This window comes from Streptomyces sp. NPDC052012 (assembly GCF_040689265.1).
GTDB lineage: Bacteria > Actinomycetota > Actinomycetes > Streptomycetales > Streptomycetaceae > Streptomyces.
In genome coordinates, this window is record NZ_JBFAXA010000019.1 from 54,936 (window position 1) to 112,606 (window position 57,671).

The 57,671-nt window shown below is 72.2% G+C and carries 42 protein-coding genes and 1 other RNA gene (2 of these 43 cut by a window edge); 12 read left to right on the top strand and 31 right to left on the bottom strand.

The genetic code is table 11. The features are described 5' to 3' along the window. From AB0412_RS26020 to AB0412_RS26055, 8 genes are all read right to left on the bottom strand, one after another. Nucleotides 1-1,849, bottom strand: partial view of a 2Fe-2S iron-sulfur cluster-binding protein gene (locus AB0412_RS26020; RefSeq protein WP_366404994.1) — the 5' portion only. 221 nt of this gene lie to the left of the window's left edge; 1,849 of the gene's 2,070 nt are visible here — the first part of the coding sequence; its start codon is at nt 1,847-1,849; its stop codon lies beyond the left edge, outside the window. Then, entirely contained in the window at nt 1,846-2,739 is an 894-nt protein-coding gene (locus AB0412_RS26025; RefSeq protein WP_366404995.1) for an FAD binding domain-containing protein, read from the bottom strand. Before AB0412_RS26025 ends, AB0412_RS26020 begins: the two co-directional genes overlap by 4 nt. Nucleotides 2,740-3,068: 329 nt before the next feature. Continuing rightward, the gene (locus tag AB0412_RS26030) at nt 3,069-4,700 is read right to left on the bottom strand and encodes a beta-N-acetylhexosaminidase (RefSeq protein WP_366404996.1); all 1,632 of its coding nucleotides are present in this window, start codon (nt 4,698-4,700) and stop codon (nt 3,069-3,071) included. 1 nt (nt 4,701) lies between these two features. Further along, nucleotides 4,702-5,547, bottom strand: a complete 846-nt coding sequence (locus AB0412_RS26035; RefSeq protein ID WP_366404997.1) for a carbohydrate ABC transporter permease — start codon at nt 5,545-5,547, stop codon at nt 4,702-4,704. Next, the gene (locus tag AB0412_RS26040) at nt 5,544-6,530 is read right to left on the bottom strand and encodes a sugar ABC transporter permease (RefSeq protein ID WP_366404998.1); all 987 of its coding nucleotides are present in this window, start codon (nt 6,528-6,530) and stop codon (nt 5,544-5,546) included. The genes AB0412_RS26035 and AB0412_RS26040 overlap by 4 nt, the downstream gene beginning before the upstream one ends. Beyond that, on the bottom strand, nt 6,527-7,819 hold the full coding sequence (locus AB0412_RS26045; RefSeq protein WP_366404999.1) for an extracellular solute-binding protein: 1,293 nt from the start codon (nt 7,817-7,819) through the stop codon (nt 6,527-6,529). Before AB0412_RS26045 ends, AB0412_RS26040 begins: the two co-directional genes overlap by 4 nt. Before the next feature lie 223 nt (nt 7,820-8,042). After that, nucleotides 8,043-8,330, bottom strand: a complete 288-nt coding sequence (locus tag AB0412_RS26050; RefSeq protein WP_019754409.1) for a DUF3039 domain-containing protein — start codon at nt 8,328-8,330, stop codon at nt 8,043-8,045. Between the two features lie 29 nt (nt 8,331-8,359). After that, a complete protein-coding gene (locus AB0412_RS26055) occupies nt 8,360-8,932 on the bottom strand; it encodes a YqgE/AlgH family protein (RefSeq protein ID WP_366405000.1) in 573 nt (190 codons plus the stop codon). 253 nt (nt 8,933-9,185) lie between these two features. On the opposite strand from AB0412_RS26055, the gene murA reads away from it, so the two are divergent. After that, a complete protein-coding gene (gene murA, locus AB0412_RS26060) occupies nt 9,186-10,532 on the top strand; it encodes a UDP-N-acetylglucosamine 1-carboxyvinyltransferase (RefSeq protein ID WP_366405001.1) in 1,347 nt (448 codons plus the stop codon). Nucleotides 10,533-10,690: 158 nt separating this feature from the next. Here the strand turns inward: murA and AB0412_RS26065 are convergent, their stop codons facing one another. The 13 genes from AB0412_RS26065 to AB0412_RS26125 form a co-directional block, all read right to left on the bottom strand. Continuing rightward, on the bottom strand, nt 10,691-10,972 hold the full coding sequence (locus tag AB0412_RS26065; RefSeq protein WP_260827430.1) for an HU family DNA-binding protein: 282 nt from the start codon (nt 10,970-10,972) through the stop codon (nt 10,691-10,693). 318 nt (nt 10,973-11,290) lie between these two features. Further along, the gene (locus tag AB0412_RS26070) at nt 11,291-12,712 is read right to left on the bottom strand and encodes an NAD-dependent malic enzyme (RefSeq protein ID WP_366405002.1); all 1,422 of its coding nucleotides are present in this window, start codon (nt 12,710-12,712) and stop codon (nt 11,291-11,293) included. 502 nt (nt 12,713-13,214) lie between these two features. After that, nucleotides 13,215-15,512, bottom strand: coding sequence for a UvrD-helicase domain-containing protein (locus AB0412_RS26075; RefSeq protein ID WP_366405003.1), 2,298 nt, complete (start codon nt 15,510-15,512; stop codon nt 13,215-13,217). A gap of 72 nt (nt 15,513-15,584) precedes the next feature. Further along, the gene (locus tag AB0412_RS26080) at nt 15,585-16,421 is read right to left on the bottom strand and encodes a zf-HC2 domain-containing protein (protein ID WP_366405004.1); all 837 of its coding nucleotides are present in this window, start codon (nt 16,419-16,421) and stop codon (nt 15,585-15,587) included. Further along, nucleotides 16,421-17,005, bottom strand: coding sequence for a sigma-70 family RNA polymerase sigma factor (locus tag AB0412_RS26085; protein ID WP_030167252.1), 585 nt, complete (start codon nt 17,003-17,005; stop codon nt 16,421-16,423). The genes AB0412_RS26080 and AB0412_RS26085 overlap by 1 nt, the downstream gene beginning before the upstream one ends. A gap of 267 nt (nt 17,006-17,272) precedes the next feature. Continuing rightward, nucleotides 17,273-17,872 (bottom strand): ABATE domain-containing protein, encoded by a 600-nt coding sequence (locus AB0412_RS26090; RefSeq protein ID WP_366405005.1) that lies wholly within the window; start codon nt 17,870-17,872, stop codon nt 17,273-17,275. A gap of 131 nt (nt 17,873-18,003) precedes the next feature. After that, nucleotides 18,004-19,158, bottom strand: coding sequence for a uroporphyrinogen-III synthase (locus AB0412_RS26095; protein WP_366405006.1), 1,155 nt, complete (start codon nt 19,156-19,158; stop codon nt 18,004-18,006). A 120-nt stretch (nt 19,159-19,278) separates the two neighbouring features. Next, nucleotides 19,279-20,634, bottom strand: coding sequence for a nitrate/nitrite transporter (locus tag AB0412_RS26100; RefSeq protein ID WP_366405007.1), 1,356 nt, complete (start codon nt 20,632-20,634; stop codon nt 19,279-19,281). A 192-nt stretch (nt 20,635-20,826) separates the two neighbouring features. Continuing rightward, the gene (locus tag AB0412_RS26105; RefSeq protein WP_366405008.1) at nt 20,827-21,729 is read right to left on the bottom strand and encodes a hypothetical protein; all 903 of its coding nucleotides are present in this window, start codon (nt 21,727-21,729) and stop codon (nt 20,827-20,829) included. A gap of 92 nt (nt 21,730-21,821) precedes the next feature. Beyond that, the gene (locus tag AB0412_RS26110; protein WP_366405058.1) at nt 21,822-22,958 is read right to left on the bottom strand and encodes an acyltransferase family protein; all 1,137 of its coding nucleotides are present in this window, start codon (nt 22,956-22,958) and stop codon (nt 21,822-21,824) included. A gap of 98 nt (nt 22,959-23,056) precedes the next feature. Continuing rightward, a complete protein-coding gene (locus AB0412_RS26115; RefSeq protein WP_366405009.1) occupies nt 23,057-25,246 on the bottom strand; it encodes a glycosyltransferase in 2,190 nt (729 codons plus the stop codon). Next, nucleotides 25,246-26,943, bottom strand: coding sequence for a hypothetical protein (locus tag AB0412_RS26120; RefSeq protein ID WP_366405010.1), 1,698 nt, complete (start codon nt 26,941-26,943; stop codon nt 25,246-25,248). Before AB0412_RS26120 ends, AB0412_RS26115 begins: the two co-directional genes overlap by 1 nt. 180 nt (nt 26,944-27,123) lie before the next feature. Continuing rightward, nucleotides 27,124-28,086 carry a LysR family transcriptional regulator gene (locus AB0412_RS26125; RefSeq protein WP_366405011.1) on the bottom strand — a complete coding sequence of 321 codons (963 nt, stop codon included), beginning with the start codon at nt 28,084-28,086 and terminating at the stop codon, nt 27,124-27,126. Between the two features lie 84 nt (nt 28,087-28,170). Here AB0412_RS26125 and AB0412_RS26130 point away from each other — a divergent pair, with 84 nt between their 5' ends. Beyond that, nucleotides 28,171-29,532, top strand: coding sequence for an MFS transporter (locus tag AB0412_RS26130; RefSeq protein WP_366405012.1), 1,362 nt, complete (start codon nt 28,171-28,173; stop codon nt 29,530-29,532). 108 nt (nt 29,533-29,640) lie between these two features. After that, nucleotides 29,641-30,648 carry a LacI family DNA-binding transcriptional regulator gene (locus AB0412_RS26135; RefSeq protein ID WP_366405013.1) on the top strand — a complete coding sequence of 336 codons (1,008 nt, stop codon included), beginning with the start codon at nt 29,641-29,643 and terminating at the stop codon, nt 30,646-30,648. Between the two features lie 9 nt (nt 30,649-30,657). Here the strand turns inward: AB0412_RS26135 and AB0412_RS26140 are convergent, their stop codons facing one another. The 6 genes from AB0412_RS26140 to ftsE form a co-directional block, all read right to left on the bottom strand. Next, complete coding sequence (locus AB0412_RS26140; protein ID WP_366405014.1) at nt 30,658-31,659, bottom strand: PHB depolymerase family esterase; 1,002 nt, start codon at nt 31,657-31,659, stop codon at nt 30,658-30,660. Between the two features lie 107 nt (nt 31,660-31,766). Beyond that, nucleotides 31,767-32,171: a transfer-messenger RNA gene (gene ssrA / locus AB0412_RS26145) on the bottom strand. A gap of 118 nt (nt 32,172-32,289) precedes the next feature. Then, nucleotides 32,290-32,769, bottom strand: a complete 480-nt coding sequence (gene smpB, locus AB0412_RS26150) for an SsrA-binding protein SmpB (RefSeq protein WP_366405015.1) — start codon at nt 32,767-32,769, stop codon at nt 32,290-32,292. Nucleotides 32,770-32,828: 59 nt separating this feature from the next. Beyond that, a complete protein-coding gene (locus tag AB0412_RS26155) occupies nt 32,829-33,989 on the bottom strand; it encodes a S41 family peptidase (RefSeq protein ID WP_366405016.1) in 1,161 nt (386 codons plus the stop codon). A 68-nt stretch (nt 33,990-34,057) separates the two neighbouring features. Continuing rightward, on the bottom strand, nt 34,058-34,975 hold the full coding sequence (gene ftsX, locus AB0412_RS26160; protein WP_366405017.1) for a permease-like cell division protein FtsX: 918 nt from the start codon (nt 34,973-34,975) through the stop codon (nt 34,058-34,060). Between the two features lie 35 nt (nt 34,976-35,010). Next, nucleotides 35,011-35,700 carry a cell division ATP-binding protein FtsE gene (gene ftsE, locus AB0412_RS26165; protein ID WP_366405018.1) on the bottom strand — a complete coding sequence of 230 codons (690 nt, stop codon included), beginning with the start codon at nt 35,698-35,700 and terminating at the stop codon, nt 35,011-35,013. Between the two features lie 278 nt (nt 35,701-35,978). On the opposite strand from ftsE, the gene AB0412_RS26170 reads away from it, so the two are divergent. Beyond that, nucleotides 35,979-36,170: a hypothetical protein gene (locus tag AB0412_RS26170; protein WP_366405019.1), complete on the top strand. Its 192-nt coding sequence runs from the start codon at nt 35,979-35,981 to the stop codon at nt 36,168-36,170. A gap of 105 nt (nt 36,171-36,275) precedes the next feature. Here AB0412_RS26170 and AB0412_RS26175 read toward each other — a convergent pair whose 3' ends face one another. The 4 genes from AB0412_RS26175 to AB0412_RS26190 form a co-directional block, all read right to left on the bottom strand. Further along, entirely contained in the window at nt 36,276-36,908 is a 633-nt protein-coding gene (locus AB0412_RS26175) for an LPXTG cell wall anchor domain-containing protein (protein WP_366405020.1), read from the bottom strand. Nucleotides 36,909-37,217: 309 nt separating this feature from the next. Then, nucleotides 37,218-38,324, bottom strand: a complete 1,107-nt coding sequence (prfB, locus tag AB0412_RS26180; protein ID WP_366405021.1) for a peptide chain release factor 2 — start codon at nt 38,322-38,324, stop codon at nt 37,218-37,220. Nucleotides 38,325-38,460: 136 nt separating this feature from the next. Further along, nucleotides 38,461-39,699, bottom strand: coding sequence for a serine/threonine-protein kinase (locus tag AB0412_RS26185; RefSeq protein ID WP_366405022.1), 1,239 nt, complete (start codon nt 39,697-39,699; stop codon nt 38,461-38,463). Nucleotides 39,700-39,827: 128 nt separating this feature from the next. Continuing rightward, nucleotides 39,828-41,480, bottom strand: coding sequence for a serine/threonine-protein kinase (locus AB0412_RS26190; RefSeq protein ID WP_366405023.1), 1,653 nt, complete (start codon nt 41,478-41,480; stop codon nt 39,828-39,830). Between the two features lie 389 nt (nt 41,481-41,869). Between AB0412_RS26190 and AB0412_RS26195 the strand changes: the two genes are divergently transcribed. The 8 genes from AB0412_RS26195 to AB0412_RS26230 all read left to right on the top strand — a co-directional run. Next, the gene (locus tag AB0412_RS26195) at nt 41,870-45,688 is read left to right on the top strand and encodes an FHA domain-containing protein (protein ID WP_366405024.1); all 3,819 of its coding nucleotides are present in this window, start codon (nt 41,870-41,872) and stop codon (nt 45,686-45,688) included. 153 nt (nt 45,689-45,841) lie between these two features. Beyond that, entirely contained in the window at nt 45,842-47,248 is a 1,407-nt protein-coding gene (locus tag AB0412_RS26200) for an ABC transporter substrate-binding protein (RefSeq protein WP_366405025.1), read from the top strand. 7 nt (nt 47,249-47,255) lie between these two features. Beyond that, complete coding sequence (locus AB0412_RS26205) at nt 47,256-48,602, top strand: sugar ABC transporter permease (protein ID WP_366405026.1); 1,347 nt, start codon at nt 47,256-47,258, stop codon at nt 48,600-48,602. After that, on the top strand, nt 48,599-49,513 hold the full coding sequence (locus AB0412_RS26210) for a carbohydrate ABC transporter permease (RefSeq protein WP_366405027.1): 915 nt from the start codon (nt 48,599-48,601) through the stop codon (nt 49,511-49,513). Before AB0412_RS26205 ends, AB0412_RS26210 begins: the two co-directional genes overlap by 4 nt. 152 nt (nt 49,514-49,665) lie before the next feature. After that, nucleotides 49,666-51,930 carry a bifunctional glycosyltransferase family 2 protein/CDP-glycerol:glycerophosphate glycerophosphotransferase gene (locus AB0412_RS26215; protein ID WP_366405028.1) on the top strand — a complete coding sequence of 755 codons (2,265 nt, stop codon included), beginning with the start codon at nt 49,666-49,668 and terminating at the stop codon, nt 51,928-51,930. 173 nt (nt 51,931-52,103) lie between these two features. Beyond that, entirely contained in the window at nt 52,104-54,308 is a 2,205-nt protein-coding gene (locus tag AB0412_RS26220; protein WP_366405029.1) for a CDP-glycerol glycerophosphotransferase family protein, read from the top strand. Between the two features lies 1 nt (nt 54,309). Then, nucleotides 54,310-56,523: a CDP-glycerol glycerophosphotransferase family protein gene (locus AB0412_RS26225; protein WP_366405030.1), complete on the top strand. Its 2,214-nt coding sequence runs from the start codon at nt 54,310-54,312 to the stop codon at nt 56,521-56,523. Then, nucleotides 56,520-57,671, top strand: partial view of a hypothetical protein gene (locus tag AB0412_RS26230; RefSeq protein ID WP_366405031.1) — the 5' portion only. 117 nt of this gene lie beyond the right edge of the window; 1,152 of the gene's 1,269 nt are visible here — the first part of the coding sequence; it begins with the start codon at nt 56,520-56,522; the stop codon falls past the right edge of the window. The genes AB0412_RS26225 and AB0412_RS26230 overlap by 4 nt, the downstream gene beginning before the upstream one ends.

Consider the following 57,671-nt stretch of genomic DNA (forward strand, 5'->3'; position numbering starts at 1 on the left):
ACAGGTTGCCGCACAGGGCCTGGCGGGTCTCCAGCTCGGTCGGTGCCGGGTTGCCCTCGAGCAGGTCGTGCACGGTCATCGCCATGCCCGGCACGCAGAAGCCGCACTGCACGGCACCGCAGCGCGCCAGGGCCCGCTGCACGTCGGAGGGCTGCCCGTCCTGGGCCAGACCCTCGACGGTGCGGACCTCGCTGCCGGCCGCGGTGACCGCCGGGACGAGGCAGGAGGCGACGAGCCGCCCGTCGACCTGCACGTTGCAGGCGCCGCACTCGCCCTGCGAGCAGCCGTCCTTGGCGCCGGCCAGGCCGAGCCGCTCGCGCAGCACGTAGAGCAGCGACTCGCCGATCCAGGCGTCGCTGACGGGGCGGTCGGTGCCGTTGACGCGCAGCACGTAGGAGGCGAGGGGGTGGTCGTCGTGCGGGGCGCCGGGGGGCGGGCCCTGCGGGGGCGCGGAGTCCTCGGGGGCGGGTTCTGCGGGTTCGCCGTCGGTGCCCGTGGCCTCGGCGGCGCGGGGTTCGCCGTCGGCGTCCGCCGGTGCGCCGGGGGCGGCCTCGGCGGGCGTGCGCCCGGCCTCCGGGGCGCGCGAGCCGTCGGCTGCGTGCTCGGCGACGCTGGTGCGCGTGGGCTGTGCGGCGCCGGACGGGGCCGGGGCCGTGTGGCCGTCGTCGGTGCGGTCCGGTCCGGCCTGCGCGTTCGGGGCGGTCCGGGCGCCGTCGGCCGCGTGGTCCTCCGGCTCGGAGGCGTCCTCGTCGCAGCGCCCGGGGGCGTCGGTGGCCTCCGGGGACGCGGAGGGCTCATGGGGCCCACTGTCGCCTCGTACGGGGTCCTGCGGGTGTTCCCGGGACTCGCCGGGGGCGCCGCCCTCGGCGCCGGGCTCCGGGTACGCCTCGGGCCGCCAGTGCGGGTCGCCGGGGGGCGCCGGGTACGGCTCGGCGGCGTACGGCCGGCCTTCGTGGGACGACCGGGGTCCGGCGTCCGGCTCGTGCGACGTCCGTTCGTGCGGGGAGCCGCCCTGGCCGGGCGCACCATGCGCGTAGACACCGCGGTCCGACCCGTCGTGGCCGTGCCCGGTGTCGCCCTGGTGGGTCGGGCCGTCCGCGGGAGCGTGGCCCTCTGCGCCCGGACCGGCCGGCGAGCGCCTGTCGTCCGTCTGCTGCTGTGCCGCTTCCGCCCGCGCGGGGCCGGTGTCCTGCTCGCGGTCGCCGGGGGCGTCGGTGTCGTCCTGCGGGACGCCCGGCACGCCCGGCCCCCAGGGGCGGCCGATGGACTGTGTGGTGGCCCATGGGGCGGGGGCGCCGCCCGGGAGGGTGGCCGGAGGGCTGCCGCCCCACTGCTCGACCAGCGCGGACGTGGTGAACTCGCCCGACTCGTCGGGGAGGTCGCCGTCCGCCACGGGGATGGACCACTGGCCGGTCACGTCGTGGCCCGGCGCGGCGCCCTCGGAGTGCTCCGCGGCGTTCGCGTCCTCGAAGGTCCACTGGCCGGTGGCTCCCGGCTCGTAGCCGTACGCGCCCTGCCCGGACTGGGCCGCTCCCTGCTGCCCGGTGTGCGGGTCGTTCCACTGGGCGCCGTCGACCGGGGCGCCCGGCACGGACCAGGTGCCGGTGGCTGCCGGGTCGGTGCCCGCGGTGGTGGCGGGGGTGACCGTTATCTGCGGCGGCACGTAGCCGTGGCCCGGCGCGGCGAGCGGGCTGTCCGCGGAGGACAGCAGGGCGTCGATGCCGCCCTCGGGGAGCTGCACGAAGGCGGTGGCGCCGTCGTCGTAGTCGCCCTGCGGCAACGGGTCCCAGCGGCCTCCGCTGCGGGGCGCGCCCTCCGCGTGCCGGTCTCCGTGCTGGTCGTCGGTCACGACAGCGCCCTCCCCAGTGCTCGTCGGGCCAGCGCGGCGACGGTGCGCCGCAGGTGCAGTACGGCGGGCGGAAGCGGCGGGACGACGCCGTCCTCGCCGGGGGCGGCGTCGGGGATGCAGGCCGCGGCGACGTACTCCCCGAACGCGGTCAGCGCCTCCGGCACGATCGCGCGGTTGTTGTCCCAGTCGATCAGCTGGGCGACCCACTGCTCGGCCTCCAGCGGCCTGAGCGGCATCGGCGCTATGGCGCCCACCGCACAGCGCACGCCGCGCCGGGCCGGGTCGAGGACCAGGGCGACGGAGGCGACCGCGCGGCCGGGGCCGGTGCGGCCGGTGGCCTTCAGGAAGACCTGGGGCGCGTGCAGCAGCGGTACGCGCACGTAGCCGATGAGTTCACCGGCGCGCAGCATGTCCATCCCGGCCAGCAGGTGCGACACCGGGATCTCGCGGCGGGCTCCGCCCGGGCCCGCGATGATCAGCGTCGCCTCCAGGGCCGCCAGCACCGGCAGCGCGTCGCCGGTGGGCGCGGCGGAGGCGATGTTGCCGCCCAGGGTGCCCGCGTTGCGGATGTGCGGCGGGCCCGCGGCCCGCGCGGAGGCGGCGAGCGCCGGGATGAGGGCGGCGAAGTCGGGGCGGCCCATGCGGGCGTGGGTGAGTCCGGCGCCGAGCAGCGCGTGGCCGTCGAGGTACTGCCAGCCACGGATCTCGCTGATCTTGCCGAGGCCGACCAGCGCGGCGGGCCTGAGCTGCCCGGAGTTGACGGCGGCCATCAGATCGGTGCCGCCCGCGACGGGCACGGCGGCCGGCATGGCGGCGAGGGCCGCCACGGCCTCGTCCAGAGTCGTGGGCAGCGTGACGGCCTGCGCCGCCTGCGGTGCGTGCGTGCTCAAAGCCGGCTGCCCCTTCCCGCTTCCCCACCTGGTGCCACGTGGTCCCACCTGTGTTGCCGTACGGTACGTGCTGACAGGGCGGACGTGGCAACTCTGGCACATCTTGGCAAGCGCCGAAGACGGGGGTCCGCTAGGAGGTGTTCGCCCACCTCGTCCCGGACATGGGCGGATTTCCCACGCGGATCGCAGAAGTGCACGCAGTGCCCGAATTGACACTCTTCAGTGACCCTTGTGACGCTTTTTCGCGCGCGTAGGGGCGGCTTCCATGACCGCAGGGACGGCTCCCGCCACCGCAGAGAAGGCTTCCGCTGCCGCAGGGGCCGCCTCGGCTACCGCAGGGGCGGCGCCCCGTCGATGGGGCGGCCCAGCACACCGGGGCGCCGCTGCCAGGGCAGCGGACCGGCGGGCGGCCGGTAGGCGACGCCGAGCGCGTCGAGCCGCCGGTAGTGGGCGGTCATCCGGCGCTCGAAGTCGGCGAAGTCCCGCACGGCGGGGGCGGGCAGGCTGCTCCAGGCGACCTCCGCGAACGCCGCGAGCCGGGGGAAGACCTGGTAGTCCACGCGCTGCTGGTTCTCCATCACCTCCGTCCACACATTGGCCTGGGTGCCCAGCACATGCCCGGCCTCCTCAGGCGTCAGCTCCGGCGGCACGGGCTCGAACCGGTAGACGTCCTCCAGCGTGCGGACGTACCCGATCGGCACCGGCTCGTCGGCGCCCGCGTCCTGACGGTGGTCCAGATACACCTGCTGCTCGGGGCACATCACCACGTCGTGCCCGGCCCGCGCGGCGGCGATCCCGCCCTGGTACCCGCGCCACGACGACACCGCCGCGCCCTTCGCCAGCCCGCCCTCCAGGATCTCGTCCCAGCCGATGAGTCTGCGCCCGCGCGCCGAGAGCCAGTCGTCGAAGTGCCCGATGAACCACGACTGGAGCTCGTCCTCGCCGGCGAGTCCCAGTTCCTCGACACGGGCCTGCGCGGCCGGCGACCGACGCCACTGGTCCTTGGGGCATTCGTCGCCGCCCACATGAACGAACCGCGAGGGGAACAGCTCCAGCACTTCCTCGAACACCCCCTCGTAGAACCGAAGGGTGTTGTCAGTGGGGGCGAGTACGTTCGGATTGATCCCCCAGGTGTCCCAGACGGTCAGGGAGGCGGTGTCGACGACGTCACAGTTGCCGAGTTCCGGATACGCGGCGATGGCGGCCTGCGAGTGGCCCGGTACGTCGATTTCGGGGACGACGTCGATATGCCGCTCGGCGGCGTAGGCGACGATCTCCCGGATGTCGTCGTGGGTGTAGTAGCCGCCGTGCGGTCTGTCGTCCCACAGGGGCGAGGCCCGGTGCCCGAATTTCGTGCGGGCGCGCCAGGAACCGACCTCCGTCAGCCGCGGGTACCGCTTGATCTCGATGCGCCAGCCCTGGTCGTCCGTCAGATGGAAGTGGAGGACATTGAGTTTGTGCGCGGCCATCAGATCGAGATAGCGCAGCACCCCGTCCTTGGGCATGAAGTGCCGGGCCACGTCGAGCATGAGACCGCGCCAGCGGAAACGCGGGGCGTCCTCGATGATCTGGTGCGGGATCTCCCGGGTGCCGCCCTGCCGTACGGGCGCCGCGCGGAAGGCGTCCGGACCGAGCAGCTGGCGCAGCGTCTGGGCCCCCCAGAAGACACCTGCCGCGCTGCCGCCGGTGATCTCTACGCCCCGGTCCGCCACCGCGGCGAGCCGGTACGCCTCGGGCGCGAGGGTGCCGTCGATCCGCAGCCGCAGGCTGTCGGGGGCGTCGTCCGGCCCGGGCCGCAGCGGCAGCCCGAGCGCCGCGCCCAGGGTGGAGCGCAACCAGCGCTCGGTGGTCTCCGTACCGGGCCCGGCCCACAAGGTGGTGCCGGGGGTCAGCGGCACGGCACGGCGCATCGGCCCCTCGATGGCTCCCGGTGCGGGAATCAGTTCCGTCGGTGAGGTCACATCAGTCCTTTACCGCGCCGCCCAGTCCGGAGACCAGCCGCCGCTGCACGAGTACGAAGAAGATCAGCACGGGAATGGTCATCACCGTGGACGCCGCCATCACACCGCCCCAGTCCGGCTCGTCCGGCTTGTAGAAGACCAGCAGGGCCATCGGCAGCGTCGACCGGGAGATGTCACTGATGATGAAGGACTTGGCGAACAGGAAGTCGTTCCAGGTGGAGATGAAGGAGAACACACTCGTGGCCACCAGACCCGGCAGGACGAGCGGGAAGAGAATCTGCCACAGAAAACGCGCACGGCTCGCCCCGTCGATGTAGGCGGCCTCTTCCAGCGCCTCCGGAACGGCCTTCACGAACCCCCGGAGCATCCAGATCGCGAACGGCAGGGAGAACGCGATGTGCGGCAGGATCAGCGACCACAGCGTGTTCAGCTGTCCGAGGTCCCGCATGACGAAGAACAGCGGGATCGTCAGCGCCTCCACGGGCACCATCTGCGCCACCAGAAACATGATCAGCAGGGTGGTCCGCATACGGAACCGGAAACGCGTCACGGCGGTCGCCGCGAGAAACGCGATCAGCGCCGAGGCGATCACGACGGCCACCGCGACGGCCACGCTGTTGAGGAAGTACCGGCCGAATTCCTGCTGCCCGAACACCCGCCGGAAGGAGTCCAGCGTGGGCGCGAGAGTCCACGGCCGCGGCTCGGCCGACTCGATCTCCCCGGCCGGTTTGAAGGCGCTGAGCACCATCCAGTACAGCGGGAAGGCCACCACCGCGGCGACCACCAGCGCCGAGGTCTCCGCCGCCAACCGCCACGGACGTCGCACACGCGCGCGCGGAAGATTCACAGTTCCTCCCCCTGGCGGCGCAGCAGCCGCAGATACACCAGCGTCACACCGAGCAGGATCAGCAGCATCACCACGCCGATCGCGGCACCGAGGCTGTACTGCGAGGACGCGAACGCCTGCTGGTACGCGTACACGTTCAGCACCAGGTTCTGTCCCGCGATGCCGCCGCCGCCCGTCATCACATAGATCTGGGTGAAGACCTTGAAGTCCCAGATGACCGACTGAATGGTGACCACCACGAGGATCGGCCGCAGCATCGGCGCCAGCACGGACCGCCAGATCCGCCACTGCGTGGCCCCGTCCAGCGCGGCGGCCTCCAGCACCTCGGCCGGCACGGCCCGGATCCCCGCGTACACCGTCACCATCACGAACGGGAAGGAGCACCACACCACTTCGAGCAGCACCAGGAAGAACGCGCTGAACCGCCCGTACGTCCACGAGTGGTCCCCGAGCCCGAGCACCCGGTTCACCGGCCCGAAGTCGGCATCGAAGAGAAACAGCCACACGGTCGACCCGGTGATGGCGGGAGTCGCCCAGGCCCCCAGCGCGGCCAGCATCAACGCCAGCCGGGGCAGGGCCCGCACCCGGGTGAGCAACACGGCCAGCGCACAGCCCACGACGAGGGTGCACACCACACACGCTGCGGCGAACACCACGGTGGCGACGAGCACCTGCCAGAACTGCGAGTCGGAGAACAGCTCGCGGTAATTGCCGAGCCCCTGAAAGGTGGTCGGCTCGCCCCCACTGACCTGCGCCTGGGTGTAGTGGAACAGCGAGATGAGCCCGAGCTGGTAGATGGGGTAGGCGAGCAGCCCGCCGAGGACCACGAGAGCGGGCGCGAGATAGAGCCAAGGCCCGCCGAAGTACCGATGGGGGCGCGGGGCTGCGTTCGATGTGCGGCCACCGCCGCGGGGGCGCGGCAAGCCACCGACGACCCGCACCCGCGAACGCCCAAGCAGCCCCGAGTTCAGAGGCGCACTCATCCGGCGGAGCCGAACGCCGCGTCCATCTTCTCCGCCGCGTCCCCCGAAGCCTCACCCGCACTCTTCTTACCGCTGACGATCTCCTGGAACATCGTGGGCAACACCAGCGACGAGTCGATCTGCCCCCACGCCGGCGAGACCGGGACGAACTTCGTCCCCGCCCCCAGCGTCTCGACGAACGGCTTCACGAACGGCTCCTCGGCGGCTACCCGCTCCCGCACGTCGGAGAACGTCGGCAGAAACCCCATCGCCTCGAACAACTCCCCCTGCGCCTCCTTCGACGCCAGCCGCTTCATCAGATCGACGGCGAGCGTGCGATGCGACGTGGACTTCAGCACCCCGAGGTTGTTCCCGCCCGCGAACGCGGGAGCGACGGACCCGGGCTTCACCCCCGGCAGCGGCACCACCGCGTACTTGCCCTTGACGCTCCCCGCCTCCACGGCCGCATGGCTGAAGTCACCCCCGATCGCCATCGCCGCCTTGCCGGAGGCGAACGCGGTCACCGTGTCGTTGCCGCCCATGCCCGCGCACTTGGCGGCCGGGCAGTTGTCGTCACCGAAGAGGGAGGTGTACGCCTCGATCCCCTTGCGAGCGGCCGGGCTGTCGATCGCGGCGGTGTACGAACCCCCCTGCGCGACGGCGAGTTCGCCCCCGTGCGCCCAGATGAAGGGCATCGCCCCGTACGTGTAGGCGCCACCGACGGCGATCCCGTACATCCCCGGCTTCTCGGCGCGGATCTTCTTCGCCGTGGAGATCAGCTCACCCTGCGTCCGCGGCACTTTCAGGCCAAGTTCCTCGAACACGTCCGTGCGGTAGTAGAGCGCGCGCACGCCCACGAAGTACGGCGCCCCGTAGACCTTGCCGCCCACGGTCACCGACTGCCTGGCCGTCGGGTCGGTGTCCTTCGCCTCCTCCCAAGCGCCGAACTCCTTGCTGATGTCGGCGAGTCCGCCGTCCTTCACATAGCCCGCGGTGTCGGTGTTGCCGTACTCGATCAGGTCGGGCGCGGACTTCGGGTCGTTGAAGGCGGCCTTGATGCGCTGGGCGCGCGTCTCGACGGGGATGTACTCGACGGTGACGTCGGTGCCGTCGTGTGCCTTCTCGAACTCGGCGAGGACGGAGTCGACGACCTGTTCCTTGGGCTTGTTGTTGACCTCCTGGAAGAGCCAGACCCGCAGGGTGCCGGACTTCTCGTCCTTGCCGGAGGAGGTGTCGCCGGAGGTCTGGGGCGCACAGGCGGCGGTGGCGACGAGGGCCGCGAGCGCGACGAGGCGGACGGACAGCTTCATGGAGTGCTCCTCCGAGTGCGTTGCAACATGCGCAATGATGGTTTCGCTGTGCACAACACATCGGAGGCTAGGGACGGGTGAACCACGCCACAAGGGGCCGACAAGAGGTCTCAACCACTCTGTGACCGGCCGACGCACCCTCTGCAACGCCCGGACAGCACAAAGGCCCCCGGGGCGCGCAAAACGCACCCGGGGGCCCCGCGGGCCTCACCGCGGCTCGGACCTACTTGTCGCCCTTGCCCTTGCCCTTGTCGTCGCCACCGGCGCCCATGGACTCGTAGATCTCCTTGCACATGGGGCACACGGGGTACTTCTTCGGGTCGCGGCCGGGCACCCACACCTTGCCGCACAGCGCCACGACGGGCGTGCCGTCGAGGGCGCTCGCCATGATCTTGTCCTTCTGGACGTAATGGGCGAAGCGCTCGTGGTCACCGTCGCCATGGGAGGTCTGCGGCGTCGGCTCGACGAGGGTCCCCGTACCAGTCCCGCGCTCGGGCTCAAGAGTGCTCATAACAGCCAGGGTACTGAAGGTCACACGCTTCAGTTGAGCGAAGGGTCGTCCGGGTACGTGGCGACCATCGCCAGTTCGTTGCGCTGGCGGCGCAGAACCTCGCGCCACAGGCGTTCCGGGGAGGGTGAGGACACGTCGCCGGGTTCCGACTCGACGACGTACCAGGCGCCGTCCACCAGCTCCTCCTCCAGCTGGCCGGGGCCCCAGCCGGCGTAGCCGGCGAAGATGCGCAGGGAGCCGAGGGCGGAGGCGAGCAGCTCCGGCGGGGCCTCCAGGTCGACCAGTCCGATCGCGCCGTGCACCCGGCGCCAGCCGAGCGGGGTGGCCTCGGCGTCCGCGTCGCCGGGGACGACGGCGACGCCGAGGGCCGAGTCGAGCGACACCGGTCCGCCCTGGAAGACGACGCCGGGTTCGCCGGCCAGGTCGGCCCAGCCCTCCAGGATGTCCCCCACGTCCACGGGCGTCGGACGGTTGAGGACGACACCGAGCGAGCCCTCCTCGTCGTGGTCGAGGAGGAGCACCACCGCGCGGTCGAAGTTCGGGTCCGCCAGGGCGGGCGTGGCCACGAGCAGCCGCCCTGTGAGCGAGGACACCTCGGTCATGCCAGACATGATCCCGCATCTTCCCCGCGCGTGGGGAGGCAATGGGGGTACGGGGGTGAATGCAGCTCAGGGCTCATCAGAGCACCCCGGGCGCACGCCCCTTCCGGTGACCGCTCGCACACACCGCGGGACGGTTCGTGTTGTGACAGATCCATGACGTGGCTGGTCCGTGCTCGGGCTTACAGAAGGGGGGTGGAGGGCGATTACCCTTTCCCTCCTGGCCCCCCGACCGACTCCACGGAACGCGAGATTCATGACCGTCAACGGCGCTGATGACGTACTGCTTGTCCACGGCGGATCCCCGCTGGAGGGCGAGATCCGTGTCCGCGGTGCGAAGAACCTCGTACCGAAGGCCATGGTGGCCGCGCTCCTGGGCAGCGCTCCGAGCCGACTGCGCAATGTTCCGGACATCCGTGACGTCCGTGTCGTACGGGGGCTGCTGCAGCTGCACGGCGTGACGGTCCGTCCGGGTGACGAGCCCGGTGAGCTGGTGATGGACCCGACGTCCGTGGAGAGCGCGAACGTCGCCGACATCGACGCCCACGCCGGTTCCTCGCGCATCCCGATCCTGTTCTGCGGTCCGCTGCTGCACCGGCTCGGGCACGCGTTCATCCCGGGTCTGGGCGGCTGCGACATCGGCGGCCGGCCGATCGACTTCCACTTCGACGTGCTGCGCCAGTTCGGCGCGACCATCGAGAAGCGGGCGGACGGCCAGTACCTGGAGGCCCCGCAGCGGCTGCGCGGCACGAAGATCCGGCTGCCGTACCCGTCCGTGGGCGCGACCGAGCAGGTGCTGCTGACGGCGGTCCTCGCGGAGGGCGTCACCGAGCTGTCCAACGCGGCGGTGGAGCCGGAGATCGAGGACCTGATCTGCGTCCTGCAGAAGATGGGCGCCATCATCGCGATGGACACCGACCGCACCATCCGCGTCACCGGCGTGGACAAGCTCGGCGGCTACACCCACCGCGCCCTGCCCGACCGCCTGGAGGCCGCCTCCTGGGCGTCCGCGGCGCTGGCGACCAACGGCAACATCTACGTCCACGGCGCCCAGCAGCGCTCGATGATGACGTTCCTGAACACCTATCGGAAGGTCGGCGGCGCCTTCGAGATCGACGACGAGGGCATCCGCTTCTGGCACCCGGGCGGCCAGCTGAAGTCCATCGCCCTGGAGACGGACGTGCACCCCGGCTTCCAGACCGACTGGCAGCAGCCCCTGGTGGTCGCCCTCACCCAGGCGACGGGCCTGTCGATCATCCACGAGACGGTCTACGAGTCCCGGCTCGGCTTCACCTCCGCGCTCAACCAGATGGGCGCCCACATCCAGCTCTACCGCGAGTGCCTGGGCGGCTCCGACTGCCGCTTCGGCCAGCGCAACTTCCTGCACTCGGCGGTCGTCTCGGGCCCGACCCGCCTCCAGGGCGCCGACCTGGTCATCCCCGACCTGCGCGGCGGCTTCTCGTACCTCATCGCGGCCCTCGCCGCCCAGGGCACGTCCCGCGTCCACGGCATCGGCCTGATCAACCGGGGCTACGAGAACTTCATGGAGAAGCTCATGGAACTCGGCGCGAAGGTGGAACTCCCGGGCAAGGCCCTCGGCTGACCCGACGGAGAACACGCCGATGGGGCGGTCACCCAAGCAGGGTGACCGCCCCATCGGCGTCAACTGCGGCACCGCAAGGGGCGCGGGGAACTGCGCGACCAGCCGAATGCGGCCGGCAGCCGCCCACCGCGCCGAACCAGTACGGCGCTCAGGCGGCCTTACTTGCCCTTGGCCGCGTCCTTCAGCTTCGACCCGGCCGAAACCTTCACGCTGTACCCGGCCGGAATCTGGATCGGCTCACCGGTCTGCGGGTTCCGCGCGGTACGAGCAGCACGGTGGGTCCGCTCGAAGGTCAGGAAGCCGGGGATGGTGACCTTCTCGTCGCCCTTGGAGACGATGTCGCCGACGACATCGGCGAACGCGGCCAGCACGGCGTCGGCGTCCTTGCGGGTCACCTCGGCGCGGTCGGCCAGCGCGGCCACCAGCTCACTGCGGTTCATGTTGTTACTCCCGTGTTCTTCTTGCCGTTGAGGCGTGCCACGCGGCGGGGCCGCATGTTGGGCACGGCCAAGCCGATGCTGCCAGGGTCCTCGGTGAGTCCCCGGACCCGGGTCCGTCGTCGAACCCTCGCGCCCAGGGAGGCATCCTGCCTCTACCTGCGGCGGGAAAGCCAATCCGGCACCCGCAGGAGTCGTGAGAACACTCGTGAGTGTCACACGCGAACCTGGCCGCCACACTAGAGGGCGGTCAGGACGGTGCGGTTCCACGACGCGCCGGTTTCCCGCCGGTCGTGGTGATCCTCACAACCCGTTACCACCCTATGCGTGAGCGGCCGCCCCCGCCGCCTTCGCGGCCTCCCGCACGGCTCCGGCGACCGCTCCGGCGACCTTGTCGTTGAAGACGCTGGGGATGATGTAGTTCGGGTTCAGCTCGTCCTCGGTGACGACATCCGCCAGCGCCTTCGCGGCAGCGAGCATCATCTCCGTGTTGACGGTGCGGGACTGCGCGTCCAGCAGGCCGCGGAACACGCCCGGGAACACCAGCACGTTGTTGATCTGGTTCGGGAAGTCCGAGCGTCCGGTGGCCACAACGGCCGCCGTCTGACGGGCGATTGCCGGGTCGACCTCGGGGTCGGGGTTCGCGAGCGCGAACACGATCGCGCCGTCGGCCATCGCGGCGACGTCCGCGCCGTCCAGGACGTTCGGGGCGGAGACGCCGATGAAGACGTCCGCGCCGCGCACGGCCTCCTTCAGCGTGCCGGTGAGACCCTCGGGGTTGGTGTTGTCGGCGATCCAGCGCAGTGCGGAACTGGGGGCCGCGTCGACGAGGTCCTCGCGGCCGGCGTGCACGACGCCGTGGATGTCGGCGACGACGGCGTTCTTCACCCCGGCGGCCAGCAGCAGCTTCAGGATGGCGGTGCCGGCCGCGCCGGCGCCGGACATCACCACGCGGATGCTCTCGATGGACTTCTGGGTGACGCGCAGGGCGTTGGTGAGGGCCGCCAGGACCACGATGGCCGTGCCGTGCTGGTCGTCGTGGAAGACAGGGATGTCCAGGGCCTCGCGCAGCCGCGCCTCGATCTCGAAGCAGCGGGGGGCGGAGATGTCCTCGAGGTTGATGCCCGCGAACCCGGGCGCGATGGCCTTGACGATCTCGACGATCGCGTCGGTGTCCTGGGTGTCGAGGCAGATCGGCCAGGCGTCGATGCCGGCGAAGCGCTTGAACAGGGCCGCCTTGCCCTCCATCACCGGCAGCGCGGCCTTGGGGCCGATGTTGCCGAGGCCCAGCACCGCCGAGCCGTCCGTCACGACCGCGACGGAGTTGCGCTTGATGGTCAGGCGGCGGGCGTCCTCGGGGTTCTCGGCGATGGCCATGCAGACCCGGGCCACGCCGGGCGTGTAGACCATGGAGAGGTCGTCACGGTTGCGGATGGGGTGCTTCGACGCCATCTCGATCTTGCCGCCGAGGTGCATCAGGAAGGTACGGTCGGAGACCTTGCCGAGCGTGACGCCCTCGATGCCGCGGAGCTGCTCGACGATCTCGTCGGCGTGCGCGGTCGAGCTGGCCGCGATGGTGACGTCGATGCGGAGCTTCTCGTGGCCGGACGCGGTGACGTCGAGGCCGGTCACCGAGCCTCCGGAGGACTCCACGGCCGTGGTGAGCTGCGAGACGGCCGTTCCGCTCGCGGGCACCTCCAGCCGGATGGTCATCGAGTAGGAGACGCTGGGCGCCGTTGCCATGGCCGACTTCCTCTGCTTTCACCGTGTCGCGATTTGTGCCGTCCGATCGTCGCACCTACCACTGAGTACGCGGTAGCCGCCTCGGATTGCGGACGTTTTGTTCACAGGCGTGTGCGGGTGCGCGCGCCGATTTCGGAAAACGACTTCCACCATACGAGAAGCAACCAGGCAACGAAAGAGGCCCACATCACAAACGTGACGTGGGCCTCTCCCGACGTTCATGACACCGACCCGCCATGCTCGCCTCGCGGCAAGTGGTCGCTCGTAGCGACGAAGGTTGGGCCCGGGGGCTTGGATCGAGCCGGTGTCACGACCAGGCTAACAAACAGATCCCGCCGGGCCATTCCCGCAACGGGAGTTCGTCGCCCGGTCGGCTCCCGCTCGCCGTCCGGACGGCTCCGGCTCGTCGTCCGGACGGCTCCGGCTCGTCGTCCGGACGGCTCCGGCTCGTCGTCCGGACGGCTCCGGCTCGTCGTCCGGACGGCTCCGGCTCGTCGTCCGTTCAGTCCCGCAGCAGGTCGGGAACTCCCGCCGCGTCCGGCTCGTCGCGCTCGCCGGAGACCACCGTGAGCTGCTGGGTGGCCCGGGTCAGGGCGACGTAGAGGACACGCAGGCCGGCCGGGGACTCGTCGGCGATCTCGGCCGGGGAGACGACGACCGTCGCGTCGTACTCCAGGCCCTTGGCCTCCAGGCTGCCGAGCGCCACCACCCTCTCGCCCAGTCCGTCCAGCCAGCGCCGGGCCTCCTCGCGGCGCTGCATGGCGACGACCACGCCGACCGTGCCGTCGACCCGCTCCAGCAGCCGGGCCGCCTCCGCGCGGACGGTCTCGCCGAGCGAGTCCGCCACGACACCGAACCGCGGCTCGACGCCGGTGGAGCGCACGGCGCGCGGCGACTCGGAGCCGGGCATGGCGAGGGTGAGCACCTTGGAGGCGAGCTCGGCGATCTCGGCGGGATTGCGGTAGTTCACCGTGAGCTGGAAACGGCGGCGCGGGCGGGTGCCGAGGGCCTCGTCGCGGGCCTGGGCCGCCTCCTCCGGGTCGGACCAGGAGGACTGGGCCGGGTCGCCGACGATCGTCCAGGTGGCGTGCCGGCCGCGCCGGCCGACCATGCGCCACTGCATCGGGGTGAGGTCCTGCGCCTCGTCGACGATGACGTGGGCGTACTCGACACGCTCCTGGGCGAGCCGCTCGGCGCGCTCGCGCTGGGTCTCCTCGCGCACCGGCATCAGCTCCTCCAGGCCGGTGAGCTGGTCCAGCGGGTCGATCTCGCGCTTCTTGCGGGGCCGGGCCGGGGTGCCGAGGATCGCCTGGAGCTCGTCGAGGAGCGCGATGTCGTGCACGGAGCGGCCGTCCCGCTTCAGCGAGCGGGCCACCTTGCGGACCTCGCCGGGGTTGAGGACGCGCCGGGCCCAGCGGCCGAGGCGCCGCTCGTCCGCCATCGCGTCCAGGACGGCGGCCGGGGTGAGCTCGGGCCACCAGGCGTCGAGGAAGGCGATGAAGTCGTCCTCGGAGGTGATGTCCTCGTCGAAGGAGGAGCGCAGCTCGGCGGCGAGCTCGGGGTCGGTGTGCCTGCCTGCGGCGCCGGAGCGCTCCCACAGGGCGTCCAGGAGCAGCTTGCGGGCGCGCGGGCGCAGCAGGTTGACGGGGGCGGTGCCGCCGAGGGCGGTGCGGCGGATGCCGGCCAGTTCCCCGGCCTCCAGCTCCAGGCGCCGGCCGAAGGCGACGACCCGCAGCCGGGTTGGTGAATCGTTCAGCTCCAGCGCTCCGCGGGCGGCCTTCCGCAGCACCTTGAGCATGCGGTACGAGCCCTTGGCGCGGGCCACGGACGGGGAGTCGTAGAGCGTGGCCTCGGCGCCGTCGACCAGGGAGCCGATGGCGCGGATGGCGACCTGGCCCTCCTCGCCGAGGGAGGGCAGCACGCCTTCGGTGTAGGCGACGAGCAGCGGGGTGGGCGAGACGATGAGGATGCCGCCGGAGTAGCGGCGCCGGTCCTGGTAGAGCAGGTAGGCGGCGCGGTGCAGGGCGACGGCGGTCTTGCCGGTGCCGGGGCCGCCCTCGACGTAGGTGACGGAGGCGGCCGGGGCGCGGATCACCAGGTCCTGCTCGGCCTGGATGGACGCCACGATGTCCCGCATGGTGTGCGTACGGGCCTGGCCGAGCGCGGCCATCAGGGCGCCGTCGCCGATGACGGGCAGCTCGTGGCCGTCGAGGGACGCCTTCAGCTCGGGGCGCATCAGGTCGTCCTCGACCCCGAGGACCCGGCGGCCCTTGGAGCGGATGACCCGGCGACGCACGACCCGGCCGGGGTCGACCGGGGTGGAGCGGTAGAAGGGCGCGGCGGCGGGGGCGCGCCAGTCGATGACCAGCGGCGCGTAGTCCTCGTCGAGGACGCCGATGCGGCCGATGTGCAGGGTCTCGGCAATGTCGGCGGTGTTGTCGGGGCGGACGGCGCCCTCGGCGGGCTCCACGGCGGTGTACGCGCCGTCGGGGCCCTTCTTGCCGTCCTTGCCGAGCAGCAGGTCGATCCGGCCGAAGAGGAAGTCCTCGAACTCGTTGTTCAGCCGGTTCAGGTGCACGCCCGCGCGGAAGACCTGGGCGTCCCGCTCGGCGAGCGCGCCCGGCGTGCCGACCTGGCCGCGCTGGGCGGCGTCGCGCATGAGGAACTCGGCCTCGTGGATCTTCTCCTCGAGGCGCCGGTACACCCGGTCCAGGTGTTCCTGTTCGACACGGATCTCGCGGTCGCGAACGGAGTCGTGAACCGAGCCGACCGCGGTTTCCTGCTGAGCCTGAGCGGCCACCGGGCCCCCTTCTGACGTGCTGGGCAGCCGTCAACCGTACGCGAAGGGGGCCTCGCAAAGCTACGGCAGGCCCTACGCGTCGACCTCCACCAGCTTCTCCCCGTCGAAGGTCACGATCTCGAAGTGGTCGATCTCGTTGGGGTCGAACGAGGCGCCGCCCTGGACGTAGAGCGGCTGCTTGGCCTTGTCGGTCTTGGCGTCGGGCAAGCCGTAGCCCCAGTCCGGGACGGACCAGGAGGTGACGGTCTCCCGCTCGCCGTTCTTGCCGACGGCGATCATCGCGCACTTCTCGGGGCCCTTGACGTTCTTGACCTCCACGACGGTGCTGGTGCCCCAGTCCTTCTTCTGCAGGGCGACGGTCGCGGAGACCTTCGTCGACGGATCGGTGGCAGTGATCTTGTCAGGGATCTGGTCGAAGGCTTCCTTCGCCGGGTTCGCCGAGAGCGTCTGGTTGGTGCCCGTGCTGCCCCCGCCTCCGTCGCCGCCGTTGCTGGTGGCGACGGCCACGAACGGGCCGCTGACGATCAGGGCGCCCGCCGCGGCGACCATGTAGAAATTGCGGCGGCGCTTTCTGGCGCGGCGCTCGGCGACCTCGTCGACCAGCTTCTCCACCACGCGCGGGGAGGGCTTGGCGGACAGCGACTCACCGATCGAGGGAGTCCCGGCCCCGGGCAGGTCCGCGAGCGCGGCCAGCATCGGTTCCATTCCCGCGAGTTCGTCGAGCTGCTGGGCGCACCATTCGCAGCCCGCGAGATGCATTTCGAAAGCGCTTGCTTCGGCGTCGTCGAGAATACCGAGGGCGTAGGCACCGACGGTCTCGTGTTCGTTCGGCACCGGTGATCCCTCCATGGGACCAGACATACCCGCACCACCCGCGCCGAATCCCTGGTTTCCCCCGTACACACTCATCACGCCGTCACCCCCCGCTCCTCCAGTGCCAGCTTCATCGAACGCAGGGCGTAGAACACCCTGGAGCGGACGGTTCCGCTGGGTATACCGAGCGTCTCGGCCGCCTCATTGACGGTACGCCCCTTGAAGTACGTCTCGACGAGCACCTCCCGGTGGGCAGGGGTCAGGTCGTCGAGTGCGTCCGACAGCGTCATCAGCCACAGCGCCTTGTCGATCTCGTCCTCCGCGGGGATGACCTCCAGCGGCGACGGATCGACCTCCTGCGGCCGGGCCTGCCGGCTGCGGTGGCCGTCGATGACGATGCGCCGGGCGACCGTCACCAGCCAGGGGCGTACCGATCCGGTCGCCCGATTGAGCTGACCGGCGTTCTTCCAGGCACGGATGAGCGTCTCCTGCACGACGTCCTCGGCGCGCTGCCGGTCTCCGGCGACCAGCCGCAGGACGTACGCGAGCAGGGGTCCGGCGTGCTCTCGATACAGCGCACGCATCAGCTCCTCGTCAGGTTCCGAGGGCTGTGAGGACATGCGATGTCGGGCCCTCGATCCACGTTCATTGGCCACGGCCGCATCCTTGCGCACGCCCACCTCCGGTGTCCGGGGGATCCCCCAGTCGGTCGCTCGACAACCGGTACGTGCAGGGGGCGTTGGATGTTCAAGGCGAGGTGACAGTTTTCTCAGGGGTGACGTGACGAGGGGGACATGGAGTCACATTCCCCCCGTTCTCTCTTTACATTTCCGCCACGAAGGCAAGACGGGCGGCAATACCCGTCTCCCGAGGCAACTAAACGACGTGTAACGCACATCACGGATCGAATTTTCGGAGAGGCCCTCCACAAGGAACATAACGACCATTCAGGTCCGCGTGAGCGCCGCGCGCCGCCGGTGCCGGGCCACGCGCTCACGGTTCCCGCAGACCTCACTGGAGCACCAGCGCCTCCTGCGTCCCCGGGAGGTGTCGACGTACACGATGGGGCAGTTGTCGCCCTCGCACTGCCTGAGGCTCGCCCGCGCGACCGGGTCGGTGAGCAGGTCCACGGCGTCCCGGGCCACCGCCGCGAGCAGGGCGGCGAGAGCGGGCGGCCCGTCGAGACAGCGCACCAGCGCACCGTCGTCGCCGGGGACCGCGCGGGGAGCCGGGGGTGCGGCGCGGGCGAGGTCGTTGACGCGGGCGAGCGCACGGTCGCGGGAGGGGGCTCCGGGCCTCGACCGGGCGCGCACCAACGGGGCGACGGCATCGCGCAGTTCGCGGAAGGCGGCCGGCCAGGAGGAGTCGGCGTGGGCCAGCGAGGTACCGGCCGGGACGAGCCCGGAGCCGGCGATCCAGGCGCGCAGCACCTCCACCGAACTCAGCCGCTCCACGGGATGCGTGGTGGCGAGGAGGTCCAGACAGACCCGCCCGGTGTCGAACCGCAGCTCGTACGCGTGCGCCGCCGTGGCCGTACCCAGTGCCATGTGCCTGTCACCGCCTAGGGTTCACCCCGGTCGCGTGGGGGCCGGTGAGATGCGAGGGAGGAGGGCAGGGAAACCGTTCTCCCTACAGTGCCTGCCCACCGACGCGCCCGGAACCCCTTCGGCCGCTCCGCTCAGGCGTCCGCGTACTTCGCCTCCGCGTGCGGGTCCAGGGCCAGGCGGTAGCCCCGCTTGACGACCGTCTGGATCAGCTTGGGGGCGCCGAGGGCATTGCGGAGGCGGGCCATGGCGGTCTCCACGGCGTGTTCGTCGCGGCCCGCGCCGGGGAGGGTGCGCAGGAGGTCCGCGCGGGAGACGACCCAGCCGGGGCGGCGGGCCAGCGCACGGAGCAGGGACATCCCGGCGGGGGGCACGGGGCGCAGGTCGCCGTCCACCAGGACCGCGTGGCCGCGGATCTCCAGCCGGTGGCCCGCGACCGGCAACGCGCGGGCGCGGGCGGGGAGTTCCTGGCAGAGCAACTGGACCAGGGGGCCGAGGCGGAAGCGTTCGGGCTGCACGGTGTCGAGGCCCCGGGCCTGCAACGGCAGGGCGGTGACCGGGCCGACGCAGGCGGGCAGGACGTCGTGGCCGAGGGCGGCCAGTACCTCGTCGAGCACGCCGCGCTCCTCCGCCCGGGACAGCAGCGACGCCGCGGCGGGCGCGCTGGTGAAGGTGACCGCGTCCAGGGTGCGGGCGACGGTGGCGTCGAGGAGCCGGTCGACGGGGCCGACGTCCTCGGGTGGCAGCCACCGGTAGACCGGCACGCCCAGCACCTCCGCTCCCCCGGCCCTGAGCGCCTCCACGAAGCCGGGCAGCGGCTCGCCGTGCAGCTGGATCGCGATGCGCAGCCCGTCGACGCCCTCCTCGAGCAGCCGGTCGAGCACCTCGGCCATCGACTCCGACGACGGCGACCACTCCTCCGTCAGCCCGGCGGCCCGGATCGCGCCCTTCACCTTGGGCCCGCGGGCCAGGATCCGCACCCCGCGCAGGCGGGCCAGCAGATCCTCCCCGAGCCCCCAGCCGTCGGCGGCCTCCACCCAGCCCCGGAAGCCGATCGCCGTCGTGGCGACCGCGATGTCCGGCACCTGGCGGATGATCTCCTTGGTGGCCGCCAGCAGTTCACTGTCGTCGGCCAGCGGCACGATGCGCAGGGCCGGGGCGTGCAGCACCGCGGCTCCGCGCCGCTGCAGCAGCGCGCCGAGCTCGTCGGCGCGGCGCGCCGCGGTCACACCCACGGTGAAGCCCGCGAGTGGCCCGTGTTCCGGTCGCTGTGGTTCGTCGTCGTACATGGCTCTCGTCCCGCACTCGAGTCGGCGTACTGCATGAAGGCGCGGCTCCACCTTCATGCCGAGCGAGCCTGTCAACGATCCGTGACAGGCTCGGTTCGGGTTGATGTCACCAGTGTTACGTCACACCTCGGCGTAGCTGAGCTGCGACTTCTCCTCCGTCGCGGTGCTCGTGGTGATCGTCCGGGCCGGCCGGCGGCGAAGGTATACGGACCAGGTGACCACGAAGCAGACCGCGTAGCAGGCGAGGAAGGCGACGAAGGCGCCCGTGCCGGAGCCGTAGGAGAGGAAGGACTGGCGGAAGGCCAGGTTGATGCCGACCCCGCCGAGCGCGCCCACCGCGCCGATCAGCCCCATGGACGCCCCGGACAGCCGCCGCCCGTAGGCCGCGGCCTCCTCGCCGCGCAGCCCCTTGGCGAGCGCCTTGGCCTGGAAGATGCCGGGGATCATCTTGAACGTCGAGCCGTTGCCCAGACCGGACAGCACGAACAGCACCACGAACGCGACGGTGAACAGCGCCAGCGACTTCTGCATGGAGGCGACGATCAGTACGGCCGTGGCCGCGCCCATGGCGACGAAGTTGTACAGCGTGATCCGCGAGCCGCCGTACCGGTCGGCGAGCCTGCCGCCCACCGGGCGGATCAGCGAGCCGAGCAGCGGGCCGATGAACGTGACGTACGCGGCCTCCAGCGGGGTGCGTCCGAACTGGCTCTGGAGCACCTGGCCGAAGGCGAAGCTGTAGCCGATGAACGAGCCGAACGTCCCGATGTAGAGGAAGGACATGATCCAGGTGTGCCGGTCGCGTGCGGCGTCCTTGGCCGCGCCGGTGTCGTTCTTCACCGAGGCGAGGTTGTCCATGCAGAGCGCGGCGAGCACGGCCGCGACGACGATCAGCGGGATGTAGATGCCGAGCAGCACCCTCGGTCCGCCGTTCGCCCCGATGATCGCCAGGGCGGCGATCTGGATGACGGGGACGCCGATGTTTCCGCCGCCGGCGTTCAGGCCGAGCGCCCAGCCCTTCTTCTTCAGCGGGAAGAAGGCGTTGATGTTGGTCATGGACGAGGCGAAGTTGCCGCCGCCGATGCCGGCCAGCAGGCCGACGAGCAGGAAGGTGGAGAAGGAGGTGCCCGGCTCCATCACGGTGAACGCGGCGACCGTCGGCACCAGCAGCAGCGCCGCCGACACGATCGTCCAGTTCCGTCCGCCGAAGATCGCGACGGCGAAGGTGTACGGCACCCGGACCACCGCGCCGACCAGCGTCACCATGGACGTCAGCAGGAACTTGTCGGCCGGGGTCAGCCCGTACTCGGGGCCCATGAAGAGCACCAGCACGGACCACATCGTCCAGATGGAGAAGCCGATGTGTTCGGACAGGACGGAGAAGTAGAGGTTCCGGCGGGCGACCTTCTCTCCGGTGGTCTTCCAGAAGGTCTCGTCCTCCGGATCCCAGTGCTGGATCCAGCGGCCTGGTGCTGTCATGACGCCTCCACGTTCTCCGGGGTGCGGACGGTGCCGCTCGGGGCCTATCCCGCATCCCGAAGGTAGGGAGGTGGCGTTTCCTGTCTGTGGCACCCGGTGACCGGAAGGGAACGTTGCTCTCACCCCTGGCGGGGGCGGGGTGAGAGGTTTCCGGCAGCGGGGCGGGGGTGCGCGGTGAGGTGGGGGCAGGGGTCAGCGCTGCGGGGGCTGCCAGTGGGGGTTCTGCTGGGGCGGGTGCGGCTGCTGGTAGGGCTGCTGCTGTCCGTAGGGCTGGTAGGGCTGGCCGGGTGCGCCGTACGGCTGCTGCGGCGGGGCCTGCGGAGGGTACGACGGGGCGGCCGCGGCGTGGTGCTGTGGCTGCTGCGGGGGGTACGGCTGGGCGGCCGGAGGCGCCGGGGCGTGGGCCTGTGGCTGCGGGTACGACTGCGGCTGTGGCTGCTGCTGCGGGTACGGCTGCTGCTGCGGGTACGGCTGCTGCTGGGCGAACGGATTGCCGTGACCGGGAAGCTGTCCGCCCGGCGGCAGATAGCGCACCCGGCCGCTCTCGTCGGCGGCCGGCTGGAAGCCGGCGGCCCGCAGCCGGGCCGCGAACCTGGCGTTGCGCCGCCGGGTGACGACGAACCCGACACCGAGGATGCCCATGAGGACGGCCCAGAGGATCGCGCCCCAGAGCAGACCGCCGTCCCCGCCCTGCACGGCGGCGATCGCGCACCCCACGGTGACACCGATCGCCCCGTAGAGCATCCGCTTCTCGGCGCTCTTGCCGGTGAGGTCGAAGTTGATGCGGGCCTTGAGCAGTTCCAGCGCGTCCGGCACGAACGGCGGCAGCGACACCCCGTCACCGGCGTTCGGGTACTGCGCCCAGTTCTGCGCGGCCCGGGCCCGCGCGTGGGGCGAGGGGTCCGGCACGATCAGCATGACGAGCGCGCTGTTGTTGGCCCCGCCCTGCCGCACATCGGCGTACTCGTAGCCGAACTGCTGGGCGACGAAGGCGAGCTTGGCGAGCTTCTTCACGGAAGCCATGGCACTGGTGACCTCCACGGGCTCCCCACTGGCCATCAGCCGCAGCATCTTCTGCATCTGCCGCTTACTCATCCGCACTCGCTCCCGCCTGCCACGCCGGTCTCCTGGTTCACATCAGCAACCGGGGCAGTCTCGCACGCGCGTACGTCACAGCGGTACCTGTGCTATGTGCTCGGCCACGGACGGGGCTTCCGCCTGGCCGCCAGGTCCTCCACCCAGCCGAAGGCGACCACGCAGCCCGCGAGGAGGATCCAGACCAGCAGCAGGACCGGCCACGAACTCTCCAGCAGCCAGGGGACGTTCAGCTCCAGGACGGGGAAGCCCCACAGGCGGTCGTAGAGGGTGGCGGCGATCAGGATGCAGACGTTGTGCCACAGATAGATCGTCACCGCGCGGGAGTTGAGCAGGGTGATCACGCGGTCCCAGCGGCGCAGCCTGCGTGGCCACTCGGTCCAGGAGGGGCTGAGGTGCAGGAGCAGCAGCACGGTCGCGAAGGACCACAGCGCCTGGGCGAACGGGATGGAGTCCAGGTCGTGGCCCGTGCCGAAGTCCTGGCGCAGGGCGTACCAGAGGCCGACGCAGGCGATGATCGGCGCGATCGACGGCACGACGTACTGCGGAAGGCGTTTCACGACCCCCTGCTGGTGGGCCATGCCGAGGATCCAGCAGGCGCCGAAGGTGCTGAAGTCGGTGATCGCCGAGGGGATCCGGTCACCGGGGATGGTGAGCCAGCCGAACTGAAGGACGCCGGACAGCACGAGCGGCGCGGCGAGTGTCACCCAGGGCTGTGCGCGCAGGGCCTTGAGCAGCAGCGGGGAGAGCAGCACGAACCACAGGTAGGCGCGGATGTACCAGAGGGGACCGGCGAGTTCCGCGGCCCAGTCCTCACCGACGTAACCCTGGATCCCGGCGACGCCCTCGGCGTAGGGCGGGTCGCTCAGCGGCAGGATCCAGTAGGTGAGGTGGAACCACCACCAGCCGGGGTGGCCGTCGTCGTCGGGGCTCCAGCCCTGGACCAGCATGCCCGTGACGCCGATCGCGCCGAGCAGCCACAGCGGAGGCAGCAGACGGCGCATCCGGCCGCGTACGACCTGGACGGCGGGCCGTTTCAGGGAGCGGGCCATGAGGTTGCCGGCCAGCGCGAACATCACGCCCATCGACGGGAAGACGACGGGCAGCCAGGCCCAGCCCATCAGGTGGTACAGGACGACACGGAACAGCGCGACCGCGCGCAGCAGGTCGAAGTAGCGGTCCCGCGCGGGCGGCCGGAACGCCGGCGCGGGGGGTGCCGCGCCGGCCACGTCGTGCGGGTCGGCCGGCCGGGCGGGTGCGGTCACGTGCGGGTCTTCCTGGTGCGCGGCCGGGGTGACGGCCGCCGGGGGATCGAGGGGCGGGGTGCTCACGCGACCGGGCGGCCGTCCATGACGGGCGGCGCGGCGGCGCCGGGCGGGGCCGAGACGCCGCCCTTGCGGCGCAGCTTCTGCCAGCGCAGCCGGCCGCCGGTGAGCGCCGTGATCCAGGACTGGAGCAGCACCACGTACATCAGCTGCCGGTAGAGGATCTGCTGCAACGGCAGCGAGAGCAGCGGGGTGAGCTTCTCCTTGTCGAGGACGAAGGCGTAGGCGGCGCAGGCCGCCTGGATGGCGAGGACGCCGAACCAGGCCAGGATCGTCTTGCCGGTCGGGCCGAAGATCAGGCCGTAGATCAGGAACACGTCGATCAGCGGGGCCAGCAGCGGCGCCAGGACCATGAACAGCGACACCAGCGGCAGGCCGACCCGGCCGAAGCGGCCCGACGGGCCCCGGTCGACCAGGGCGCGGCGGTGCTTCCAGATGGCCTGCATGGTGCCGTAGGACCAGCGGTAGCGCTGGGACCACAGCTGCTGCACCGACTCGGGGGCCTCGGTCCAGGCGCGGGCGTTCTCCGCGTAGACCACCTTCCAGCCGTCGCGGTGGATGGCCATGGTGATGTCGGTGTCCTCGGCGAGCGTGTCGTCGCTCATGCCGCCGACCCGCTCCAGGGCGGACCTGCGGAACGCGCCCACCGCGCCGGGGATCGTCGGCATGCACTGCAGGACGTCGTACATCCGGCGGTCGAGGTTGAAGCCCATCACGTACTCGATGTGCTGCCAGGCGCCGATCAGCTTGTCCTTGTTGCCGACCTTGGCGTTGCCGGCGACCGCGCCGACGCGCGGGTCGGCGAAGGGCTGCACGAGTTCGCGGACGGTGGTCGGCTCGAAGACGGTGTCGCCGTCCATCATCACGATGATGTCGTGACGGGCGTTGGCCACACCGCGGTTGAGCGCGGCGGGCTTGCCCGCGTTGAGCTGGCGCACCACCCGGACGTTCGGCAGACGCAGGGACTCCACGATCCGCGCGGTGCCGTCGCTGGAGCCGTCGTCGACGACGATGACCTCGATGGGGTGATCGCTGGCCATGAGGGAGCGGACGGTGTTCTCGATGCACTTGGCCTCGTTGTACGCCGGGACCAGCACCGACACCGGTTCGGTGATCGGCGGGCCCCACGAGAAGCCGCGGCGGCGCACCTTGCGGGCGTGGGCCGCGGACAGCACCAGCATCAGCACGAAGCGGGCGATGACGAGGAAGCCGACGATCGCGAGACCGACCACGAGCACGCCGGTGATCTTGTCGGAGGCCTGCACCAGGAAGACCCAGGCCTTGCCCTTCCACAGCTCGACGCCGGTGACCGGGCTGTGCGCGCTGGGCGCGTCCAGGGCCTCGGTGAGGTTGTCGAACGCGTAGCCCTCGTCCTTCAGCTCGGGCAGCATCCGGTCCAGCGCCTGGACGGTCTGGTGGCGGTCGCCGCCGGAGTCGTGCATCAGGACGACGCCGCCCTTGCCGTCCTCGGGCGTGGCGCGCTCGATGATCTCCGGGACGCCGGGCTTGCGCCAGTCCTCGCTGTCGTGGGTGTTGACGACGGTGATGTAGCCGCGGTCGCCGATGTACTCGGTGACCGGCCAGGAGTTGTTGTCCATGGCGGCGGCCTGCGAGGAGTACGGCGGCCGGAACAGGGAGGTGCGGATGCCCGCGGCGCCGGTGATGGCGAGCTGGGTCTGGGACAGCTCCCAGTCGATGCGTTCCTTCGACTGCAGGGACAGGTCGGGGTGGTTGAAGGTGTGCAGGCCGATCTCGTGGCCCTCCTCGACGATGCGCTCGACGAGGTCGGGGTAGCGGGAGGCCATGGTGCCGGTGACGAAGAAGACGGCGTGCGCGTCGTGCTTCTTCAGGACGTCCAGGACCTTCGGCGTCCACACCGGGTCGGGACCGTCGTCGAAGGTGAGCACCACGTGACGGTCGGGGATGGTGAGGCTCTGCGCCTGGTCGCCGCGGGTGTCGATGACCGGCCCGCCCTTCCGGATCTTCTCCGGCACCTGGTCGTCGGCGGCGGCAGAGGTGTTGATCCGGTGGTCGGCGAGGATCTCGCTGTGCACGTAGCCGCGCAGCAGCAGCATCGCCATCAGGGCGACGAGGAACAGCAGCGGCAGCAGCAGGCGCAAGGGCAGGCGGCGACGCCGGGAGCCGCCACGGGCGGGGGCTGCGGGCCCGGGGCGGCGGGTGCGGATGGCCATCAGAGGAGGTGCTCCGGGGACGGTGCGGCGGGGGCGGCGGGGGCGGGGGACGAGTCCGGCTGGGCGGCGGGGCCGTCGGCGACGACGACCGGTGCGGCGGGGGCACCGGCGACGTTGTCGGTGCCGGCGCCGTCGCCTCCGCCGGTCGTCTCGGTGGGCTCGGGTGCGGGGTCGTCCGTCGGGGTGGGTTCGGCCGGTGTCTCGGCCGGGGGCTCGGCGGGCTGCGTCGGGGTGGGGTCGTCGTCACCCGGGTCCGGCTTCGGCGTGTTCCGGGTCGGAGTCGCCGCGGGGTCGTCGGCCTCGCCGGGCTGGTCCTCGACGGCGGTCGCGCCGGGCGCGGCGACGCTGGCGCCGGGCGAGGGCAGCGTGACATCACCGGCGGACGGGCCGGCACCGGGCTCGAGGCTGGTGCCGGAACCGGGGGTGGCGGCGGACTCGGCGGGGCCCGGCGTGGTCTCGACCTTCCCGGCGGGCTGCTCCTCCTTCTGGCCCGGCACGGGCAGCCAGGGGGCGTTGGAGTTGCCGGACATCAGGGTGGCGCCGATGACGACGGCGTACCCGGCGCAGGCGAGGCCGACAGCCATCCCGATCCGCCGGTAGCGACGGCCGCGGCGCCCGGACTCGTCGACGAACACGGGCCCGTCGGACGGCCCGTCCGACCCGCCCTGTCCGCGGCCGGGCGTGCGCCGCAGCACTCCGTCCGCGAACTGCACGGCGTCGAGCTGGACGGTCACCTCGTGCGGATCGTGCCGCACCTCACCGTCCCGCGCCTCCCCGTCCTCCTCCTGCCAGGGGTCACGCACGGGGAGGTCGAGGGGGGCGGCGAACGGGCGGGAGGCGGGGCCGGCGGTGGCCGCACCGGACGCGGGACCTGCGGTGGCGCGCGCTGCGCCCTCCCGCGGGGATCGCACGACATCGTCCGGGAGACGCCGGGGACCGCCGGCCGATCCGCCCGCCTCGCGCCCGGGGCGCGGCTTGATCAGCAGCGCGGTGGTCCGGTCCGAGTCGCCGGAGTCGGACGCCGTTCGGGGGGAGCCCGCGGGAGCGGAGTCGTCGGAGAGGCCAGAACCGGCGCGCGGCTCCAAGGAGTCCGAGCTCGCGGCGGCAGGCTTCGCGGCAGCGGGCTTCGCGGGGGCTGACTTCCCGGCAACCGAGCTCGCGGCGGCCGACTTCTCGGCAGCCGGATTCGCGGCAGCCGGATTCGCGGCAGCCGGCCTACCGGCAACCGGGCTCGCGGCAGCGGCCTTCCCGGGTGCGGGCTCGCGCCCGGCGTCCGTCGGGGGCTTCGGAGCCGACGACGGACGCGCGCCTGCGCGGTCCCTGAGGCCGCGCGAGGTCACGGCGTCCCAGGGGTTCTTCGGGCCGGCCGGGGTCGCACGGTCCGCGGGAACGTCGGCGTCCGACCGGGCCTTCGCACCGGAGTCGTCGAAGTCGTCGTTCTTCGCGCCCCGGTCGGCCGGCCGCCGCTCGGCGAAGCGGGAGACGTCACGCAGGATCTGCGTCTTGCCGTCCGGCGCGGAACCGCCGGTGTCGGGACGGGCGTCCTCGATCACGGCGGTTTCGATCACGACCGTCTCGGTGTCCCGCTTCGCGGTGGCCGGTTCCAGATCCCGGTGTCTGTTGCTCTCCGGGAGTTCCTTGGTCGCCGCAGCGGCCTCGGGGCCTTCCGGTTGGGCGTCTTCTCGCCACTTCTCCACGCGCACGCACTTCCCCCCACGGGACATGTACGGGTGCGCGAACGACCTGAGCACTCGTCGTCGGACCGGGCCCCCACCCGCTCCGAGCGCCCCGTTTATCACACTGTGCTCGGGAGTCGAATGTAGCGTATGCGGAGGTCCTGTGTTCGCCGCGCGGGCTTTCGTATCAATCGTGAGACATCACGCGGACGTCATCACGACACAGTCGCTGTCCGGAATCCATCCCCCGCCGGGGCGCTCCAACCACCCCTCCGCAGCTGCCATCTCGGCAGCAGCCCGGCGAAGCACCCCCAAGGCAGGGTGAATCAGCCCTTTCCTCCACACCAGCGACACAGGGGACAGGGGAACGGGGTCGACGAGCGGACGCAGGACCGTCGCCGGGAGCAGCGGGAAGTCCACCACGGCCAGGATCGGATGGCGGCTTCTCGCCATGATCCGCTGGAACTCCTCGTCCCCGACGGCGAGCGGCGCGGGCGGCGCGAGACGGATGTCCCTCCCCTCGAACAGCAGCCGCGCGAGCTCGGTCCACTCCGTGGTCCGCGTGTTGCCCGCCCCGGCGTACACCGTCTCGCCGGCCAGCGCGGCGAGCGGCACCCGTTCCAGCGCGGCCAGCCGGTGGTCCTCGGGCAGCACGACCGCCATCGGCTCGTACCGCACCGGCTGCTGCTCGAGTCCGGCCCGCAGCGCGGGGGCCAGCCCCGCGAACCGTCCGAACGACGCGTCCAGCCGCCCCGCGAGCACCTCGCTCGCCGCCCACGCAAGACCGCTCTCGTAGCGGGCCATCAGCTCGTGCCCGGGGGCCAGTTCACGGGCCCGCCGCAGGACCCGGCGCGGCGTGACGGCCCCCTGGAAGTTCAGGTCCACCAGGAGCGGCCGGGCCCGGCCGGCTTCGGCGAGGAGGTCGTTCTGCGCCTGGAGGACCCGGCGCGCGTACGGCAGCAGGCGCTCGCCGTCGGCGGTGAGCGTCACCTGCCGGGTGCTGCGCACGAACAACTCGCTGCCCAGCTCGCGTTCCAGCCGCCGTACGTCCCTGCTCAGCGCCTGCTGGGCGACGTAGAGGCGCATGGCGGCGCGGGTGAAGTGCAGCTCCTCGGCGACGGTGACGAAGGCGCGCAGGAGGCGGGGGTCGAGGTGGGCGGGCATTCCGTGAACCTACAACGAGGGTGCGTGAATCGGCGCGGGGAAGGTGTTGGACCGGCCGACCGGGCGCGGGCGACGGTGGATGCCATGCCGTCGCCGACCCGCCGGGACACCCCCCGGCCCACCCCGCCTGCCCTGCCCACGGACACTCCCCGGCCCGCACCGCTGCCCTCACCGTCCTCGCCCTCCTCACCCCCGCCCTCCCCGTCCTCGCCCCCCTCGCCCGCGAGCGCCCCGCGCCGCAAGGGCCCGTACCGTCGCCTCTTCGACCTGCCCGGCGCCCGGGCCTTCACGGCCGGGAATCTCATCGCCCGGCTGCCGATGGGGATGTTCAGCGTGAGCGCGGTCGTGATGATCGCCGGGACCCGCGGGTCGTACGCCCTCGCCGGCGCCGTCACCGCGACCGGTCTGGCGGCGACGGCCGTCGTCGCCCCGTGGACCGCACGGCTGGTCGACCGGTACGGGCAGGCCCGTATCGCCCTGCCCGCCACGGTGTTCGCCGTGCTCGGCTCGCTCGCCCTGCTGCTCTGCGTCCGCCACGGCGCCCCCGACTGGACCCTGTTCGCCGCCTACGCCGCCACCGCGACCACCCCCAACACGGGCGGGATGTCGCGGGCCCGCTGGTCCCACCTGCTGAAGGGCGACGCCGACGCGCTGCACACCGCGAACTCCTTCGAACAGGCCGCCGACGAGCTGTGCTTCATGCTCGGCCCGGTCCTCGCGGCCTTCCTCTGCGGGGCGTTCTTCCCGGAGGCGGGCACGCTGGTGGGTGCCGTGCTGCTGCTGACCGGTGTGGTGCTGTTCACCGCTCAGCGTTCCACCGAGCCGCCGGTGCGCCCGCGCTCACCGGGCCGGGCACCGTTCCGGGCGCCCGGGATGCGCCCGTTGCTCGTCGTGTGCCTCGCGACGGGCGCGGTGTTCGGCTCGATGGAGGTCGTCACCCTCGCGTTCGCGGACGCGCGGGGACACCGCTCGGCCGCCGGTGCGGTGCTGGCGCTGCAGGCGGCCGGTTCCTGCGCGGCGGGCCTCCTCTTCGGGGCGATACGGCCGACGGGGTCCGCGCGGTCCCGGCTGCCCTGGTGCCTGGCCGGGATGACGGCGCTGATGACCCTGCCCTGGCTCACCGCCGCCCTGACCGGCTCGCTCCCGCTGCTGGCGGGCGCCCTGCTCCTCGCCGGGATGGCCACGGCCCCGACGATGGTCACCACCATGACCCTGGTCCAGCGGAGCACCCCCGAGGGCCGGCTGAACGAGGGCATGACACTCGCGGTGACCGGCCTGCTCGGCGGGATCGCCTGCGGCAGCGCGGCCGGCGGCTGGACGGTGGAGCACGTCTCGGCGGCGGCGGGCTTCACGGTCCCGGTGGCAGCCGCCGGCGCGGCCCTGCTCGTGGCCCTCGTCCTGTTCGGGCCGTCGAACCGCTCCACAGAATCACGTCGGCCCCATTGACGGCCCCACGCCCCGCCCATACCTTCACCCGTCGAAGCGCTTCGACGCACACCCCGTCGACGTCCGTCGGCGACCTTCTCCCTTCCCCCTTCGGCAGAAGGACCCCCCATGGTGAAGATCACGGATGTGGCCCGGCGGGCCGGGGTCTCCCCCAGCACCGTCTCCTACGCGCTCAGCGGCAAGCGCCCCATCTCCGACGCGACCCGGCGGCGCGTCCAGGCGGCCGCCCGCGAGCTGGGCTACCGCCCGCACCCCGGCGCCCGGGACCCGGCCGACCGGCGGTCGAAGGTGCTGGCGCTGTCGCTCCCGATGCGCTCCGGCGTCCATGTGCCGGTGGTGACGCAGTTCGCGGTGGCGGTGGTGACCGCCGCCCGCGCCCACGACCACGATGTGCTGCTGCTCACCCACGGGGCGAGCGAGGAGGGCGTCGGACGCCTCGCGGACACCGCGGCGGCGGACGCGGTGGTGGTCATGGACGTCCAGCTCGACGACCCCCGGCTGCCGTTACTGCGCTCGCTGTCCTTACCGTCCGTGCTGATCGGCGTCCCCGCCGACCCGGACGGGCTGACCTGTGTCGACCTGGACTTCCACGCGGCCGGCGAGCTGTGCGTGGACCATCTGGCGCGGCTCGGCCACCGGACGGTGGCGCTGGTCGGCTCACCGCCGGAGGTGTACGTACGCCGCACGGCCTTCGCGCGGCGGCTCGTGCAGGGCTTCACGGCCGCCGCCGACCGGCACCGGCTCGCCTCCTGCGTGCACCCGTGCGGCAGCGGCCGGGAGGCCGCCCGCGCGCTCGCCGAGCGGCTGCTGCGGGAACAGCCCGCGCTGACGGGGGTCGTGGTGCACAACGAGCCGCTGCTCGACCCCCTGATCGACGCCTTCGAGCAGCTCGGCCTGCGCATCCCCGGCGATCTGTCCCTGGTCGCCGTCTGCCCCGCCCCGGTCGCGGCCGGTGCCCGCGTCCCGGTCACCTCGGTGACCGTGCCGTCCGCGGAACTGGGCGCACGCGCGGTGCACCTGCTGGTACGGAAGCTGTCCGGCGCCCCCGTACCGCAGGTCACGGTGCTGCCGCCCCGGCTGACGGAGCGCGGGAGCACGGCGCCGCGCATGCCGTGAGGCCCGCGGTCAGCCCAGTCCCCAGGCGGTCCCCAGCCGGTGCGCGGCGCACAGGTTCACGTCCAGGAAGTACGCCCCGGCCGTCCCGCACTGCGTACTCGCGCTCCCCGGGTCGACGGGCTGGCCGTGTCCCATCCCGGTGACGCTGTACGTCTCGACGACCGCGTTGCCGCCCGGGCCCCGGAAGACCTGGTGCGGGTACCCGGCGACGGTGTCGCTGACGTCGGCGGCCTGGTCGGCCCCGTGGACGTTCGTCCACTGCTCCACCAGGTCGGTCATGTTGACCGGCTTCACGGTGTAGTCGGCCGTGCCGTGCAGGACGGTGAGGGTGGGCCAGGGGCCGGTGTACCCGGGCCGCGCCGCCCGCACCCGGTCGCCCCACTGCGCCGGGCTCTGGGTGGCGCCGACGTACATGCACACGTACGGCGAGCCCGCGGCCTGCGCACACCCGTACGGCAGCCCGGCGACGACGCCTCCGGCGGCGAACCTCTCCGGGTAGGCCGCCATCATCACGGCGGTCATCGCACCGCCCGCGGACAGCCCCGTGACATACACGCGCGAGGCGTCCCCGGCGACGTCGGCGAGCTGCCGGTCCACCATCTGCGCGATCGAGGCGGCCTCGCCCTGGCCGCGGGCGATGTCCCCGGTCCGGAACCAGTTGAAGCAGTGCGACGGGTTGTTGGCGGACTGCTGCTGGGGCAGCACCACGGAGAAGCCCCAGCGGTCGGCGAGCTGCGTCCAGCCGGTGCCGGTGGCGTACCCGGGGGCGTTCTGGGTGCAGCCGTGCAGGGCGACGACGACGGGGCGTCCGGCGGGCAGCCCGTCGGGGACGTAGCGGTACATCTTCAGGGCGCCCGGGTTGGAGCCGAAGCCGGTGACCTCCTGGAGGGAGGCGGCGGCGGCCGGGGCCGGGGTGAGCAGCACGGAGAGCAGCGCTGCGAGGACGGTGAGCAAGGTCGCGGCTCTGCTCTGCTTCGTGGGGGGAGTCGTCTTCTTCGTGGGGAGAGTCATGGGGAGGGAAGGTAGAAGCGTGAAGCACCCCTCGATATGGCGTCGCGCCCCACAAAAACGACGAGGACCCGGTGGTGTGACACCACCGGGTCCTCGTCACATGGAGATTGTGGAGATGGCGGGAATCGAACCCGCGTCCAACGGTGCAGAACCAGGGCTTCTCCGTGTGCAGTCGGCTGTGCTTTTCTCAGCCCCGGAGATCACGCCGACAAGTCTCCGACGGGCTCAGTCACTGTGTGGTTTCCCTCTTCACCCCGTGACCGGGATCGAGGTTTAGTTCCCTAGATGATGCCAGGATCCGGGTCGGGAACACCCCCGGGCTGACACTCCCTTTAAGTAGGGGAGCCGCTGCTCGCTACCTGAAGATCAGGCAGCGAGGGCGAGCTCGCCCTGGGAGATGGATCGCTTGGAATTGGCGATTATTTTTTTCGGCCTGTGGTTTACGAGATCATGGCCGCTTCCTCGACACGCTTCCCCTGCTTCGACATCCGCTGTCGAAACCGATCATCCCCATGTTGACTTCTCAAACCCTCCGGAGAGGGGTCGCACGCACCCGCTGTGAGGTGCAGGAGCCATCGTACGTGACCAACGCGGGTCGATGCCAGCGTATTCCCGCGCCCGCCGGAGGCCCTACGCCCGCTGCTTCCTGCGGACCGCCGACATCGCCCGCTCGGCCTCACGCCGGTCCTGCTTCTCGCGCAGCGTCTGGCGCTTGTCGTACTCCTTCTTGCCCTTGGCCAGCGCGATCTCGATCTTCGCGCGGCCGTCCTTGAAGTACAGGGCGAGCGGCACGATGGTGTGGCCCGTCTCCTGGGACTTGGCCTCCAGCTTGTCGATCTCCTCGCGGTGCAGCAGCAGCTTGCGCTTGCGCCGGGCGCTGTGGTTGGTCCAGGTGCCCTGGCTGTACTCCGGGACGTGCACGTTGTGCAGCCAGGCCTCGTGGTCGGTGAGCTGGACGAAGCCGTCCACCAGCGACGCCCTGCCCTGGCGCAGCGACTTCACCTCGGTGCCGGTCAGGACCAGACCGGCCTCGTAGGTGTCGATGATGAGGTAGTCGTGCCGCGCCTTCTTGTTCTGCGCGATCAGCTTGCGCCCTTTTTCCTTAGCCATAGTGCGGCCCATTTTCGCACTACGGAGGGGGTCGGCGGGAAGCGGATTACCGCGGTTCGCTAGCGGCCCAGCCCGGTCAGGATCGTCTCGGCCCGTCGCAGGGCCTGCTCGTCGGCCTCGAGGTCGGGGGTGATGCCGCGGCCGTCGACACCGCGGCCGGCGGGGGTGCGGTAGTGGCCGACGGTCAGCTCGGCGACCGAGCCGTCGGGCAGCCGGGCCGGCATCTGCACCGAGCCCTTGCCGAAGGTGCGGGAGCCCACGACGACCGCCCGCGCGCGGTCCTGGAGGGCGCCGGTGAGCAGCTCGGCCGCGCTCATCGTCCCGCCGTCGACGAGCGCGACCAGGGGTCTGGTGGTGTCGCCGCCGGACTCGGCGTGCAGGGCGCGCTGCTCGCCCTCGACGTCGTAGGTGGCGACCAGGCCGCCGTCGAGGAAGGCGGAGGCGGCGGTGACGGCCTCGGCGACCAGTCCGCCGGAGTTGCCGCGCAGGTCGAGGACGATGCCGGCCCCGGCCGGGCTCCGGCGCACCGCGTCGCGGACCTGATCGCCGGAGCCCTTGGTGAAGGCGGCCACCTTGATCAGGGTGACCCGGCCGGAGAGCTCGCGGACGGTGACCGAGTCCCGGGAGAGCCGGGCCCGGCGCAGGGTCTCGGTCCACACGCGCGTGCCGCGCTCCAGTCCGAGGCGTACGGAGGTGCCGGGGGCCTCGCCGGTGGGGTCGCCGCGCAGCAGGGAGACGACCTCGGTGACCGGACGTCCGTCCACCTTCTCGCCGTCGACGCTGCGCAGCCGGTCGCCGGGGCGGATCCCGGCCTCTGCGGCGGGGGTACCGCGGCCCACCTCGGTCACCTCGATACGGCCGTCCCGCTGACGGGCCCACAGACCCACGCCGGTGTACTGGCCGTCGAGGGTCTCCTCGAACTCCTCGTACTCGCCCGGGGAGTAGACGGCGCCCCAACGGTCTCCGCTGCGGCTGACGGCGCGCTGCGCGGCCTCCACCGGAGAGGTGCCGTCGGCGATCGCCTCCTCGGCCGCCCGTGCGACGTCCGCGTGGTGCGAGGCGGGAGCCGCCGAACGGGCCCCGTCCGTCGCGGTCTTGCGGTCCGCCTCGGGCAGACTGCCGGTGGCGGCGCCCGCGACCAGCACGCTCGCGAAGACCAATGTCAGGGCGGCCCCGCGGCGGATGCGGCGGGGCTGACAGAACAGGTCACGACCTGACATGCCGGTGAGTCTAGGACAACGCGAAGGGGCGCACGGCCCGTTGGTCGCACGCCCCTTCTTGGCACATGTCACACCTTCAGGTACTTGCGCAGCGCGAAGAACGCGGCCAACGCCGGCATCAGCAGACTCGTGGCCAGGATGAGCGGCAGCTTCGCCAACACCGCGTCCCAGCCGATGAAGTTGATCAGTGTCAGCTGGTCGGCCAGGGCGAGCCCGTGGTCGATGAGGAAGTACCGGGCGATCAGCAGGAAGGCACAGGCGAGGGTGCCGCCGATGAGTCCGGCGACCGCCGCCTCCATGATGAACGGCGCCTGGATGTAGAAGCCCGAGGCACCGACCAGGCGCATGATCCCGGTCTCCCGTCGCCGGCTGAACGCCGACACGCGCACCGTGTTGACGATCAGCATCAGGGCCACCACCAGCATCAGCGCCATCACCGCGCGGGCCGCCCAGTTCATGCCGTTCAGCAGCTCGAAGAGATTGTCCAGCAGCCCCTTCTGGTCCTGCACGGACTGCACCCCGTCACGCCCGTCGAAGGCGGTCGCGATGACCTGGTACTTCTCCGGGTCCTTGAGCTTGATGCGGTACGACTCCTGCATCTGGTCCGGCGTGAGCGAGCTGGCCAGCGGGGAGTCGCCGAACTGCTCCTTGTAGTGCTTGTACGCCTCGTCCTGCGACTCGTAGGTGACCGTGTCGACGACCGACATCTTCTCCAGATCGGTCTTGATCTGGCTCTTCTGGTCCTCGGTCACCGCGCCCTTGGCGCAGTTGGGGTCGGACTCGGCGTCGTTCTTGTTGCACAGGAAGATGGAGACGTTGACCTTGTCGTACCAGTAGCCCTTCATCGTGTTCACCTGGTCGCTCATCAGGAGCGACCCGCCGAACAGGGCGAGCGACAGGGCGACGGAGACGACGACGGCGAAGGTCATCGTCAGATTGCGGCGGAGACCGACACCGATCTCCGACAGAACGAACTGGGCGCGCATGGCGTCTGGTCAAGCCTTTCCGTGGAGCCGTTCGGTCAGTGCTGGTAGCCGTAGACGCCGCGTGCCTGGTCGCGCACGAGGCGGCCCTTCTCCAGCTCGATGACGCGTTTGCGCATCTGGTCCACGATGTTCTGGTCGTGCGTCGCCATCACCACGGTGGTGCCCGTCCGGTTGATGCGGTCGAGCAGCTTCATGATGCCGACGGAGGTCTGCGGGTCGAGGTTGCCGGTGGGCTCGTCGCAGATGAGCAGCTTGGGCCGGTTGACGAAGGCCCGCGCGATGGCCACGCGCTGCTGCTCACCGCCGGAGAGCTCACCCGGCATACGGTCCTCCTTGCCGCCGAGCCCGACCAGGTCGAGCACCTGCGGCACGGACTTGCGGATCTCGCCCCGGGACTTGCCGATGACCTCCTGCGCGAAGGCGACGTTCTCGGCGACCGTCTTGTTCGGCAGCAGGCGGAAGTCCTGGAACACCGTCCCCAGCTGGCGCCGGATCTGCGGCACCTTCCAGTTGGAGACGCGGGCGAGGTCCTTGCCGAGGACGTGTACCTGTCCGTGGCTGGCCCGCTCCTCGCGGAGGATCAGCCGCAGGAAGGTGGACTTTCCGGAGCCGGAGGACCCCACGAGGAACACGAACTCGCCCTTCTCCACTTCCAGGGACACATCCCTGAGTGCGGGGCGGGTCTGCTTGGGGTAGACCTTGGAGACATTGTCGAATCGGATCACGGATGCACCACGGGTCGCCGGGGGTAGATGAGCGTGACCATACGCGAACCGGAACGCTGACCGCACCCTTGCACCGCCGGGGGCGGATGCCGACCTGAAGGGGCGCGGGGAACTGCGCGCGCGACCACCCACGACCCGCAGCCGCCGGACCGCAGCAAGCCCCCCCTTTACCGGGCGCCCGGCGCAAGCTCCGCAGGAACCTGGCACAGTGGAGGGGGAACGTTCGCACCCCCGCGAGCGTTGGCTACATGGAACCGGTGCAAGGAGGGCGAGCGCGCATGACGTACGACCGGCTGGTGTGCGCGAACTGCGCCGCGCCCGTGAGCGAGGGCCGGTGCCCCGTGTGCCGTGCGAACCGCGAGCGGCTGCAGCAGGAGAACTTCTTCGCGGGTCTGAACCCGATGGCGCTGATCGCGCTGCTCGCGGTCCTGGTCGCGGCGCTGGCACTGCTCGCCCACCAGACAGTGTGACGTAGCCGACACAGACCGGTACAAGCCCGAGGGGCCCGGAGCGCATCACACGCTCCGGGCCCCTCCGGCTCACGTTCACGTACGGTACGTACGCGCGCCGCTACCTCAGGCAGCCGCTCCGCCGCGGCCGGTCATCAGACGCGGCAGCACCCGGAAGCCGATACCGCCCGCGATCATCGTGGCGGCACCGATGACCAGGAAGGTCGTCTCGGCGGCACCGGTCTCGGCGAGCTCCTTGCCGTTGCCCTGCGCCGAGGTGGCGGGCGCCTCCTCGCCGGTGTCGGTGAGGGAGGAGGAGCCCTGCTCCTGGGTGGACGCGCCACCGTCGGGGTCGACTCCGTTGCCGCCACCGTTGCCGTTGCCGCCGCCGTTGCCGTTGCCCGGGGTGGTCGGGTCCTCGGTGGGCTCCTCGGTCGGCTCGGTCGGCTCGTCCGTGGGCTCCTCGGGCTCCTCCGGCTCGGTGGGCTCGTCGGTCGGCGGGTCCTCCGGCTCGGTCGGCTCGTCCGTGGGGTCCTCGGGGATGGTGGTCGGCGGGTCCTCCGGCTCGGTGGGCTCGTCCGTGGGGTCCTCCTCGCCGAGGCCCAGGCCGACGCCGACGTCGACGCCCTCCTCGCCGACACCGGCGCTCACACCGATGTCGAGGGCGGAGGCCGCACCGGCGGCGGTCAGCGAGGCGCCGGCCGCGATCACGGCGCCGGCCGCGATCCGTGCGACACGGATCCGCGTCTTCTTGGTCATCTGGTTGCTACCCCCAGTAGCTCATCGTCAGTGAGGCGGCGCTCGGGGGCCGTGATCGACGGAGGTGACAGTGGTGAAGAGCCCCCCGGTTCACATGCGCCCCAGAGATACGCATGCCACGCTTCACCCTTCCCATTTTTCAAAAGGACGTCAAGGCCGTTGCGTACGCGATGTCCTGGAACGCACGCTTTGCCGAACAGGGAAGGTGTGAGTGTGATGTAAAACCCAGACATCCCGGGTACGGAAAAGGCAACCGCCGCCCGAAAGGCGGCAGTTGCCTTGTCGACAAAGTCGCGTGCGCGCGGGGCGTTACTTCTCCTGCTGCTTGCGCCAGCGAATTCCGGCCTCGAGGAAGCCGTCGATCTCGCCGTTGAACACGGCCTCGGGATTGCCGACTTCGTAGTCCGTGCGCAGGTCCTTGACCATCTGGTACGGGTGCAGGACGTACGAACGCATCTGGTTGCCCCAGGAGTTGCCGCCGTCGCCCTTGAGGGCGTCCATCTTGGCCTGTTCCTCCTGGCGGCGCCGCTCGAGCAGCTTGGCCTGGAGGACGTTCATGGCGGTGGCGCGGTTCTGGATCTGGGAGCGCTCGTTCTGGCAGGAGACCACGATGCCGGTGGGGAGGTGCGTGATGCGCACCGCGGAGTCCGTGGTGTTCACGCCCTGGCCGCCGGGGCCGGAGGAGCGGTAGACGTCGATGCGCAGCTCGGACTCGTCGATGTCGACGTGGTCGGACTGCTCCACGACGGGGAGCACCTCGACGCCCGCGAAGGAGGTCTGGCGGCGGCCCTGGTTGTCGAAGGGCGAGATGCGCACCAGGCGGTGCGTGCCCTGTTCGACGGAGAGGGTGCCGTAGGCGTAGGGCGCCTGCACGGCGAAGGTGGTCGACTTGATGCCGGCCTCTTCCGCGTACGACGTCTCGATCAGCTCGGTCTTGTAACCGCGCTGCTCGGCCCAGCGCAGATACATCCGCTGGAGCTTCTCGGCGAAGTCGGCGGCGTCGACGCCACCGGCCTCCGCGCGGATGTTGACGAGGGCTTCGCGGGCGTCGTACTCGCCGCTGAGGAGGGTGCGGACCTCCATCTCGTCCAGCGCCTTCCTGACCTCGGTGAGCTCGGCCTCGGCCTCCGCGCGGGTGTCCGGGTCGTCCTCCTCCTCGGCCATCTCGAACAGCACGGCGAGATCGTCGATCCGGCCGCGCAGTGCCTCCGCCTTCCTGACCTCGGCCTGGAGGTGGGAGAGCTTGCTGGTGATCTTCTGCGCCTCGTCCGGGTTGTCCCACAGGGACGGCGCGGCCGCCTGCTCCTCGAGCACGGCGATATCTGCCCTCATCTTGTCGAGGTCCAGGACGGCCTCGATCGACTCCATGGTCGAGGAGAGGGACTTGAGCTCTTCGGATACATCGACGACTGCCACACCTCCAGCGTAACGGCTCCGGGGCGCGGTCAGGCGGGGGCGGCGTTGTCGGGTGACCTTTGAACCGACCGAGTCGGGTGGTGGGTGGGTGGGCACGGGCCGGGGGTGGGTCCAGGGGGCGGAGCCCCCTGGTGGGTCACGGGGACGCCGGTGCCGAATTGTTCGTGTCCTGCGGAGGCGCGTCCTCCTCGTCCCCGGAGGCCGCCAGCCACGCGCCCACCCCCACGGCCGTGGCCAGCGCCAGCGTGCACGCCGCCAGCGTCAGCCGGCGTCGCCGCGTCACCGCGCGGTTGCGCGCCGAGCCCGGACGCGGTGCGCCCGCCGCCCGCGGTGCGCGGGCCGTGCCGTGCGCGCCGCCGGCCAGTTCGTCGGGCGCCGGCACCCTCATCGACGTATGCGTGTCGCGGTTCGAGTCGGACGGCTTCGCGCCCGGCACCAGCGGAACCGCTCCCCGGCGCACCGGCCCGGACGACGACACCGGCTCCTCCGGGTCCGCGGCCTCCTCCCGCAGGGGCTCCGCATCCGGCTCGTCCACGTCCAGCGGCGGCATTCCCGCCAGCATCGGCAGCAGCTCCCGCAGCCGCGCGGCCAGCTCGGAGGCCCGCAGCCGCGACGCCGGCGCCTTCGCCAGGCACTGCACCAGCAGCTGCCACAGCTCGTCCGGGATGCCGGGAAGCGGGACCACGGTCTCCGTGACATGCCGCCGCAGCACCGCACCCGGGTGGCCGCCGCCGAAGGGCGTGAAGCCCGCCAGCAGCTCGTACAGGACCGTGGCCAGCGCGTAGATGTCGACGGAGGCGCGCGGCGGCAGGCCCTCCACGATCTCCGGGGCGAGATAGTCCGGCGTCCCGATGATCTTCGTGGCGCGGGTCCGGCGCGGGGTGTCGATGAGCTTGGCCACACCGAAGTCCGTCAGCAGCGCGCGGTGCGAGCCGCCGGGGCCGAGCGGGCCCTGCATGTCCAGCAGGACGTTCTCCGGCTTGACGTCCCGGTGCACGACCCCCGCCGCGTGCGCCGCCGCCAGCCCGTCCGCGACATCGGCGACGATCGCCACCGCGGCCTCCGGCGCGAGCCTGCGCTCCCGGTCGAGGCGGGTGCGCAGATCCGTACCGCGGACGAGGTCCATGACCAGGGCGAGGTCGTTGCCGTCGACCACCAGGTCGCGCACGGAGACGACGTTCGGATGCTCCAGTCCGAGCAGCGCGGTGCGCTCCTGCACGAAGCGGCCGACGAGCTCCTCGTCGGAGGAGAGGTCCTCACGCAGCAGCTTGATCGCGACAGGCCCCTCGGGGCCCTCGCCCAGCCACACCGTGCCGGCGCTGCCCCGTCCGAGGATCTGATGGGCGGTGTACCGGCTGCCGATCTTCCGTGCCAAGACTGCTCCTACCGACGCGTGTTGTCGCTAAAACTACGCGTCCGGGAAGCCAACCTTCACCGCGGAGACGGAAATCACCCGCTGGATGTCGACAAATCAGCAAACACGGCGTCGGCCGCCGGCGGCACTCAGGCCGCGGGATCCTTCGGCTCCGAGCCGCCCAGGTCCTCGATCCAGCCCGTCACCGTTCCGAACCAGTCGGTCAGCTGCTCCCAGTAGCCCTTGCCCGTGCCGATCCACGACTGCAGCGGGCTCAGCTCCCAGATCAGCCAGCCCGCGACGAACAGGATGACGATCGTGAACAGACAGCCCTTGAGGCAGCCGAGGCCGGGGATCCGCATGGGGTTGGCGCTGCGGCGGCGCGGCTCGCGCGGTTCACGCCGTGGCCGCTGGGGCTCCGGCGGGGCGGGCGGCGGCGCGTACCGCTGGGGCGGCTGCTGCGGCTGCGGGGTGGCGTACCGCTGCGGCTGCGGCTGCTGCGGGTAGCCGTAGCCCGGTCCGGGCTGCGGAGGCTGGGGCTGGGGCCGCCGCTGCGGGGGCTGCTGCGGCCGGGCGACCTGCCGCTGGGGGCGGCGGCGCAGCGGGTCCTGGCTGGGGTCCAGGTACTGGACCTGGGTCTGCTCGTTGCGGTCGCGGGCCGCGCGCAGCTGGTTCTGCCAGGGGTGCGGTTCCTCGGGGCCGGGCTGCCCCGGTCCGCCCGGCTGCCCCTGCGGCACCGGCGGCATGACGGCGGTGGGGTCGGCCGCACCGGACGGGCCGCCGGTGTGCGGCAGGACGCTGGTCGCGCCGTTCGGATCGTAGGACCCGGCTCCGTGCGGCAGCACCTGCGTCGGATCGGCGGCGCCCGGCGTGCCGGGCACGGGCGCGGGGGCCGGATCGGGCATGAGGAGCGCGCCGACGTTCTCCGCGGCGGAGATCTGCGCGGAGTTCGCGTGCACACCGATGCCCTCGGCGACGACGCGCAGGCCGCGGGCGAGGTTCTCGGCGCTGGGGCGTTCGTCGGGGTTCTTGCGCAGGCAGCGCTCGATGACCGTCCACAGCGGGTCGGGGACGGTGGACGGGCGGCGCGGCTCCGCGCTCAGGTGCTGGTGGAGGACCTCCAGCGCGGAGCCGCCGGAGAACGGCGGGCGGCCGGTGACCAGCTCGTACAGCAGGATGCCGGCGCCGTAGATGTCGACCGCGGAGGTCTGCGGGCGGCCCTCGGCGGACTCGGGCGCGACGTACGCGGGCGTGCCGACGAACTCGTGGGTGCGGGTGAGGCCGGGTGAGTCGGCGAGGCGGGCGATACCGAAGTCGGTGAGCATCGGGTGCATCTCGCCGCCCTGCTGCTTGAGCAGGACGTTGGCCGGCTTCAGGTCGCGGTGGACGACGCCGTCGGCGTGGCTGGCGGCGAGCGCGTCGGCGATCTGGGCGGTGAGCAGCGCGGCGGCCACCGGGGTGAAGGGGCCGTTCTCGCGGAGGTAGCGGTGCAGATCGGGGCCGTCGATGAGATCCATGACCAGCGCGAGCAGGTCGCCCTCGACGACCAGGTCGCGGACCCGGACGATGTTGGGGTGGGTCAGCCGGAGCAGCACGGAGCGCTCCCTGAGGAAGCGCATCACGACGTCGGCGTCGTTCGCGAGCTCCTCCTTGAGGACCTTGATCGCGACGGTCTCGCCGGGCTGTCCGGGCACGGCCGCCTCGGCGCCCGCGGTCTCCCGCTGGCGCGCACGCCAGACGGTCCCCGTGGCGCCGCGACCGAGCGGCTCCTCGAGGAGGTACTTGCTGCCGACTGGCCGCACGTCACGCGCTCCCTGCTGCTTGCCTTGCCTGTTTGCCGTTCCGACCCACTGTAGTGCCGTGGTGCGCGAGACCGGGCTGTCGTCTTTCTGTGGGTCTTACGTACACACTCCCGTACGCGTTCGAAGGAAAGACGCTCGCCTCGGTCTCACGAAAGACGCTCGCCTCGGTCTCCCGGTTGCCGAAAACGGACGTGACCGATCTCAATCGGTCGCCGGTGGGGCCCTCGCCAGGCACTTTTGCGGGCAGAGCCGACCAATCAAGATCACTTGTCCGGGAGCGGCGGGCGCGTTGTCGGTGGCAGGTGCGAGGATGCGTGCAGTACTGGCCGACGTGCTCGTGCGGGGTGGGGGGACCTTCCGCGCCCGCGCAGAAGGGACCGCTGACGGCGATGCAGATCCGGCTGACCGTCGTAGACCCGCTGGGTGCGGCCGCCCCCGCGCGGGACCGGGCCGCCAGCTGCGACGTGCTGGTCACGGCGCCCGCGGGCACGGCACTGGCCGCGGTCGCCTCCGCGCTGGCCTCCGCGGTCTCCGGCGGTGAGGGCTCCTCCGGCGCCCCGGTGCTGTACGCGGGCGACCAGCGGCTGGACGCGCAGCGCTGCACGCTGGGCGAGCCGCCGCTGATCGACGGGGCGGTGCTGGCCGTGGGCGCGCCGGGGGAACCCGAGCCGCATCCCGAGCTGGACGACGCCCCGACCCGGCTCCATGTCGTCGCCGGTCCCGACGCGGGCGGCGTCCATCTGCTGCACGGCGGCGAGATCCGCATCGGCCGCTCCGCCGACGCCGACGTGCCGCTCGACGACCCGGACGTCTCCCGGCTGCACTGCGCGGTGACGGTCGCCCCGGACGGCCATGTCTCGGTCGCCGACCTCGGCTCCACCAACGGCACGACGCTGGACGGACGACAGGTGGGCTCCCGCGCGGTCCGTCTCGCGCCGGGCGCCCTGCTCCGCATCGGCGAGTCGGCCCTGCGGCTCACGCCGTCCGACGGCCCGGCGGCGCGCACGCGCACGACCCCGGACAACGAGGGCCACGTCCGCGTCGGGGGTCCGCACAGCGAGTCCCCCGAGCAGCCGACCCACCACGCCTACGGCGGGCCGGGTACGCGTTCCGAGGTCCCGGCCCAGGGCAACGCCCCGGACATCGAGTCACGCCCCGACAGCGCGCGCCCACTGAAGGGCCGCCGCGTCTCGGGACCACGGCAGACGGAGGTACCCGGACCCCGGCCGGCGCAGGGCGCGTCGGACCCCGCGGTCCGGCAGGCCGGCGGCGCGCGGCACGACGGGGCTCCCGAGGGACCGGAAGCGGCCGAGGCGGGCTACGCCACGGGCGCGTGGCCCGGGGGCCACGACGGGACCGGGGACCGGCCGTGGGCGGCGCATGACAGCAGCACCGGACCGCACGGAACCGGGGGCCCAGCCGGGGGCCAGGGGATCGGCGATGTCGCGGGCGCCCGCGACCGAGCCGGCGGTCACGCGTCGGCGGAGACCCCTGGCAGCGGTGCCCGGCCGCACAGCCGTGTTCACGAGGGCGAGACCGCCGGCGGCACCGGCGCGCCCGCGCAGCGCCGCGGGATCGGCGGGCCCGCCGGTCACCCCGCCGACCCCCGGGGTGAGACCCAGGACGGCACCGGTGTGTTCGGCGGCCACCCGAGGACCGGCGAGTCCCCGATCACGCCGCTCGGCTCCACCGACGGCGCCGGCGGCAGGCCCGGCCACCACACCGCGGACGCCGGACACCTGCCCGCCGACGCCCACGGCGCACCCCTCGCCCCCGGTGTCACCGCCCGGCCCGGCGTCGGCGGCGGCTCCGGCGTGCCCGGTGGCCACCCCTCCGGTCCCCAGGACGCCCACCCGGGCACCCCCACCGCCCGCACCACGGCCACCACCGGCACCGCCTCATCCGCCGCCCCTGCCGCCCCCGTCTCTCCGTCCGCCCCCACCACCACCGGACTCGGGCGCTCCACCCCGCGTGGTGCGGGCAGCGCCCGCAGGCGTGGCGGGATCACCGCGTGGGCGCGGCGGCTGGCCGGAGGGCGGACGGCCGCCGATGAGGCGGAGACCGTCCAGGTGGCCGACGACCGCGCTCCGGCCGCCGAGTTCCACGACACCGTGCCCGAGACCTGGCCGGACCCCGCCGCCCTGCTGCTCACCGCGCTGGGGCCCGGGCCCCGCCTGTGGGAGCGCGAGCCCGGGCATCCCGAGGCCCTGGCCGTGCGGCTCGGCACGGCCGACCGGGCCGCGCCGGACGGGTCGGGGCGGCTGTTGCCGGCCGTCCCCGTGACGGTCGGCCTGCGTGAGGTGGGCGCGCTGGGGCTGGCCGGTCCGCGCGAGCGGCTGACCGGGCTGACCCGCGCCGTGCTGGCCCAGCTCGCCGCGCTGCACTCCCCCGACACGCTCGAGATCGTGCTCCTCGCCGCGGACCGCTCCCGCCCGCTGGAGGAGCGCACCGCCGAGTGGTCCTGGCTGGGCTGGCTGCCGCACCTGCGTCCGGGGCACGGCCAGGACTGCCGCCTGCTCCTCGCCCACGACCGCGAGCAGGCCACGGCCCGCACCGAGGAGCTCCTGCGCCGCCTGGACGACCCCGGCCACACCCCGTACCCCTCCCCCACGGCACCGGCCCGGCGCCCCTCCTGGGCCCGTGACGACACCGGCGGCTCCGACACCCCCGGCCCCTACAGCGTGCTCGTCGTCGACGGCGACCCCGGCGGCGCGGACGTTCGCGAGGCCGTGGCGCGGCTGGCCGTGGAGGGGCCGCGAGCCGGGATCCATGTGCTCTGTCTCGCCGAGACGCCGGCCGCCTCTCCCGCCTCCCCGGTCGCGGAGACGTACGAGGCGGCCTGCGCGGTGGCGCCGACGTTCCGGGAGTGCGGTGCCGTCGCGCTGCTCAGCGGGGACGTGGCGACCACCCTGCGGCTGCTGCGGGTGGCCCGCACCGGCTCGGGCACCGCGCCGGGGCCGGTCGGTCACGGCACGCTCGCCACGGTCGACGCGGTGTCCGCCGCCTGGGCCGAGCGGTTCGCCCGCGCGCTGGCGCCGCTGCGCCCCGAGGGCACGCCCGCCGAGCGGCATCCGCGCGTGTCCGCGCCCCTGCCCCAGTCCGCCCGTCTGCTGGACGAGCTGGGCCTGGCCCGCGCCACCCCGGCCTCGCTGATGGCCCGCTGGGCGGACGCGGCCGACGACACCGGGGCGCTGGGCGGCCGGGTCACCGCGGTGCTGGGCGCCGGTCCGCGCGGCCCCGTCGCCGCCGACCTCGCCGCCGACGGACCGCACCTGCTGGTCGAGGGCCCGCCCGGCAGCGGGCGTACGGAGCTGCTGCGGGCGGTCGTCGCCTCGCTGGCCGCCGCCGAACGCCCCGACCGGCTCGGCATCGTGCTCGTCGACGGCCGGGGCGCGGGCACGCCGGGCGCCGCCGGACACGGCGAGGGCCTGCACGTGTGCACGGACGTACCGCATGTCACCACGCATCTCGCCGCCAACGACCCGGTGCGGATGCGGGAGTTCGCCCAGTCGCTGAGCGCCGAGCTGAAGCGGCGCGCGGAGCTGCTCGGCCGGTCCGACTTCGCGGAGTGGCACACCGGGCGGGAGCTGTCGGAGCGTATGGTCGCCCAGCGCGACGGCGATCTGGACACCCCGCCCAGTTCCACGCTGCGGCTGCGGCCGGGCGCGGCAAAGCCCAAGTCCGAGGCCGCGCCACCGCTGCCCCGGCTGGTCGTCGTCGTGGACGATCTGGACGCGCTGGTCTCCCCCGCGCTCGGCGCGCCGGGACGGCCCGCCGCCGGTTCGGTGATGCGGGCGCTGGAGGCCGTTGCACGCGACGGTGAGCGGCTCGGGGTGCACCTGGTGGCGGCGACGGGCCCGTGTGCCCGTACGGCCGAGACGGAGCCGGTGCGGCGGGCCACGCTGCGCGTGACGCTGGAGGCGCCCGCGCCGGGACCGGACGAACCGGCGCCGGGGCGCGGCCGGCTGGCCCTGGCGGACGGCCGGGTGACGCAGTTCCAGGGCGGACGCGTGACCGGCCGTATCCCCCGGACGGCGACCCTGCGTCCCACCGTCATCCCGCTGGAGTGGCACCGCATGGGTGACCCGCCCACCCGCCGCCCGGTCCGCGAACTGGGCAACGGTCCGACCGACCTGGCCCTGCTCGCCAGCGCGCTGGAGCGAGCCGCCCGCGAGGTCGCGGCGGCCGAGGTCCCGTCACTCCTGTAACTCCCGTACCAGCGCGCCGCGTTGCCGTCACGACACGATCACGATCGCGGACTTGACACCGGACGCACTCTTGCCGCCCCGACCCGCCGGGCGTAGACCAGAGCGCACGGGACAGCGCTCGACGTTCGACGAGGTACGAAGAACGGGGCAGTGATGCGCAAGGCGAGCAGGATCATCCGGATACGCAGGTCGCCCGAGAACCTCACGGCGACTCCCCGCACGCGCAGAGCCGCACGGACCGCCGCCGCCCTCGCGGCGGGTGTGCTCGCGGTCTCGCTCACCGCGTGCGGAGGCGACGACGACGGCGGCGGCGACAACGAGGGCGGCGGCGACGAGACCCGCACCAACGTCACCCTCCCCAAGCTGGACGGCGAGACCCTCGAGGTGGCCGCCGTGTGGACCGGCGCCGAGCAGGACAACTTCAAGAAGGTCCTCGCGGAGTTCGAGAAGCGCACCGGCGCCAAGGTGAACTTCGTGCCCGCGCAGGACCCGATCATCAACTTCCTCGGCTCGAAGGTGGCGGGCGGTGCCCCGCCGGACATCGCGATGCTGCCGCAGCCCGGAGCCATCAAGCAGGCCGTCGACAAGGGCTGGGCCAAGCCGCTCGGCGCCGAGGCCACCAAGGAGCTGGCCGAGAACTACTCGCAGGGCTGGCAGGACATCGGCAAGGTGGACGGCAAGAGTTACGGCGTCTACTACAAGGCCGCCAACAAGTCGCTGATCTGGTACAACGCCCAGGTCTTCGAGAACGCGGGCGCGGCCGAGCCCAAGACCTGGGACGAGCTGCTCACCACCGCGCAGACGGTGTACGACTCGGGCGTCACCCCGTTCTCCGTCGGCGGCGCCGAGGGCTGGACGCTGACCGACTGGTTCGAGAACGTCTATCTCTCCCAGGCCGGCCCGGAGAAGTACGACCAGCTGGCCAAGCACGAGATCAAGTGGACCGATCCGTCCGTCAAGGAGGCCCTGACCACGCTGGCCGAGGTCTGGGGCAAGAAGGACTACGTCGCGAGGGGCGCCCTGCAGACGGACTTCCCGAACTCGGTCACGCAGACCTTCACCGGCGGCGACCAGCCGAAGGCGGCGATGGTCTACGAGGGCGACTTCGCCCAGGTCAACATCGTCGAGGCGGGTGCGAAGGTCGGCACGGACGCGAAGGTGTTCCCGTTCCCGGCGGTCGGCGACACCCCGCCGGTGGTGTCCGGCGGTGACGCGGCGGTGATCCTGAAGGACTCCAAGGCGGCGCAGGCGCTGGCGACGTGGCTGGCTTCCCCGGACGCGGCGAGCATCCAGGCCGAGCTGGGCGGCTACCTCTCGCCGAACAAGAACGTGCCGAACTCGGCGTATCCGAACGAGGTCCAGCAGAAGATGGCCAAGGCGCTCATCGACGCCGGTGACGACTTCCGCTTCGACATGTCCGACCAGGCCCCGCAGGCCTTCGGCGGCACGCCCGGCAAGGGCGAGTGGAAGGCGCTGCAGGACTTCCTGAAGAACCCGAAGGACGTCGCGGGCACCCAGCAGCGGCTGGAGGCCGACGCGGCGGCGGCGTACGGGAACTGATCCGGCGATGGCGTCGGACACGGCGGCGGGGACCGCGAAGGTCCCTGCCGCTCCCAGGTCGCGCAAGAGCGTCACCGGCACCCGCAGGACCGTCGCGGCGCTGTTCCTGCTGCCCGCGCTGGTACTGCTCGGGGCGCTCGTGGTCTACCCGATCGGGTACTCCGTCATCCGCAGTTTCTACGACCAGTCCGGCGACGGTTTCGCCGGATTCGACAACTACCAGGCCCTGTTCACCGACGACGGCATCCGCACGGCCCTGAAGAACAACATCATCTGGGTGGTGTTCGCGCCGACGATCGCGACCGCGCTCGGTCTGATCTTCGCGGTGCTGACCGAACGGGTGCGCTGGGGCACGGCGTTCAAGCTGGTCGTCTTCATGCCGATGGCGATCTCGATGCTGGCGGCGGGCATCATCTTCCGGCTGGTGTACGACCAGGACCCGGACAAGGGCGTCGCGAACGCGGTGTGGGTGGGGGTGCACGACACCTTCGCCCAGTCGTCGGCGTTCCCGAAGGCGCACCCGGGCCGCGAATCGCCGCTGGAGCCGGCCGGCGGCGGTGCCTTCGTCACCAAGGGCACGGTCAGCGCGGGCGACACGGTCACGCTGCCGCTGGTCGGGGTGGCCCCCGATCTGATGCCGGACGACGCGAAACGGGCGGCGGCGCCGAAGCCGGAGGGCGACCGGATCACCGGCACGACCTGGCAGGACTTCACCCGCGGCAAGGGCGTCGGCACGCTGAACGGCGTCGACGCCTCGGAGTTGGGCTATGCCGGCATGAAGATCGAGGCCGTCAAGGACGGCAAGGTGGTGGAGACGGCCACCGCCGGTGACGACGGCACGTTCTCGCTGTCGGCGAAGGCCGACGGGGCTCAGCTCCGGCTGCCCGCGAGCAACTTCAAGGAGCCCTACAACGGCCTGGACTGGCTCGGCCCGTCACTGGTCACGCCCGCCATCATCGGCTCGTACATCTGGATGTGGGCCGGGTTCGCGATGGTGCTGATCGCGGCCGGGCTCGCGGGCATGCCGCGGGATCTGCTGGAGGCGGCGCGGGTGGACGGCGCCAACGAGTGGCAGGTGTTCAGACGGATCACCGTGCCGCTGCTGGCGCCGGTCCTCGCGGTCGTCACCGTCACGTTGATGATCAATGTGCTGAAGGTGTTCGACCTGGTCTTCATCATCGCGCCCGGCTCCTCGCAGGACGACGCCAACGTCCTCGCTCTGGAGCTGTACCGCCAGGGCTTCGCCGCCGACCAGCCGGGCATCGCCAGCGCCATCGCGGTGTTCCTGCTGCTCCTGGTGATCCCGGTGATGTGGTTCAACATCCGACGGCTCAGGCGGGAGGTCAGGCGATGAGTGCGGACGCCGGGAGTGTCACCAAGGCGGTCTCGCCGCCCGTGCCGACCGTCAAGACCGAGGAGTCGCTGGGGTCCAGGATCGCCGGATGGGTCAGCGGCGGGTTCGTGCGGGTGTTCCTGATCGTCGTCGGCCTGTTCTGGCTGGTCCCGACGATCGGTCTGCTGCTGGCGAGTCTGCGCGCACCGCAGGACATGGCCGCCAGCGGCTGGTGGAACGTGTTCACCGAGCCCTCGCAGCTCACCTTCGGCGCCTACGAGACCCTGCTGAAGAACGACGACATCACCGGCTCGCTGCTCAACACGGTGTACATCACCGTGCCGGCGACCGTCCTCGTGGTGGTGATCGGTTCCCTCGCCGGATACGCCTTCGCCTGGATGGAGTTCCCCGGCCGGGACTGGTGGTTCCTCGGCGTGGTGGCGTTGCTGGTCGTCCCCGTGCAGGTCGCGCTGCTCCCGGTCGCCGAACTCTTCGGCAACCTCGGCATCTTCGGCTCGCTGACCGGTGTGATCCTCTTCCACGTCGGCTTCGGCCTGCCGTTCGCGGTGTTCCTGCTGCGGAACTTCTTCGCGGAGATCCCACGGGAACTGCTGGAGGCGGCCCGCCTCGACGGCGCCGGTGAACTACGCCTGTTCGTACGGGTCGTGATGCCGCTCGCGGGACCGGCGATCGCCGCGCTGGGCATCTTCCAGTTCCTGTGGGTGTGGAACGACATGCTGGTCGCGCTGATCTTCACCGACTCGGACAGCCAGCCGATCACGGTCGCGCTGACCTCACAGGTACGGCAGTTCGGCAGCAACATCGAGGTGCTGGCGCCGGGCGCGTTCATCTCGATGGTGATCCCGCTGATCGTGTTCTTCGCGTTCCAGCGGCAGTTCGTCTCCGGCGTGATGGCGGGCGCGGTCAAGTAGCCGCCGGAGGGCGTCAAGTCGAAGGGGCGGACGGCGGGAAGTCCGCCCCTTCGGGTGACCGGTGTCCCCCGGATGCCGCAGCCGGCGTAACCGGGACGGCCCAGTGACCGTTCCGACAGGGCCGAACGCCCGCGCCGACCCATGGATGCCCGTTGCCCAGGTTCAGTGTCATTGTCCCCGCGTACCAGGTTCAGGCGTATCTGCACGAGTGCCTCGAATCGGTGCTGTCCCAGTCGTATCCCGACCTCGAACTGATCGCCGTCGACGACTGCTCGCCGGACGCCTGTGGCGCGGTGATCGACGAGTTCGCGGCCCGCGACCCGCGAGTACGGGCTGTGCACCTGCCCCGGAACGCCGGTCTCGGTCCCGCCCGCAACGCCGGCCTGGAGCGGGCTACCGGCGACTACCTGGTGTTCCTGGACGGCGACGACACCCTCACCCCGGACGCGCTGATGACGATGGCCGACCGGCTGAAGGAGACCGGCGAGCCGGATGTGCTGGTCTACGACTACGCGCGCACGTACTGGTCCGGTCAGGCCGTGCGCAACCGGGTCGCGGCCCAGCTCACCGAGCGCGGCCCGGCCCCGTTCCGCCTGGAGGACCGGCCGGGGCTGCTGAACCTGCTGATGGTGGCCTGGAACAAGGCGTACCGGCGGGAGTTCGTCGAGCGCGAGGGCTTCGTCTTCCCGCCCGGCTACTACGAGGACACGCCCTGGACGTACCCGGTCCTGATGACCGCGGAGTCGATCGCGACCCTGGACCGGGTGTGCGTGCACTACCGGCAGCGACGGGTGGGCGGCATCCTGCGCACCACCAGCGAGCGGCACTTCGACGTGTTCGACCAGTACGACCGGGTCTTCGCGTTTGTCGACGCGCGGCCCGAACTGGAGCGCTGGCGGCCGGTGCTGTTCCGCCGCATGGTCGACCATCTGACGACGGTCTACGCCCGGCGTGAGCGGCTGCCGCGCGGCTCGCGCGCCCAGTTCCTGCGCCGGGCCCGCGCCCACTACCGCCGCTATCGCTCCCCCGGTGTGCCCCTCCCCCCGCGCGTCCGCGTCCACCACACCCTGATCCGCTTCGGAATGCACCGCACCTACCGCACGCTGCGGTCGGCGCGGGCCCTGCACCACGGCACGGCCGGGCTCGCCGGGCGGCTGCTGGGCGCCCTGCGCTCCACCGCCCTGCGCCTGCACTACCGCGTCCAGCGGCTGCTTCCGCTGCGCACCGACCGGGCGGTCTTCGCCGCTCACGACGGGCGCGGCCACGGCTGCAACCCGGGCGCGCTGGAGTCCGCGTTCCGCGACCTCGCCCCGCACATCCGCACCGCCTGGGTCGCCCGGCCCGAGCACCGGCACGCCGTCCCGCCGGGCCCGCGCCGCCTGGTCCCCGGCACGGCCGCCTACTGGACCGCCCTGGCCCGCTCCGCGTATCTGGTGAGCAACACGGACTTCGAGCCCGGCCTGGTCAAACGCAAGGGCCAGACCCTCGTGCAGACACAAGCCGGCACCCCGCTCAAGCACATGGGCCTGGACCTCCTCGAACGCCCGGCGGCGTCCCGGGGCACCGACTTCGCGCGGGTCCTCGAGGGCGTCGACCAGTGGGACTACGTCGTCTCCGCCAACCGTCACTCCACGCTGACCTGGGAGCGGGTGTATCCCGGCCGCTACACCACGCTGGAGTACGGCCAGCCGCGCACCGACCGCCTCCACACCGCGACCGAGGCGGACGTGGCCCGGCTGCGGGAGTCCCTGGGCGTCCCCGAGGACGCGGTGGCGATCCTGTACGCGCCGACCCACCGTGACCACCGCCGCACCCAGCCCCGCCTGCTGGACCTGGAGCGCGTGGTCCGCCGCCTGGGCCCGCGGTTCGTGATCCTGGCCCGCGCCCACCCGCTGGACGACGCTCCGCTCGCGGTCACCTCGGGCCGGGTCGTGGACGTCTCCGGTCACCCGAGCGTGGAGTCGCTGTGTCTGGCCTCGGACGCCCTGGTGACCGACTACTCCTCGCTGATGTTCGACTACGCGGGCCTGGACCGGCCGATCGTGCTGCACATCCCCGACCAGGAGGCGTACGAGGCGGCCCGGGGCACCTACTTCGACGTGGCCGCGTTCCCGCCGGGGGCGCTCGCGCGCAGCGAGGACGAGCTGATCGACATCTTCGCCACCGGGCACTGGCGCGGCTCGCGCTCCGCGCAGCTGCGGGCGGTGTTCCGCGCCCGGTTCTGCCCGCACGACGACGGGCGCGCCGCGGAGCGGGTGGTCCGCCGGGTGGTGCTCGGCGAGACCGAGCTGCCGCCGGTGATCCCGCCGGCCGAGCGCCGTCCGGTGCCGTCGGCCGCCGCCGGACTCGACCGGCCGCCGCTGACGACGGTGCCGCAGCAGTCCGCGGTCCCGCTGCCCGTCGCCGACCGCGTCTGACCCCGTATCCGCGCCCCGTGTCCCGCTCGGGAGTTGCCATGCCCTCCGGCTCGACGCGGCCCACCCCGACCCGGCCGCCCACCTGGCGTCCGGCGGGGCGGCCCGGCCGGCGGCCCGTCGGCTGAGCCGGCCCGCGGCCCCGAGCCGTTCGCGACGTCCTACGAAAGAGCAGAATGCCCCGCTTCAGCATCATCGTCCCGTCCCACGGGGTCGAGGGCCGGCTGTCCCAGGCGCTCGACTCGGTCCTCGCCCAGTCCCTCGGTGACGTCGAGGTGATCCCGGTCTGCGACGGCCCCGGCTGTCTCGGCGCCCATGTCGCGGACCGCTACGCCGAACGGGACTCCCGGGTGGCCCCGGTCGACTCGCCGCCGTCGGACGGCCTGGCGGGGGCGCGCAACGCCGGGCTGAGGGCGGCGACCGGGGCGTACGTGCTGTTCCTCGACGGCGACGACGTCCTCGCGCCGGGGGCGCTGACGGCGCTGGACGCGCGGCTCGCCGCGACCGGAGACGTGGATGTGCTGTACGCCGAGCACGAGCGCGTCCCCTGGTGGGAGGGCGAGCCGGCCAACCCGGCGGCCCCGCTGCTGGCGAAGGCCCCCGACGGCGCCTTCGCCCCCTCGGACGCCCCGCAGTTGACGGGCGTCGCGCTGCCGGCGTTCGGCGCGGTCTGGCGCCGCTCCTTCGTCACCGGGCACCGGCTGGCCTTCCCCGAGGGGCACTTCACCGACATCGGCTGGGCCGGGACCGCCCTGCTGCACGCCGAGCGGGTCGCGGTGCTGCGCTCGGTCGTCGTACGGCATCTGCTGCGGCGGCAGGGCAGCCGGCTGAACCGGCCCGGGGCGCACCACACCGAACTGCTGGACCAGGTCGAGCTGGTGCTCACCCGCGCGGCCGGGCAGCGGCTGTCCGCCGAGCGGTCGGGCCCGCTGTTCGAGCAGCTCTTCGCCACCGTGCTCAAGACGGCCGCCCACCCCCGGCGGCTGCCGTCGGGGCGCGGCGCGTTCTTCGACCGGGCGAGCGCGCTGTACCGCCGGCACCGCCCGGGCGGCTACCGGCCCCCGGGCGGCAGCCTCGGCGTGCAGCACCGGCTGCTGGCGGCCGGGTCGTACGCGGCCTTCGCCGCGCTGCGCGCCGCCAACCGCTCGGTGAGCGGCACGGTCGCGTCACTGCCGTACCCGCGCGGCCTGCGCACCCGTCTGCGCTACCGGCGGGATCTGCGCCGGCCGCTGGATCCGAACCTCGCCGTGTACTGCGCGTACTGGGGCCGCGGGTACGCCTGCAACCCGGCCGCGATCCACGCCAAGGCCCGCGAACTCGCCCCGCACATCCGCTCGGTGTTCCTGGTGGAGGCGGACCAGGCGCACACCGTGCCGGAGGGCGTCGAGTACGCCGTCCTCGGCAGCCGCCGCGCCTGGGAGGTGCTGGCCCGCGCCAAGTACCTGATCAACAACGCGAACTTCGCCGAGGGCGTGGTCAAACGCACCGGCAGCGTCCACCTCCAGACCCAGCACGGCACCCCGCTGAAGACGATGGGCCTGGACCAGTCGACGTTCCCGGTGGTGGCCGCGGCGACGGGCAGCTTCACCAAGCTGCTGGGCCGGGTGGACCGCTGGGACTTCAACCTGTCCGCCAACCGCCACTCCACCCGCATGTGGGAGCGCGCCTTCCCCGGCTCCTACGAGCACCTGGAGTACGGCTATCCGCGCAACGACGTGTACTTCACCGCCACCGCCGACGACGTGGCCCGCGTCCGGCGCGAACTGGGCGTCCCGGAGGGCAGGACGGCCGTCCTGTACGCGCCCACGCACCGCGACCACCGCAGTGGCTTCGAGCCCGGCCTGGATCTGGAGGCGTTCTGCGAGGCGGCCGGCGAGGACGTCGTCGTGCTGCTGCGCGCCCACTACTTCTACGACCAGGGGGCCCGCCCGGGTGACGGCAGGGTCATCGACGTGACAGCGCACCGCTCCACGGAGGACGTGTGCCTGGCCGCCGACGCGCTGGTCACCGACTACTCGTCGATCATGTTCGACTACGCCGGCCTGGACCGCCCGATCGTCGTGTACGCCGACGACTGGGACGTCTACCGCCAGACGCGGGGCGTGTACTTCGACCTGATGGCCGAGCCACCCGGGCCGGTGACCCGCACCCCCGACGAGCTGGCCCGGGTGTTCCGGGACGGCTCGTGGGCGGGTGAGGAGTCGGCGGCGCTGCGGGCCCGTTTCCGCGAGAGGTTCTGCGAGTTCGACGACGGGCGGGCCGCCGAGCGGGTGGTGCGCAGGGTGCTGCTCGGTGAGCCGCCCGAGGCGCTGCCGCCCGTGATCCCGCTCGCCGAGCGTGTCCCGGCCCCGGCCGCCGCCGCAACCCTGGTGAGGAGCTGACGTGCCCCGCTTCAGCGTCATCGTGCCCGTCCACAAGGTGCAGGGCTATCTGCAGGAGTGCCTGGACTCGGTGCTCGGGCAGTCGTACCGCGATCTCGAGGTGATCGCCGTCGACGACCGCTCGCCCGACGGCTGCGGAGAGATCCTGGACGCGTACGCGGCCCGCGACGAGCGGGTGCGGGTGCTGCATCTGAACGAGAACGTGGGACTGGGCCGCGCCCGCAACGCCGGGATGGCGCAGGCCCGCGGCGACTACCTGTTCTTCCTCGACAGCGACGACACCCTCACCCCGGGCGCGCTCCGCGCGATCGCCGACCGGCTTCAGGAGTGCGCGGACCCGGACGTCCTGGTCTTCGACTACGCCCGCACCCACTGGTGGGGCGGTACCCGCCGCAACGTCCTGGCGCATCTGCTGGCCGGGACGGACGCCTGCTTCACCGCCGCCGAACGGCCCGAGATCCTCGACCTGCTGATGGTGGTGTGGAACAAGGTCCACCGCCGCGACTTCGTCGAGCGGGAGGGCTTCACCTTCCCGCCCGGCTACTACGAGGACACCCCCTGGACGTTCCCGGTGATGCTCAGCGCGGAACGCATCGCCACCCTGGACCGGATCTGCCTGTACTACCGGCAGCGCAGGCAGGGCAGCATCCTGTCCACCACCAGCCGCAAGCACTTCGACATCCACGAGCAGTACGCACGGGTGTTCCGGTTCGTCGACGCCCGCCCGGCGCTGGCCGGCTGGCGGCCGTTCCTGCACGCCAAGATGGGCGAGCACTGTCTGGACATCCTCGCCAAGCCGGACCGGCTGCCGCCGTCCGCCAAGGGCGAGTTCTTCCGCCGCACCGCCGAGATGTTCCGGATGCACCGCCCGGAGGGCGTCCGCGTCCCGGCCGAGCTGCGGGTGCTGGAGGGGAGTTACGCCGGCTATGTGCTGCGGCGGCGGGCCGCGCAGGCCGGGAAGGACGTCGGGCGGCGGGCCCGGCAGGCGCGTTCCGCCGCGGCGGTGCGGGCCGGTCGCGTGCGCACCGCGCTGAATCTGCGCCGGCCGCTGGATCCGCACCTCGCCGTGTACTCGGCGTTCTCGCACCGCGGCATGCTCGGCGACCCGGCGGCCGTCTACCACGCGGCCCGTGCCCTCGCCCCGCACATCCGGGGCGTGTGGGTGCTGGCCGACGAGGAACAGGCCGCCACCCTGCCGGCCGGCACGGAGTACGTGCTGGTGGGGTCCGCCGCGTACCGGAGGGTGACCGAGCGGGCCACGTACTTCGTCAACAACGTCAACTGGCCCGGCAGCCTGGTCAAGCGCCCCGGCAGCGTGCATGTGCACACCCATCAGGGCACCCCGCTGAAGTACATGGGCGCCGATCTGCTGGGCAGGCCCGGCGCCCGGCTCGGCTTCGACGTGCCGCAGATGCTGCGCCGGGCCGACCGCTGGGACTACAGCCTGGTCGCCAACCGGCACTCGGAGCTGGTGTGGCAGCGGGCCTTCCCCTGCCACTTCACCTCCCTGCGCACCGGCAGCCCCCGCAACGACGTGCTGGTCGGCGCCGACCCGGAGCGGGGTCGTGCGGTCCGGGCGCGGCTCGGGATCCCCGACGGCGACACGGTGGTGCTGTACGCGCCGACCCGGCGCGACTACCGCAGGGGCGGACTCGTGGAGCGGTTCGACCCGGCCCGGTTCGCGGCGGATCTCGGCGACGGCCACACCCTCGTCGTCCGGCTGCACCCGTCGCTGGCCGACGGGCCCGCGCGGGGGCTGGGCCTTTCGGAGCTGCACCGCCGGGGCGTGCTGGTGGACGCGACGGACGAGCCGCGGGTGGCGGACGTGATGCTGGCCTCGGACGTCCTGGTCACCGACTACTCGGCCCTGATGTTCGACTACGCCAACCTGGACCGGCCGATCGTGATCCACGCCGACGACTGGGAGACCTACCGGGCGAGCCGGGGCGCCTACTTCGACATCACCGCCGAGCCGCCGGGCCATGTCTCGCGCTCCTACCGGGAGCTGGCGTGGCTGTTCGACTCGGGGACCTGGCGGGACGAGGAGGCGGCCCGGCTGCGGTCCGCCTTCCGGGACCGGTTCTGCGAGTTCGACGACGGCCGGGCCGCCGAGCGGGTGGTCCGCACGCTCATGCTGAACGAGCCGCAGTCCGATGCCGCCCCCGCCCGGGTGCCGTCCCCGCGGGCCGGCCGCGACCTGCTGATCCCGTCGTGAGGCCGCGCACCTGGGTGCTGCTGCTGGTGGCGGTCTTCGCCCTGCTCCAGCTCGCGAACGTCACCGGCCGCGCCACCCCCGACACCAAGAACTACCTCTCGTACGCGCTGAGCCTGAAGGGCGAGAGCAAGCGGGACGCGGCGGTTGCCACCGTCGACTACTACTGCGCGAGCCGCGCGTCCATGGCGCACCGCAGGCAGAACGTGCACGTCGACAACTTCCACGGCCCGGATCCGGCGCCACGGGTGATGAAGGAGTGCCGGGAGCGGGAGCTGGGGCGGGTCGAGGCCCGTCTGGAGGCCGGGCAGACCGGCGGGCACACCATGCCGCACATGCCGGAGCGCTTCATGGCGATCTTCGAGGTGCGGCCCGGCTATCCGGTGTTCCTGGTGCCGTTCCTGACGCTGTTCGGTGTGTCGTGGGGGGTGTGGACGGCGAGCGTGGTCATCGCCTGCGCGGGCGGGGTGCTCGCGTTCCTGGTGCTGCGCACCCTCGGGGTTCCGGTGCCGCTCGCGCTGACCGGACAGGCGCTGTACTACGTCCTGCCGTGCGGGACCACCGCGATGCGCCCGATGACCGAGGGCCTGATGATGGCGCTGATCCTGGTCGTGCTGTGGGGCTGTGCGCTGGTGGTGCAGGGGGCGCGTACGCGCAGGGGGCTGGTGCTGGCGGGCGGTGCGCTGGCCGCGCTGTTCACGGTGAAGCACTCGCAGGCGCTGTTCCTCGGCCTCGGCCTGGCGGTCGCGGGCGCGGTGATCGCCGTACGGCGCCGGCGGCGGGGCCGCGCCGCGGGGCGCGGGGTGGTGGCCCTCGCCGGCGTGGGCTGCGCCGGGGTGTTCGGCACGGTGCTGCTGTCCCGGCTGCTGCACTATCCGTCGGTGTCGGAGAGCCTGCAGGATCTGCTCGCCGGTCATTTCACCCGCCCGGACCGGGAGCGTCTGTGGGCGGAGTTCTTCCAGCTCAACGGGAACTTCTGGATGGAGTGGCTGCGGCGGCAGATGTGGGAGCCGCTGTTCGTGGCGTTCCTGGCGGCGGGAGCCTGGGGGGCGTGGCGGCGGCGGGTGTTCGGTGCCTTCCTGGTCGCGGCTGCCGCAACCGGGTTCCTCAATCAGGCCGGTCACCCGGACATCAACATCTGGGGCGGCCGG

Excerpts from the sequence above, each read along its gene's own strand:
- AB0412_RS26175 (WP_366405020.1), bottom strand. The coding sequence starts at position 36,908 with ATGACCAAGAAGACGCGGATCCGTGTCGCACGGATCGCGGCCGGCGCC.
- AB0412_RS26130 (WP_366405012.1), top strand. The coding sequence starts at position 28,171 with ATGCCGTCGCCGACCCGCCGGGACACCCCCCGGCCCACCCCGCCTGCC.
- murA (WP_366405001.1), top strand. The coding sequence starts at position 9,186 with ATGACCGTCAACGGCGCTGATGACGTACTGCTTGTCCACGGCGGATCC.
- ftsX (WP_366405017.1), bottom strand. The coding sequence starts at position 34,975 with ATGCGCGCCCAGTTCGTTCTGTCGGAGATCGGTGTCGGTCTCCGCCGC.
- AB0412_RS26125 (WP_366405011.1), bottom strand. The coding sequence starts at position 28,086 with ATGCCCGCCCACCTCGACCCCCGCCTCCTGCGCGCCTTCGTCACCGTC.
- AB0412_RS26220 (WP_366405029.1), top strand. The coding sequence starts at position 52,104 with ATGCCCCGCTTCAGCATCATCGTCCCGTCCCACGGGGTCGAGGGCCGG.
- smpB (WP_366405015.1), bottom strand. The coding sequence starts at position 32,769 with ATGGCTAAGGAAAAAGGGCGCAAGCTGATCGCGCAGAACAAGAAGGCG.
- AB0412_RS26080 (WP_366405004.1), bottom strand. The coding sequence starts at position 16,421 with ATGAGTGTGTACGGGGGAAACCAGGGATTCGGCGCGGGTGGTGCGGGT.
- AB0412_RS26205 (WP_366405026.1), top strand. The coding sequence starts at position 47,256 with ATGGCGTCGGACACGGCGGCGGGGACCGCGAAGGTCCCTGCCGCTCCC.
- AB0412_RS26095 (WP_366405006.1), bottom strand. The coding sequence starts at position 19,158 with ATGTACGACGACGAACCACAGCGACCGGAACACGGGCCACTCGCGGGC.
- AB0412_RS26090 (WP_366405005.1), bottom strand. The coding sequence starts at position 17,872 with ATGGCACTGGGTACGGCCACGGCGGCGCACGCGTACGAGCTGCGGTTC.
- AB0412_RS26100 (WP_366405007.1), bottom strand. The coding sequence starts at position 20,634 with ATGACAGCACCAGGCCGCTGGATCCAGCACTGGGATCCGGAGGACGAG.
- AB0412_RS26200 (WP_366405025.1), top strand. The coding sequence starts at position 45,842 with ATGCGCAAGGCGAGCAGGATCATCCGGATACGCAGGTCGCCCGAGAAC.
- AB0412_RS26195 (WP_366405024.1), top strand. The coding sequence starts at position 41,870 with ATGCAGATCCGGCTGACCGTCGTAGACCCGCTGGGTGCGGCCGCCCCC.
- AB0412_RS26155 (WP_366405016.1), bottom strand. The coding sequence starts at position 33,989 with ATGTCAGGTCGTGACCTGTTCTGTCAGCCCCGCCGCATCCGCCGCGGG.
- AB0412_RS26070 (WP_366405002.1), bottom strand. The coding sequence starts at position 12,712 with ATGGCAACGGCGCCCAGCGTCTCCTACTCGATGACCATCCGGCTGGAG.
- AB0412_RS26115 (WP_366405009.1), bottom strand. The coding sequence starts at position 25,246 with ATGGCCATCCGCACCCGCCGCCCCGGGCCCGCAGCCCCCGCCCGTGGC.
- AB0412_RS26045 (WP_366404999.1), bottom strand. The coding sequence starts at position 7,819 with ATGAAGCTGTCCGTCCGCCTCGTCGCGCTCGCGGCCCTCGTCGCCACC.
- AB0412_RS26050 (WP_019754409.1), bottom strand. The coding sequence starts at position 8,330 with ATGAGCACTCTTGAGCCCGAGCGCGGGACTGGTACGGGGACCCTCGTC.
- AB0412_RS26055 (WP_366405000.1), bottom strand. The coding sequence starts at position 8,932 with ATGACCGAGGTGTCCTCGCTCACAGGGCGGCTGCTCGTGGCCACGCCC.
- AB0412_RS26105 (WP_366405008.1), bottom strand. The coding sequence starts at position 21,729 with ATGAGTAAGCGGCAGATGCAGAAGATGCTGCGGCTGATGGCCAGTGGG.
- AB0412_RS26140 (WP_366405014.1), bottom strand. The coding sequence starts at position 31,659 with ATGACTCTCCCCACGAAGAAGACGACTCCCCCCACGAAGCAGAGCAGA.
- AB0412_RS26135 (WP_366405013.1), top strand. The coding sequence starts at position 29,641 with ATGGTGAAGATCACGGATGTGGCCCGGCGGGCCGGGGTCTCCCCCAGC.
- AB0412_RS26170 (WP_366405019.1), top strand. The coding sequence starts at position 35,979 with ATGACGTACGACCGGCTGGTGTGCGCGAACTGCGCCGCGCCCGTGAGC.
- AB0412_RS26065 (WP_260827430.1), bottom strand. The coding sequence starts at position 10,972 with ATGAACCGCAGTGAGCTGGTGGCCGCGCTGGCCGACCGCGCCGAGGTG.
- AB0412_RS26040 (WP_366404998.1), bottom strand. The coding sequence starts at position 6,530 with ATGAGTGCGCCTCTGAACTCGGGGCTGCTTGGGCGTTCGCGGGTGCGG.
- AB0412_RS26210 (WP_366405027.1), top strand. The coding sequence starts at position 48,599 with ATGAGTGCGGACGCCGGGAGTGTCACCAAGGCGGTCTCGCCGCCCGTG.